This is a genomic window from Ruegeria sp. BHSA162 (genome assembly GCF_059613385.1).
The window spans coordinates 1-44,814 of sequence record NZ_JBXWSK010000025.1 but is presented as its reverse complement, the minus strand read 5'-3'; the positions used below and the strand labels follow the sequence as shown (position 1 = coordinate 44,814).

General features: G+C 61.7%; 50 protein-coding genes. 21 read left to right on the top strand and 29 right to left on the bottom strand.

The window, feature by feature from the left end; all coding sequences use genetic code 11:
- Together AC2FM5_RS09595 and AC2FM5_RS09590 are read left to right on the top strand one after the other, a co-directional pair.
- On the top strand, positions 1 to 189 hold a 189-nt coding region (locus tag AC2FM5_RS09595), incomplete at its 5' end, for a hypothetical protein (RefSeq protein WP_496735236.1).
- Positions 104 to 781 carry an alpha/beta fold hydrolase gene (locus AC2FM5_RS09590; protein ID WP_174819722.1) on the top strand — a complete coding sequence of 226 codons (678 nt, stop codon included), beginning with the start codon at positions 104 to 106 and terminating at the stop codon, positions 779 to 781. The genes AC2FM5_RS09595 and AC2FM5_RS09590, both read left to right, overlap by 86 nt.
- Here the strand turns inward: AC2FM5_RS09590 and AC2FM5_RS09585 are convergent.
- Positions 778 to 1,362, bottom strand: a complete 585-nt coding sequence (locus AC2FM5_RS09585) for a DUF6151 family protein (RefSeq protein WP_170443237.1) — start codon at positions 1,360 to 1,362, stop codon at positions 778 to 780. The genes AC2FM5_RS09590 and AC2FM5_RS09585 overlap by 4 nt on opposite strands.
- On the bottom strand, positions 1,362 to 2,633 hold the full coding sequence (phaZ, locus tag AC2FM5_RS09580; protein WP_170337826.1) for a polyhydroxyalkanoate depolymerase: 1,272 nt from the start codon (positions 2,631 to 2,633) through the stop codon (positions 1,362 to 1,364). The genes AC2FM5_RS09585 and phaZ overlap by 1 nt, the downstream gene beginning before the upstream one ends.
- Positions 2,634 to 2,744: 111 nt before the next feature.
- On the opposite strand from phaZ, the gene AC2FM5_RS09575 reads away from it, so the two are divergent.
- The 3 genes from AC2FM5_RS09575 to phaR all read left to right on the top strand — a co-directional run bounded on the left by AC2FM5_RS09575 (position 2,745) and on the right by phaR (position 5,815).
- Positions 2,745 to 4,547: a PHA/PHB synthase family protein gene (locus tag AC2FM5_RS09575; RefSeq protein WP_496735230.1), complete on the top strand. Its 1,803-nt coding sequence runs from the start codon at positions 2,745 to 2,747 to the stop codon at positions 4,545 to 4,547.
- 130 nt (positions 4,548 to 4,677) lie between these two features.
- Positions 4,678 to 5,124 carry a phasin, PhaP gene (locus AC2FM5_RS09570; RefSeq protein WP_170338288.1) on the top strand — a complete coding sequence of 149 codons (447 nt, stop codon included), beginning with the start codon at positions 4,678 to 4,680 and terminating at the stop codon, positions 5,122 to 5,124.
- A gap of 136 nt (positions 5,125 to 5,260) precedes the next feature.
- Positions 5,261 to 5,815, top strand: coding sequence for a polyhydroxyalkanoate synthesis repressor PhaR (gene phaR, locus AC2FM5_RS09565; RefSeq protein ID WP_170438704.1), 555 nt, complete (start codon positions 5,261 to 5,263; stop codon positions 5,813 to 5,815).
- Between the two features lie 48 nt (positions 5,816 to 5,863).
- Here the strand turns inward: phaR and AC2FM5_RS09560 are convergent, their stop codons facing one another.
- The 7 genes from AC2FM5_RS09560 to AC2FM5_RS09530 all read right to left on the bottom strand — a co-directional run bounded on the left by AC2FM5_RS09560 (position 5,864) and on the right by AC2FM5_RS09530 (position 12,540).
- Positions 5,864 to 7,078, bottom strand: a complete 1,215-nt coding sequence (locus tag AC2FM5_RS09560; RefSeq protein ID WP_496735227.1) for a DegT/DnrJ/EryC1/StrS family aminotransferase — start codon at positions 7,076 to 7,078, stop codon at positions 5,864 to 5,866.
- 111 nt (positions 7,079 to 7,189) lie between these two features.
- Positions 7,190 to 8,494, bottom strand: coding sequence for an NAD(P)/FAD-dependent oxidoreductase (locus tag AC2FM5_RS09555; protein WP_496735225.1), 1,305 nt, complete (start codon positions 8,492 to 8,494; stop codon positions 7,190 to 7,192).
- 12 nt (positions 8,495 to 8,506) lie between these two features.
- Positions 8,507 to 9,865: a glutamine synthetase family protein gene (locus AC2FM5_RS09550; protein WP_170338296.1), complete on the bottom strand. Its 1,359-nt coding sequence runs from the start codon at positions 9,863 to 9,865 to the stop codon at positions 8,507 to 8,509.
- Positions 9,865 to 10,545: a type 1 glutamine amidotransferase gene (locus AC2FM5_RS09545; protein WP_496735223.1), complete on the bottom strand. Its 681-nt coding sequence runs from the start codon at positions 10,543 to 10,545 to the stop codon at positions 9,865 to 9,867. Before AC2FM5_RS09545 ends, AC2FM5_RS09550 begins: the two co-directional genes overlap by 1 nt.
- A 58-nt stretch (positions 10,546 to 10,603) precedes the next feature.
- The gene (locus AC2FM5_RS09540; protein ID WP_496735221.1) at positions 10,604 to 11,923 is read right to left on the bottom strand and encodes a glutamine synthetase family protein; all 1,320 of its coding nucleotides are present in this window, start codon (positions 11,921 to 11,923) and stop codon (positions 10,604 to 10,606) included.
- A gap of 70 nt (positions 11,924 to 11,993) precedes the next feature.
- Positions 11,994 to 12,212 (bottom strand): GDCCVxC domain-containing (seleno)protein, encoded by a 219-nt coding sequence (locus tag AC2FM5_RS09535; RefSeq protein ID WP_170358525.1) that lies wholly within the window; start codon positions 12,210 to 12,212, stop codon positions 11,994 to 11,996.
- Positions 12,213 to 12,216: 4 nt separating this feature from the next.
- Positions 12,217 to 12,540, bottom strand: a complete 324-nt coding sequence (locus tag AC2FM5_RS09530; protein ID WP_496735218.1) for a hypothetical protein — start codon at positions 12,538 to 12,540, stop codon at positions 12,217 to 12,219.
- 98 nt (positions 12,541 to 12,638) lie between these two features.
- On the opposite strand from AC2FM5_RS09530, the gene AC2FM5_RS09525 reads away from it, so the two are divergent.
- Positions 12,639 to 13,028 (top strand): MerR family transcriptional regulator, encoded by a 390-nt coding sequence (locus tag AC2FM5_RS09525; protein WP_170366497.1) that lies wholly within the window; start codon positions 12,639 to 12,641, stop codon positions 13,026 to 13,028.
- Between the two features lie 11 nt (positions 13,029 to 13,039).
- On the opposite strand, the gene AC2FM5_RS09520 is transcribed toward AC2FM5_RS09525, so the two are convergent.
- From AC2FM5_RS09520 to secG, 10 genes are all read right to left on the bottom strand, one after another.
- Complete coding sequence (locus AC2FM5_RS09520; protein WP_170366496.1) at positions 13,040 to 13,846, bottom strand: ABC transporter permease; 807 nt, start codon at positions 13,844 to 13,846, stop codon at positions 13,040 to 13,042.
- The gene (locus AC2FM5_RS09515; protein WP_170358530.1) at positions 13,843 to 14,730 is read right to left on the bottom strand and encodes an ABC transporter permease; all 888 of its coding nucleotides are present in this window, start codon (positions 14,728 to 14,730) and stop codon (positions 13,843 to 13,845) included. Before AC2FM5_RS09515 ends, AC2FM5_RS09520 begins: the two co-directional genes overlap by 4 nt.
- Positions 14,731 to 14,810: 80 nt before the next feature.
- Positions 14,811 to 15,560 (bottom strand): transporter substrate-binding domain-containing protein, encoded by a 750-nt coding sequence (locus tag AC2FM5_RS09510; protein ID WP_093962541.1) that lies wholly within the window; start codon positions 15,558 to 15,560, stop codon positions 14,811 to 14,813.
- 32 nt (positions 15,561 to 15,592) lie between these two features.
- Complete coding sequence (locus AC2FM5_RS09505; protein ID WP_093962540.1) at positions 15,593 to 16,369, bottom strand: ABC transporter ATP-binding protein; 777 nt, start codon at positions 16,367 to 16,369, stop codon at positions 15,593 to 15,595.
- Between the two features lie 128 nt (positions 16,370 to 16,497).
- Positions 16,498 to 17,241, bottom strand: a complete 744-nt coding sequence (locus AC2FM5_RS09500; protein ID WP_170366772.1) for a phosphate/phosphite/phosphonate ABC transporter substrate-binding protein — start codon at positions 17,239 to 17,241, stop codon at positions 16,498 to 16,500.
- 5 nt (positions 17,242 to 17,246) lie between these two features.
- A complete protein-coding gene (locus tag AC2FM5_RS09495) occupies positions 17,247 to 17,684 on the bottom strand; it encodes a tellurite resistance TerB family protein (RefSeq protein WP_093962539.1) in 438 nt (145 codons plus the stop codon).
- A 20-nt stretch (positions 17,685 to 17,704) separates the two neighbouring features.
- Positions 17,705 to 18,154, bottom strand: coding sequence for a tellurite resistance TerB family protein (locus AC2FM5_RS09490; RefSeq protein ID WP_170340012.1), 450 nt, complete (start codon positions 18,152 to 18,154; stop codon positions 17,705 to 17,707).
- A gap of 39 nt (positions 18,155 to 18,193) precedes the next feature.
- The gene (locus tag AC2FM5_RS09485) at positions 18,194 to 18,487 is read right to left on the bottom strand and encodes a DUF1330 domain-containing protein (RefSeq protein ID WP_170435020.1); all 294 of its coding nucleotides are present in this window, start codon (positions 18,485 to 18,487) and stop codon (positions 18,194 to 18,196) included.
- Between the two features lie 80 nt (positions 18,488 to 18,567).
- Positions 18,568 to 20,211 (bottom strand): CTP synthase, encoded by a 1,644-nt coding sequence (gene pyrG, locus AC2FM5_RS09480; RefSeq protein ID WP_093963011.1) that lies wholly within the window; start codon positions 20,209 to 20,211, stop codon positions 18,568 to 18,570.
- 160 nt (positions 20,212 to 20,371) lie between these two features.
- Positions 20,372 to 20,737 (bottom strand): preprotein translocase subunit SecG, encoded by a 366-nt coding sequence (gene secG, locus AC2FM5_RS09475; protein WP_093962537.1) that lies wholly within the window; start codon positions 20,735 to 20,737, stop codon positions 20,372 to 20,374.
- A gap of 150 nt (positions 20,738 to 20,887) precedes the next feature.
- Here secG and nthA point away from each other — a divergent pair, with 150 nt between their 5' ends.
- From nthA to AC2FM5_RS09445, 6 genes are all read left to right on the top strand, one after another.
- Positions 20,888 to 21,502, top strand: a complete 615-nt coding sequence (gene nthA, locus AC2FM5_RS09470) for a nitrile hydratase subunit alpha (protein WP_496735215.1) — start codon at positions 20,888 to 20,890, stop codon at positions 21,500 to 21,502.
- Complete coding sequence (gene nthB / locus AC2FM5_RS09465) at positions 21,499 to 22,176, top strand: nitrile hydratase subunit beta (RefSeq protein WP_496735214.1); 678 nt, start codon at positions 21,499 to 21,501, stop codon at positions 22,174 to 22,176. Before nthA ends, nthB begins: the two co-directional genes overlap by 4 nt.
- Positions 22,173 to 22,499: a nitrile hydratase accessory protein gene (locus tag AC2FM5_RS09460; RefSeq protein ID WP_170338314.1), complete on the top strand. Its 327-nt coding sequence runs from the start codon at positions 22,173 to 22,175 to the stop codon at positions 22,497 to 22,499. Before nthB ends, AC2FM5_RS09460 begins: the two co-directional genes overlap by 4 nt.
- Positions 22,500 to 22,717: 218 nt before the next feature.
- On the top strand, positions 22,718 to 24,013 hold the full coding sequence (locus tag AC2FM5_RS09455; protein WP_496735212.1) for an adenylosuccinate synthase: 1,296 nt from the start codon (positions 22,718 to 22,720) through the stop codon (positions 24,011 to 24,013).
- Positions 24,013 to 24,255, top strand: coding sequence for a DUF2842 domain-containing protein (locus AC2FM5_RS09450; protein WP_093962533.1), 243 nt, complete (start codon positions 24,013 to 24,015; stop codon positions 24,253 to 24,255). The genes AC2FM5_RS09455 and AC2FM5_RS09450 overlap by 1 nt, the downstream gene beginning before the upstream one ends.
- Positions 24,256 to 24,341: 86 nt before the next feature.
- A complete protein-coding gene (locus AC2FM5_RS09445) occupies positions 24,342 to 25,055 on the top strand; it encodes a porin family protein (protein WP_496735210.1) in 714 nt (237 codons plus the stop codon).
- Between the two features lie 69 nt (positions 25,056 to 25,124).
- Here AC2FM5_RS09445 and AC2FM5_RS09440 read toward each other — a convergent pair whose 3' ends face one another.
- Positions 25,125 to 26,861: a hypothetical protein gene (locus tag AC2FM5_RS09440; RefSeq protein WP_496735208.1), complete on the bottom strand. Its 1,737-nt coding sequence runs from the start codon at positions 26,859 to 26,861 to the stop codon at positions 25,125 to 25,127.
- Positions 26,862 to 26,985: 124 nt separating this feature from the next.
- Here AC2FM5_RS09440 and AC2FM5_RS09435 point away from each other — a divergent pair, with 124 nt between their 5' ends.
- Positions 26,986 to 27,693 (top strand): thiamine diphosphokinase, encoded by a 708-nt coding sequence (locus tag AC2FM5_RS09435; RefSeq protein WP_496735206.1) that lies wholly within the window; start codon positions 26,986 to 26,988, stop codon positions 27,691 to 27,693.
- Here AC2FM5_RS09435 and AC2FM5_RS09430 read toward each other — a convergent pair.
- Genes AC2FM5_RS09430 through AC2FM5_RS09420 form a run of 3 tightly spaced genes read right to left on the bottom strand, consistent with a single transcriptional unit; the run spans position 27,638 to position 30,413 of the window.
- Positions 27,638 to 28,552, bottom strand: a complete 915-nt coding sequence (locus tag AC2FM5_RS09430; RefSeq protein ID WP_170402210.1) for a DMT family transporter — start codon at positions 28,550 to 28,552, stop codon at positions 27,638 to 27,640. The genes AC2FM5_RS09435 and AC2FM5_RS09430 overlap by 56 nt on opposite strands.
- A gap of 45 nt (positions 28,553 to 28,597) precedes the next feature.
- Positions 28,598 to 29,014, bottom strand: coding sequence for a GFA family protein (locus AC2FM5_RS09425; RefSeq protein ID WP_170443217.1), 417 nt, complete (start codon positions 29,012 to 29,014; stop codon positions 28,598 to 28,600).
- Between the two features lie 25 nt (positions 29,015 to 29,039).
- Positions 29,040 to 30,413 (bottom strand): L-serine ammonia-lyase, encoded by a 1,374-nt coding sequence (locus AC2FM5_RS09420; RefSeq protein ID WP_496735203.1) that lies wholly within the window; start codon positions 30,411 to 30,413, stop codon positions 29,040 to 29,042.
- A 242-nt stretch (positions 30,414 to 30,655) separates the two neighbouring features.
- On the opposite strand from AC2FM5_RS09420, the gene rpiA reads away from it, so the two are divergent.
- The 6 genes from rpiA to AC2FM5_RS09390 all read left to right on the top strand — a co-directional run bounded on the left by rpiA (position 30,656) and on the right by AC2FM5_RS09390 (position 36,858).
- Positions 30,656 to 31,441: a ribose-5-phosphate isomerase RpiA gene (rpiA, locus tag AC2FM5_RS09415; RefSeq protein WP_170358547.1), complete on the top strand. Its 786-nt coding sequence runs from the start codon at positions 30,656 to 30,658 to the stop codon at positions 31,439 to 31,441.
- 119 nt (positions 31,442 to 31,560) lie between these two features.
- Positions 31,561 to 32,919, top strand: a complete 1,359-nt coding sequence (gene gor, locus AC2FM5_RS09410; RefSeq protein WP_496735200.1) for a glutathione-disulfide reductase — start codon at positions 31,561 to 31,563, stop codon at positions 32,917 to 32,919.
- 72 nt (positions 32,920 to 32,991) lie between these two features.
- On the top strand, positions 32,992 to 34,140 hold the full coding sequence (hflK, locus tag AC2FM5_RS09405) for an FtsH protease activity modulator HflK (RefSeq protein WP_170338334.1): 1,149 nt from the start codon (positions 32,992 to 32,994) through the stop codon (positions 34,138 to 34,140).
- A 3-nt stretch (positions 34,141 to 34,143) separates the two neighbouring features.
- Complete coding sequence (hflC, locus tag AC2FM5_RS09400) at positions 34,144 to 35,040, top strand: protease modulator HflC (protein ID WP_170338336.1); 897 nt, start codon at positions 34,144 to 34,146, stop codon at positions 35,038 to 35,040.
- Positions 35,040 to 35,234 carry a DUF2065 domain-containing protein gene (locus tag AC2FM5_RS09395; protein WP_093962522.1) on the top strand — a complete coding sequence of 65 codons (195 nt, stop codon included), beginning with the start codon at positions 35,040 to 35,042 and terminating at the stop codon, positions 35,232 to 35,234. Before hflC ends, AC2FM5_RS09395 begins: the two co-directional genes overlap by 1 nt.
- Before the next feature lie 130 nt (positions 35,235 to 35,364).
- Positions 35,365 to 36,858 (top strand): Do family serine endopeptidase, encoded by a 1,494-nt coding sequence (locus AC2FM5_RS09390; protein WP_390895962.1) that lies wholly within the window; start codon positions 35,365 to 35,367, stop codon positions 36,856 to 36,858.
- Positions 36,859 to 37,099: 241 nt separating this feature from the next.
- Here AC2FM5_RS09390 and AC2FM5_RS09385 read toward each other — a convergent pair whose 3' ends face one another.
- The 5 genes from AC2FM5_RS09385 to AC2FM5_RS09365 all read right to left on the bottom strand — a co-directional run bounded on the left by AC2FM5_RS09385 (position 37,100) and on the right by AC2FM5_RS09365 (position 41,349).
- On the bottom strand, positions 37,100 to 37,768 hold the full coding sequence (locus AC2FM5_RS09385; protein WP_093962520.1) for a Crp/Fnr family transcriptional regulator: 669 nt from the start codon (positions 37,766 to 37,768) through the stop codon (positions 37,100 to 37,102).
- A 131-nt stretch (positions 37,769 to 37,899) separates the two neighbouring features.
- Positions 37,900 to 38,505 (bottom strand): inner membrane-spanning protein YciB, encoded by a 606-nt coding sequence (locus AC2FM5_RS09380; RefSeq protein ID WP_496735197.1) that lies wholly within the window; start codon positions 38,503 to 38,505, stop codon positions 37,900 to 37,902.
- A gap of 17 nt (positions 38,506 to 38,522) precedes the next feature.
- Complete coding sequence (locus AC2FM5_RS09375; protein ID WP_093963009.1) at positions 38,523 to 39,425, bottom strand: EamA family transporter; 903 nt, start codon at positions 39,423 to 39,425, stop codon at positions 38,523 to 38,525.
- Between the two features lie 79 nt (positions 39,426 to 39,504).
- Positions 39,505 to 40,656: a signal recognition particle-docking protein FtsY gene (gene ftsY / locus AC2FM5_RS09370; protein ID WP_496735196.1), complete on the bottom strand. Its 1,152-nt coding sequence runs from the start codon at positions 40,654 to 40,656 to the stop codon at positions 39,505 to 39,507.
- Positions 40,657 to 40,713: 57 nt separating this feature from the next.
- Positions 40,714 to 41,349, bottom strand: a complete 636-nt coding sequence (locus AC2FM5_RS09365; protein ID WP_496735195.1) for a lysoplasmalogenase — start codon at positions 41,347 to 41,349, stop codon at positions 40,714 to 40,716.
- 127 nt (positions 41,350 to 41,476) lie between these two features.
- On the opposite strand from AC2FM5_RS09365, the gene AC2FM5_RS09360 reads away from it, so the two are divergent.
- Positions 41,477 to 41,869 carry a hypothetical protein gene (locus AC2FM5_RS09360; protein WP_170368712.1) on the top strand — a complete coding sequence of 131 codons (393 nt, stop codon included), beginning with the start codon at positions 41,477 to 41,479 and terminating at the stop codon, positions 41,867 to 41,869.
- 13 nt (positions 41,870 to 41,882) lie between these two features.
- On the opposite strand, the gene xseA is transcribed toward AC2FM5_RS09360, so the two are convergent.
- Positions 41,883 to 43,376 (bottom strand): exodeoxyribonuclease VII large subunit, encoded by a 1,494-nt coding sequence (gene xseA, locus AC2FM5_RS09355; RefSeq protein ID WP_496735194.1) that lies wholly within the window; start codon positions 43,374 to 43,376, stop codon positions 41,883 to 41,885.
- Between the two features lie 74 nt (positions 43,377 to 43,450).
- Here xseA and purD point away from each other — a divergent pair, with 74 nt between their 5' ends.
- Positions 43,451 to 44,713, top strand: coding sequence for a phosphoribosylamine--glycine ligase (gene purD / locus AC2FM5_RS09350; protein WP_496735193.1), 1,263 nt, complete (start codon positions 43,451 to 43,453; stop codon positions 44,711 to 44,713).
- The last annotated feature ends 101 nt before the right edge of the window (positions 44,714 to 44,814 follow it).

Here is a 44,814-nt window from a genome sequence, read left to right as displayed (position 1 = left end):
GTCTGCGCCGAAACTCTCATCCTGATCAACAAAACGGCCGAGCCGATCGGCCAGTACAAGGAGGCCCTGCGTGATCGAGCCGCTGGTCTTGTTGCCAGGATTGATGTGCGATGCACGGCTGTTTCAGCCACAGACAACCCGGCTGTCTCAGACCAGGCCGGTAATGGTCGCGCCGATCGGCGGCGGTGATCGGATCGAAGAGATTGCCTCGGCGCTTTTGGACCAGTTGCCGCACCGCTTTGCGTTGGCTGGTCTGAGCATGGGGGGCATTGTTGCGTTGGAACTGGTGCGCCGCGCCCCGGAACGCGTGACCCGCCTTTGCCTCATGGCGACGGATGCGCAGGCCGATACCCCCCAGATCGCCGCTGACCGCGAAGAGCTGATCGTTGCGGCACAGGCTGGCCGTCTTGAGGATGTCATGCGCAAGGTTCTGGGTTCGGACACGCTGGCCCCCGGACCGCAGCGGATCCCGATATTGAACGACATGCTGGAAATGGCGCTGGAGCTGGGACCGGAACTGTTCGTGCGCCAAATGCGCGCTCTGCAGCGCCGCCCGGATCAGCAGGGCACATTGCGGCGAATAAAGGTGCCGACATTGGTTCTGTGCGGGGCACACGACACTCTGACGCCGGTCAGAAAACACAGTTTCATGGCCGAGTTGATCCCCGGTGCAGCCTTGCATGTGGTGGACATGGCGGGGCATCTTCCAACGCTTGAAGCGCCGGGTGAAACCACCGACGCGCTGTCCGACTGGTTGAACATACCCGTGCGGGCTTTCTAGTCGTACAGCGCCTTGCGTTCTTCAAGGCTGATGACATGCGGAGCCACGACCGGATCGCCGGTTGCGACGTCGAAGAACGGAGTTTGCTTCCAACGACCGGAAAGGCGCGCCGCAATGACTCTGCGGATCATGCCGAAAACAGCAGGAGCCACATTTTCGTGCTTCCATTTGCCATTCGCCTGCGGGACATGGGCGCGGGTCTTCACAGGCCCCAGAGGGGATGGATCGGAAAACCTGGCGACATCAAATCCGGCAAAGGGGAATTTCATGCTGCTGGTGGTGGTCGCCAAAGGCGCGTTGCAGCATTTGGCGTACCATCGAAACAGACCTTTGGGTCCCAGCCGCATCACGGCCAGGTACTCGGCGCCTTTGGTGATGCGGATATATTCGGGCGACATCTGAAAAATGTCTACCGGTCCCGGTGCGGGGTCAGGTTGACCGAAATACAGCTGTCCGGCGCGGCAATCTGGGCAGAAACAGACGACATGGGTGCCACTGGACACCCCTTTGGCCGTGATCTCGCCGCTAATCTCACCGCAGTTGCAGGCGAACGGAAGGGCAGGCGCCGGGTCTGCGGACATCAAGCAACCTTGTTGCTGTTGGCCGCGCGGCGGCGCGGTTTGCGGCTGTTTTCGTTCATGAAGTCTATGACCAGCGGGCGGATATTGTCACGCCAACTGCGTCCGGCGAAGATACCGTAATGGCCCGCGCCGGGTTCGACATGGCTGGCCTTCTTGCTGTCGGGCAGGCCGGTGCACAAGTCCAGCGCCGCGATACACTGACCGGGGGCCGAGATGTCGTCATTGGCGCCTTCGACCGTCTTGACCGCCACATCCGTGATTTTGCCGATGTCGACTTTGTGGCCAGCCACGATGAACTCATTCCGGGCGATCTCACGGTTCTTGAACACCCGCTCGACCGTCGAGAGGTAGAACTCTGCCGTCATGTCCATCACGGCCAGATATTCATCGTAGAAACGGTTGTGGGCGTCATGATCCGACGCCTCACCCCGCATGACGCGCTGGATCTGGTCGGAGAACGCCTTGCCATGGCGCTCGGCATTCATCGACATGAAGGATGCCAATTGAAGAAGCCCGGGATAAACCATGCGTCCCACGCCCTTGTACTTGAAGCCCACCCGCTGGATCATCGTTTCCTCAAGCTGGCCCATGGTCACTCGGCGGCCGAAATCGGTGACTTCGGTCGGGGTTGCATCAGGGTCAACCGGGCCACCGATCAGCGTCAGCGTGCTGGGCTGCGCTTTGGGGTCGGTTTCGGCAAGGTACGCCGTCGCCGCGAGGGTCAGTGGCGCGGGCTGGCAGACAGCGACGACATGCGTGTCCGGCCCCAACTCCTTCATGAAATCGACAAGGTACAGGGTGTAGTCCTCGACATCGAACTTGCCTTCGGACACGGGGATGTCGCGCGCGTTATGCCAATCGGTCACGTAGACTTCGCAGTTGACCAGCAGGCTCTTCACGGTCGAGCGCAGCAGGGTGGCGTAGTGTCCGGACATCGGCGCAACCAACAGCACCTTGCGCGGTTGCTCTTTGCGGCCATTCACGCGAAAGTGGACCAGATCGCCAAACGGGCGTTCAAGCACGGAGGTGACATCCACCAGATGATCTTTGCCGTCTTCGCAGGTAAACGTTCGGATACCCCAATCGGGTTTCACGACCATGCGTTGAAACGTGCGTTCGGTTACTTCGCCCCACGCGGCCATCCAGTTGAATGCCGGATTGGGGATCATGGAAAACTGGGGGTAGGACGCCATCGCGCTTGCGGTTGCACCAAGCCATTGGTTGGTGTTGCGCATGGTTTCCATCAGGTCGTAGGTCATCATGTAACGCACGGGAATGGCCTCCTAAATGTCAGCCTGAGAGTTCGGACCATTCGTCGCTTTGCCCCCCGGTGCCCACGACGATATTCTGCACAGCAGCGAGGTTAGGGGGGATTTGTTAAAATGACAACAAGTGAAGGCCACATGCCCGACTTAAGTGACGAACACGTTGAACGCCTTAAGGAAAACATGCTGAAAGTCGAAGATCTGTCCAAGCGGCTGATCGAGGTGATGGCGTCGAAAAAAGCTCATACTCCCGCGCTGGACGGCCCGAATCAGGAACTTTTTGCAAGAGCAGCAACAGCTTATTGGGCCGAGGCCCTGCAAAATCCGGCCAAGTTGTTGGAACAACAGCTGGAATACTGGGGCAAGTCCGTCCTGAATTTTGCTGCGGCGCAGCAGGCCCTGATGGCGGGTGAAGGAGAAGCGGACGAGGCTCCGAGCAAGGATAAACGTTTCTCGAACCCGCTGTGGGATACGAACCCCTATTTCCGTCTCGTCCGCCAGCAATACCTGACAAATGCCGAAGCCATCGCGAACGCGGTGGAGTCGGTCGAGGACTTGGACGCCAAGGACAAGCGGCGGCTGAAATACTTCTCGCAGCAGATTGTCGACATGATGTCGCCGACGAATTTCCTGCCGACCAACCCCGACGCTCTGCAGAAGGCGATCGAAACCGATGGCCAGTCGCTGATCCAAGGGCTGGAGAATCTTGTTGCCGATCTCGAAGCCAATGATGGCGAGCTGATCGTCAAGCTGGCGGATGAAAACGCGTTCAAGGTGGGCGGCAACCTGGCCACAACGCCCGGCGAAGTCGTCTATCGAAATCGGATGATGGAACTGATCCAGTACAGTCCTGCGACTGAGACGGTTTATGAAACCCCCGTCGTTCTGTTCCCGCCCTGGATCAACAAGTTCTACATTCTGGATCTGAAGGCACAAAACAGTCTGATCAAGTGGATCACCGATCAGGGCTATACCTTGTTCGTCGTCAGCTGGGTCAATCCGGATGCCAGCTATGCCGAAACGGGAATGGATGACTACGTTCAGGACGGATTCCTGACGGCGGTCGAAGAGGCCAAGAAGATCTGCAAGGTCAAACAAGTCAATGCGGTCGGGTACTGCATTGCCGGAACGACCTTGAGCCTCACTCTGTCGCTTTTGAAACAGCGCGGTGACAAGTCGATCAAATCCGCCACGTTCTTTACGGCGCTGACCGATTTTTCGGATCAGGGCGAGTTTACCCCCTTCCTGCAGAATGATTTCATCGACGGGATCGAGGAAGAGGTGAACAAGGAAGGTGTGCTGCGGTCATGGATCATGGCGCGCACGATGTCGTTCCTTCGGTCTCGCGACCTGGTTTATGGACCGGCTATCCGCAGCTACATGCTGGGCGAAACGCCTCCCGCCTTTGACCTGTTGTACTGGAACGGGGACGGCGCGAACCTGCCCGCGAAAATGGCGGTGCAGTATCTACGTGGCTTGTGTCAGCGCAACGAGTTCGCCTCGGACGGGTTCGAATTGATGGGCCACAAGCTGCATGTCCGCGACGTGGATGTGCCGTTGATGGCGATCACCTGCGAGACGGACCATATCGCCGCTTGGAAGGACTGCTATCGCGGTGTGCAGAAAATGGGTTCCCGCAGCAAAACCTTCATCGTTTCGGAATCGGGACATATTGCAGGCATCGTCAATCCGCCCAGCAAAAAGAAATACGGTCACTACACCAACCCCGATCTCAAGGCGGGTGCCGATACCTGGATGAAAGAGGCAAGCTTCCACGAAGGCTCGTGGTGGCCCCGCTGGGAGGCTTGGTTGAAGAAGCGGTCTGGCAAGCAGGTTCCGGCACGCGAACCGGGTGATTCGAGCCATCCACCGTTGGCTCCGGCGCCGGGAACCTATGTAGTCGCCAAACCAAAGTCTTGATTTCACATTGAAACTAAAAAATTCTGCGGTGCAGCAACAAAAAACTTGAAATGCTGCGTCGCAGCAATCATATTGTCCTCAAGCTGATGAAACCCGGGGTGGGCCCGGACCGGCTGAAAGGATTAGGACAATGGCAAAGACCCAAGACTTTACTGCGATCATGAAAGACATGATGGGCGCGTTCCCGGTGGACACCTCCGCCGTTGAAAATGCATTCAAATCGACCGCTTCGCTGAACGAAAAGCTGTCGGGTGTTGCTCTGGAAGCTGCCGAGAAATCGGCTGAAATCTCGAACAAGTGGACCAAGGAAACTCTGGCCAAGCTGAGCGAGATGTCGAAAGCCAAAGCAGAGCCGGCCGACTACGCCAAAGCAGCAACCGATTTCGCCAGCGCTTCGGCTGAAGTTGCTGCCGAGAACCTGGCTGCTTTCGCTGAAATCGCCAAGAAAGTTCAGTCGGAAACCGTCGAGCTGCTGATGGCTGCTGGCAAAGAAGCTGCGGAAGAAACCACCGCGGCCGTCAAGAAAGCCACCAACGAAGTGACCGCTGCTGCCAAGAAAGCAACGGCTGCCAAGTAAGCAAGATCCGCGAAACGCACCCATCCCTCCCAAATTGGTGCAATCGCTAAGGGCAGGTCCATTGACCTGCCCTTTCTTTTTGTTCTGCAGTCGCATAACCTCTGCTGCAACGCATCATCCTTGGGGAGGGTAAACGGTGTCGGACAAAGAAAAACCTCTGCTGATCAAGCGGTATGCCAGCCGTCGGCTGTATAACACCGAGACCAGCGACTACGTCACGCTCGAGGACATCGCTGGGTTCATCCGCGACGGGCGCGAGGTTCAGATCATCGACCTGAAAACCGGCGACGACCTGACACGACAGTATCTACTTCAAATCATTGCCGAACATGAAAGCCGGGGTGAGAACGTTCTGCCTGTGAACGTGCTGAATGACCTTGTCCGCAGCTACATGGTGCCGGGCGGGGGCATGATGCCGCAATTCCTGCAGTCCAGCTTTGAGATGCTGCGCGAAAGCCAGGCCAAGATGATGGAAAACATGAATGCGATGAACCCCATGAGCAGCATGCCTGGGTTCGAAGCAATGCAGGCGCAGCAGCAGGCGTTCCTGAAGGCCATGACAGGCGGGCTGTCGGGCAATTGGTCCGGGCCGGACAAGGACGAAGAAGGCAAGTCCGAGTCCAAAGAAGACCTGGACGACATCAAGAAACAACTGGCTGAATTGCAGCAGAAGCTTTCCAAGCTCAGCTGATACCAGACAGGCCCGGACAACCCGGGCCTTGTCTTTCTTGTGTTGGGGTCAGGTGCCGAAGGCCACTTCGGGCGCGGTAACCTCGCCGACCGAGGCCAGGATGATGTCGGCGATTACATCCAGTTCAGCACGGGTCAGGCGCACCGGCAGACGCACGTCACAGGCCGACATCAGCATTGCGCGTGTTCGAGGCAACTCGACCTGCTCTGGCAGAAACTGCCAGTTCCAGAAGGCGCGGGCGTTGTCCTCGCTCAGACCAAAGACCTGCACCTTGACGCCACGGCCCTCGGCGGCAGCGGCAAATGCCTTGATCTGGTCTTTGTTCAGGTCGACAAGGTTGAACTGGATCGAATCCGGCGCACGCCGTTCCGGTGTCAGCGGGTCGGGTACGTGGACGTGCGGTGAGCTGTTCAGGCGCTGCGCGACATAATCGTGGTTGGCCAGCCCGTCCCGCACCCGCCGCGCCAATTCGGGCAGTTGGGGGCGGATCACCGCGGCACTGAGGTTGCTCATGCGCAGATTGTAGAGCGGCAGCTTGTTCTGCCAGCGGGCAAAGGCCAGCTCCAGGTCGGGAGTATTCTGGCCGTGCGGGCCTTTGTGTTTTTTCCAGTTGTGCTCGTAGGCGCCCGACATGATCACGGCGCGGGCGACCAGGTCGGCATCGTCTGTGACAAGGATGCCCCCTTCGCCTGCGTTGATCATCTTGTAGGACTGGAACGAGAAACAGCCCACCTTGCCGATGGTGCCGATGTTGCGGCCATGCCAAGTGGTGCCCAGCGAATGGGCCGCGTCCTCGATCACTGGGATGTCGCGCGTGTCGCACAGCGCCATGATCGCTTCCATGTCCGAGGTATGGCCGCGCATGTGGCTGATGATTACCGCCTGAACCCCGTCGAGCTTGGCCGCAAAATCGTCGATGTCGATGCGGTAATTGTCGCCCACCTCGCACAGGACCGGAACGCAGTCTGCATGCACCACCGACGAGGGCACCGCCGCAAAGGTAAAGCCCGGGATCAGCACCCGCGCGTCCCGCGGTAGCCCCAGCGCCTTGAGCGACAGGAACAGAGCCGCCGAACAGGACGACACCGCCAGCGCGTATTTGCTGCCCAGCAACTCAGCGAACTCGGTTTCAAGCAAAGCAACCGGCGCGTCCTGCGGCGCGGTATAGCGGAACAGGTCACCGGATTGCATCAGGGACTCGATCGCGTCTTTGGCAGCGGCAGGGATGGGTTCGGCGTCATGGACGTTGGGTGGCAGCGTCATATTTGATAATCCCAAATTCTATGTTTGGAAAAGATAAAATGAAAAGCTGAGCAAACCAAGCCTTCATTCGCCTGCTGGGCGAAATTTCACCGAACCGTCACAAGTGGTGGGTCAAAAGCCCAGCCGATCACGCAGGGCATACCAAGTCATCGCGAGCACCAGCAGAGGGCTGCGCAGGGCCGAGCCTCCGGGGAAGGGCAGAGCGGGCACGCGAGCCATCGTGTCGAACCCTTCGGCCTGGCCCTGGATGGCCAGCGCCATCAACTGACCGGCATGGGTCGCAGTGCCGACTCCATGACCGGAATAGCCCGAAGCCGACAGGATGTTTGGCGCCAGACGTGTCAGGTAGGGCATCCGCCGCATGGTGATGGCCAGCGTACCGCCCCAGGCATAGTCGATCCGAACGTCGCGCAGATGCGGAAAGATCTCGGTCATCGGTTTGCGGACTTTGGCGGCGATGTCGGATGGAAAGCGATAGCCATAGCTCTCGCCACCGCCGAACAACAGCCGCCCATCGGCGCTGAGCCGGAAATAGTTCACCACGAATTTCGTGTCGGCAACGGCCACGTCCTGCGTCAGAACCTTTGCGGCCTCGGCGCCCAGAGGCTCGGTCGCGGCGATGAAGTTGTTGATCGGCATGACCCGCGCCGCGACCTTGCGGTTCAGGTTGCCCAGATAGCCATTGCAGGCCAGAACCAGATGGTCGGCCGTGACTGAACCCTGTTCGGTGCGAACGGTGACGCGCGGGCCTTCCTCGATGCCCAGCACCTCGGTGTTTTCGTGCAGCGTCAGGCCGGCGGTCAAGGCGGCCTCGGCCAGACCCAGTGCATAGTTCAGCGGGTGCAGATGGGCCGCGCCCATGTCCAGATATCCGCCCGCATAGGCCGGCGAGGGGCAGAGCGCGCGCCCGGCTTCAGCATCCAGCAGCTCGATCTGGTCATAGCCATAGGCGGTTTTCAGGTGATCGGCGTGAGCGTGCAATTCGGCGCGTTCGCCGTCGCTGAAGCCCAACGTGGCGATGCCCGGTTTCAAGTCGCAATCGATGCCGTGGCGTTCGATCAGCGATTTGACCAGCGTCTTGGCGTCTTCGGCCAGATCCCACAGCTTGGCCGCGTCGTCGCGCCCGACCAGCTTTTCCAGGTCCTCCTGATCCATGCGCTGGGCGCTGCCCAGTTGCCCGCCGTTGCGCCCCGAGGCGCCGAAACCCACGCGATGCGCTTCAAGCAGGACCACCCTGAAACCGGCCTCGGCCAGGTGCAGCGCGGTCGAAAGGCCCGTATACCCTCCACCCACGACACAAACGTCGGCAGTGACATCGCCGCGCAGCGGCTCGGTCGGGGTTCGCGGGTGCGCGGTGGCGGCATACCAGCTGGGCGGGTAGGTGCCGCGTTTGTCATTGCTGTACAGCAGGTTCATGGCGCACATGGCTCAGACGTTCAGCAGCAGGTGTTCACGCTCCCACGGCGAAATCACCTGCAGGAACTCCTCGTACTCGGCGCGTTTTACGATGCTGTAGACCCGTGCGAACTCGGGGCCCAGAACCTGATGCAAGGCTTCGGCCTCGTCGAACAGATCCAGCGCGTTGCCCATGACCTGCGGGATGTCGCCGTCACCTTCGTAAGCGTCGCCATAGAACTGACGGCGCGGGCGGTCCTGATTGACCAGACCAAGATAGCCACAGGCCAGCGACACGGCGATGCCCAGATAGGGGTTGCAATCCATCCCGGCGATGCGGTTTTCCACCCGGCGGCTGTCGGGACCCGACAGCGGCACACGTATCCCCGTGGTGCGATTGTCGCGCGCCCATTCCAGGTTGATCGGGGCGGCATGGTCCTTGACGTAGCGCCGGTACGAGTTGACGTAGGGCGCCATCACCGCCAGCCCGGCGGGCAGGTGCAGCTGCAGACCGGCGATGAAGTTGTAGAACGCGTCCGTCTCGCCGCCCTGAGGCCCCGAGAACAGGTTCTTGCCCGTCTCCATGTCGATGATCGAGTGATGGATGTGCATGGCCGATCCCGGCTCGTCCTCGATCGGTTTGGCCATGAAGGTGGCAAAGCAGTTGTGACGCAACGCGGCCTCGCGGATCAGGCGTTTGAAATAAAACACCTCGTCGGCCAGCTTGACCGGATCGCCATGGCGCAGGTTGATCTCAAGCTGACCGGCGCCGCCCTCCTGGGTGATGCCGTCGATCTCGAACCCTTGTGCCTCGGCGAAATCATAGATGTCGTCGATCACAGGGCCGAATTCATCCACGGCGGTCATGGAATAGGCCTGCCGCGCGGCAGCCGGACGGCCCGAGCGGCCCATCATCGGCTCGATCCCCTTGGCCGGGTCCACGTTGCGGGCAACCAGAAAGAACTCCATCTCGGGCGCGACAACCGGTTTCCACCCTTTGTCCTTGTACAGCTGGACCACGCGTTTGAGCACGTTGCGCGGGCTGAACGGAATCGGATCGCCGTCCCTGTCGTAGGCGTCATGGATCACCTGAAGGGTCCAGTCACCGGTCCACGGTGCCGCCGAGGCCGTGCTGAAATCGGGCTTGAGGATCATGTCGCGTTCGATGAACCCATCCTCACCCGCGGCCTCACCCCAGTCACCAGTGATGGTTTGGTAGAAAATGCTGTCGGGTAGATGGAAATAGGCCTGCTTGGCGAATTTCGATGCCGGAACTGCCTTGCCGCGGGCAATCCCCGGCAGGTCTGAGATGATGCATTCGACCTCGTCCAGCCGGTGCCCTTCGATGTAATCCCGTGCTGCTTGTGGAAGTTGGTCTGTCCAGTCGGCCATCAGGCCCTCTCTTTCTTCAGGAACTCTGCCATGAAACGCCCGATATTGGCGTTGTCATCCGGAGCGTTCCATCGGGTTTTTGCGTCGTCCATCAGGGCGTCGGGCACCACGCCTTTACCGCGTGTCTCCATGAGGCCCTGAATGAAATCGTTGGAGTATTCGGGATGTGCCTGCACCGTCCAGATCGTGTCCCCGTAGGCAACCATCGCGTTCTTGCAGAACGCGTTGCTACCCAATAGCTGGGCGCCGTCGGGCAAGGCCGTCACCTGATCCTGGTGCCATGCGTTCAATGACACCTTGCGCCCGTCATAGTCATACTCCGTGCGTCCGATCGCCCAACCCTTGTCGAACTTTTCAACCTTGCCGCCCAACGCCTGAGCGATGATCTGGTGGCCGAAACAGACCCCGATCAACGGTTTCCGTGCCGCTTGGATCTCGCGGATCAGTTGCTCGAGCTTGGGGATCCACGGATGATCTTCGTAGGCGCCATGCCGCGAGCCGGTAATCACCCATCCATCGCAGTCGCTTGCGCTGTCGGAGAACACATCATCCACCACCGCATAGGTCACGAACTCGAAATCGTTGCCGTCCAGAAGCTGTTGAAACATCAGGTCGTAGTCGCCGAACGATCGTTCCAGCGGTTCGGGCGCGTGGCCGGTCTGCAGTATGCCGATTTTCATGAGTCACCAAATTTGATCAAATTCAATCTACCCGAGTCTCGATCCACGGGCAAGAGGATCATACGGACTCCAGATAGCTCAGCCAGTGACTGTCGGGGTCCATGTCGGCAAAGCGTGCGGATTCCTGCCTTTTGGTCATCACCATGTTTCGGATCAGATCCTCGGAGAAGATGCGCGCGATGATCGGGTCCGTCTCGAATGCCGAAATGGCCGAATCCCAGTCCCCCGCCAATTGCGGAAGCCCTTCGATCTCGTAGGCATTGCCGGTGATCGGGGGCGGGGGTTGAAGGCCGTCCTCGATGCCGATCAGAGTCGCGCCCAGAACCGCCGCCAGCATCAGATAAGGGTTGATGTCGCCGCCGGCCACGCGATGTTCGATCCGGCGGGCGGCGGGCGCACCGCCCGGAATGCGGATTGCCGCGGTCCGGTTCTCATAGGCCCAGGCCGCGCCGGTGGGGGCATGAGCTCCGGGCACGAGCCGCGTGTAAGAATTGCCATGCGGAGCAAAGATCAGCGTGCTGCCGGGCATGGCGGCAAGACAGCCGGCGACGGCAGAGCGCAGGATTTCGGTCCCTTCACGCCCGCCATTGTCAAACACGTTGCGACTCTGGTCATCCAGCACCGAGAAGTGCACATGCATACCGTTCCCCGCATCATCGGCATAGGGTTTGGCCATGAAGGTCGCGGTAAAGCCGTGCTTGCGGGCCAACCCACGGGTCAATGCCTTGAAAAGCCACGTATCATCGGCGCAGCGCATGGCATCCTGATGGTTCAGATTGATTTCGAACTGGCCGATACCGCTCTCTGAGATTGCCGTTTGGGCGGGAATCCCCATTTCGGCGCACCCGTCATAAAGTTCGGTGAAAAAGGCGTCGAAGGCGTCCATTTCGGCCATCGACAGCACCGCCTCGCCGCGTAGCCGACGGCCGGTGACCGGATTGTGCGGGGGCTTTGGTTGCACATCCGAGGAGTCAAGCAGCGTGAACTCCAACTCGGTCGCGGCAACAACTTTCCATCCGCGCTGGGCATAGCGCGACAGGACTGCGGCCAGCGCGTGGCGGGGGTCGCTGGCAAAGGGGGTGCCGTGATCGTCGTACAGGCACATCGGCACCAACGCCGTGGGTGTGGTCAGCCAGGGCATCGGCACCGGGCCGCGCTCGGTCGGGCGCAGTACGCCATCGGCGTCGCCGGTTTCGAACACCAGCGGGCTGCCCTCGATATCGGCGCCCCACAGATCGACGTTCAGCGCCGAAAACGGCATGCGCACTGCGCCGCTGTCCAGCTTGTCGGCGTAAGACGGGGGCACGCGTTTGCCGCGCATCTGGCCGTTCAGGTCACAGGCGGCGACGCGAAATGTATGCAGGGCGGCAAGGTCCATCTGGGGCTCCGTAGCTGTGCTGCGGCAAACCTAGTCGAGCTTTATGCCCTTGTCACGATATTTGATCAAATTATCCGCAGCAGCTGTCGCCTTGCTGAATGGGCGGGCAGGCTACGGTTCCGTACGAGCAATAGACACAGCAATCACCCGGCTTGGGTTTCAGTACCGTGTGACAGGCGCTGCATTCATAGAACCACTGGCAGGCGTCGGTGGGCATGGTCTCGGTCTGCGCGTGGCCGCAGGCGGGGCAGGTCAGAGTGCTTTCAAGCGTTACGGGCGTGTCTGTCATGGTCTCACATCTGTTGGATCAGAAATTCGTTGATGCGGGCCTCGTTGAACACGACGACCCAGGCGAGGGCGGTCATCGCGGTGCTGGCCGCCAAGCCCCATTTCAGATGGCGCATCTTGTCGCGCCGATAGGCCACCAGCCACGCCGCCGCGATAAGCACCGTCGAGGCCGCCAGAACATGGTAACTGAGCGCCGCGATCTGACCAAAGACGGCCAGCCAATTGCCGCCAAGGCCCAGCAACATCATCGTCATCGGCAGCACGCAGCATGCGCCCACGCCCAAGTCCGACAGGGATCCGGCAAAGCTGAGGCCGAGAAATCCGCACATTTTGTTCCTCCGTCATTCAGGGGCCGCAGCATTGCCGCAGCGTGTGGGCAGAGGTATAAATCCTGTAGCCACTACAGGATCAAGCGAAACGAGGTCACATGATTGCGATCGGTGAAGCGGCCCGTCAAAGCGGCGTGGGAATCGAAACCATCCGGTATTACGAGCGTGAAGGCATCGTGCCGCGCCCGGCGCGGGCGGCCAACAATCGGCGGCTGTATTCCGCGCAGGATGTGGGGCGGTTGCGGTTTCTGAAACGCTGCCGTGACCTTGGGTTTTCGCTGGGCGATGCAAAGGCCTTGTTGGACCTGTCCGAGGGCGGCGCGGCCGATTGTGCCGAGGTCAGCGCATTGGCCAAAGGTCACATGGACAGCGTCCGCCGCAAGATCGCCGAACTGCAACGGCTGGAGGCCGCCCTGGGCGAGCTGACGGCAAATTGCGCCGAAGGCTCGGTGGATTGCCCGATGCTGGGCCGGTTGCGGATGGCCTGAGTCCCGGCGCCTCAGCGCGCTAGGTTCAGGCGAAACCGAATCTTGGCCTTGCGCGCCACCGGCAGGTGCCGGTTCAGCCGCTTGTTGATCAGGCCGAACACGCCCACGATCACCAGCGTCAGCAGGATGAAATAGAACGCCAGGATCGGGTAGGGGACGAACGGGTTGAACGTCTTGTCGGCGAAATAGCTGGCATAGTAGAGCGCGTCCCCGCGTTGCTGCCAGGCCGGAAAGGCCGAGAAGAAGACCAGCGTGGTGGCATGGAACAGGAAAATCGCCTCGTTCGTGTAGGCGGGCCAGGCCAGTCGCAGCATGGTGGGCCACACGATCCGGCGGAAGCGCGACCAGCCGGACATGCCATAGGCATCGGCGGCCTCGATATCTCCCTTGGGGATCGACCGCAGCGCGCCATAGAAGATCTCGCCCGAATAGGCGGCAGTGTTCAGGAACAGCACGATCAGCGCCCCCAGCCAGGCCGAGGTGAAGGCGTCGAACATCGGGTAGGTCTTCTTGAGCGACAGGAACAGGAAGTAGGCAAAGAAGAACTGGATGAACAGTGGTGAGCCGCGGAAGATGAAGATGAACCATTCGGAGGGTTTGCGCAGCCACTTGCGGCTGGACGCCTTGCCCAGGGCCACGGCCGTGGCCAGGAAGAACCCGGTGGCCAGCGCCATCACGCCGAAATAGATGTTCCAGATCATCCCTGAACCGATCAGGGTGAACTGTTCGCACAGGGTGAAATCGCTGCGCGGCAGCAGGCGCTCGCCAAACCCGATCGAACGCAGGCCGTAATCCTGGATGGTCTGCAGGCAGCTCATGCGGTGGTCTCCTTGCGCAGCAGCTCTCCGCCCGATGTGGCCTGACCGTGAGATAGCCGGCGCATCAGCCGTTCGAGGCCGATCTCGGAAACGCGGGTCATGCCAAGGTAGAAAACCAGCAGGAACAGGAAGTACCACATGCGCCAGTCGCCATGCGGATAGGCGGTGAATTTCGAGGTCTTGGTGCCGCCCAGCTCGCGCGCCCAATAGACGATGTCTTCGACCCCCAGCAGGAACAGCAGCGGCGTGGCCTTGATCAGCACCATCCACAGGTTCGACAGGCCGGGCAGGGCATAGACCCACATCTGCGGCACGAGAATGCGCCAGAAGGTCTGGCGGCGCGTCATGCCATAGGCCTCGGCGGTTTCAAGCTGCGCCAGCGGCACGGCGCGCATGCCGCCGAACAGCACGTTGGCGGCGAAGGCACCAAACACGATCGAGAAGGTGATGACGGCCAGGAAAAAGCCGTAGGTTTCGTGCACCCATTCCGGTGCGGTGCCCAGCGGCAGCTTGGCCTGGGGGCAGACGAGGAAATCGTTGCCCTGGCGGATCGGATCGGTCCAGTCGGGACACAGCACCTGATGTCGCATCCACTCGAACCCCTGGTCCAGGGCGATCACGAAAAACAGGAAAAACGCAATGTCGGGCACACCGCGCACGATGGCGATATAGCCCTTGCCCAGCCAACCGAGTGGCGGGACATGCGACCGCGCCGCCATGGCCCCCGCAAAGCCGAAAGCCAACGCCACCGGGGCCGTCACCGCCAGCAAGGCCAGAACCTTGATGAACGACAGGTAGAACGACCAGTGCACGCCGTTGGTCAGATAGCATGAAAACCAGCGGAACGTGCCGAGCGTGTCGGGATCAGCGCAGTAGGAAAACATGGGGCGTCTTTCGAACGTCGGGTCCGGCGCGGGCCGGGGTGGGTTCGGCGCGCGTGGCGCCGAACCGCAGGACCGGATGCTTAGTTGGTGACGACCGAGCCGTCAGGTGCGTAGGTGGCGGTGTCTTCACCAAACCACTTTTTCAGCATCTCGTTCAGGGTGCCGTCCTCTTTCATCGAGGTGATGGCGGCATCGAACTTGCCGCGCAGTTCGGCATCGCTTTCGCGCAGGCCCATGCCGACGCCACCGCCCAGCGGAACCGGATCGCCGACAAAGACCAGTTCGCCATTCGATTCCTCGACCAGCGGCACCAGGTAGTCGCGGTCGGCCAGAACGGCATCAGCCTCACCGTTGCGCACGGCGGCGATGGTTTCCTCGGGCGTCGCGAACTCAACCAGAGTTGCGCCCGACTCGGCCACGTGGCCGGCCTGGATGGTGGCGGTCTGTGCGGCGACGACGCCGCCGGTCACGTCAGCATCCGCCGAGGTTGCGACATAGGCCGAAGCGGTCGGCGGATAGTAGTCCTGGGTGAAGTCGATGACCTCATCACGCTCGGCCGTGATCGACATGCCCGCGATGATGGTGTCGTAGTTGCCCGAGACCAGGTTCGGAATGATCGAATCCCAGTCGTTCTTGACCCATTCGCATTCCAGCTGGGCGCGTTTGCACAGCTCGTCGCCGACCTCACGCTCGAAGCCGTCGATCTCGCCGGCGTCGTTGATGAAGTTGTACGGAGGATAGGCGCCCTCGGTGCCCATGCGGACCGTGTCGGCCATGGCCATACCAGCGCCAAGCGCCAGCGCTGCAGTGGTCAGAATCAGGTTTTTCATTGGTAACTCCCCTGTTTGGTTCTGTCCTGATTTTATGCCGCCTTTGTGGCGGAGAGAAAGCCCCGAAGCCTTTCGGATTCGGCAGCAGTGAAAATATCTTCGGGCGAGCCTTCTTCTTCAATCAGGCCCTGGTGCAGAAACACCACGTGGCTTGAGATGTCGGCGGCCATCTGCATGTCGTGCGTGACGATGATCATGGTGCGGCCTTCCGCGGCCAGATCCTTGATCACCTTGATCACTTCCTGTTCCAGCTCGGGATCGAGTGCCGAGGTCGGCTCGTCGAACAGCAGCGCCTCGGGCTCCATGCACAGGCCTCGCGCGATCGCGGCGCGCTGTTGCTGGCCGCCCGACAGTTGCGCGGGATAGGCGTCGCATTTGTCGCCGATGCCAACCTTGTCCAGGTATTTGCGGGCGCTGTCCTCGACCTCGTGCCGGTCACGGCCCAGCACGGTGATCGGGGCTTCCATCACGTTCTGCAAGATGGTCATGTGGGCCCAAAGGTTGAACTGCTGGAACACCATCGACAGGTTGGTACGGATGCGCAGCACCTGTTTGGGATCGGCGGGGCGGCGGTGATCGCGGGTTCCGGTCCAACGCACCGGCTCACCTTTGAACAGGATCTCGCCCTCCTGGCTGTCTTCCAGCAGGTTGCAACAGCGCAGCAGGGTGGACTTGCCCGACCCGGATGATCCGATCAGCGACACCACGTCGCCGCGATGGGCGGTGATGTCCACTCCTTTGAGGACTTCGAGATTGCCAAAGCTTTTGTGCAGGTTCTTGATCTCGATGACGGGAGTGCTGTCTGTCACGGGTCGTCCTGGTGTTGTTGATTGCGTTGGTGCGGTACTAGGGCCGAAAAACAAGAGCAATGCAATGCGCAAATGACAAGTTCAAGTCCCGAAACCTCCGATTCGGCCACGGTCAGTGGTCAAATTGGTCAGCTTTCAGGCAGCAAAGCCGCAGGCGATGGCGGGTTGGGAACGGCCAGGTAGAGATCGGCTGCAATGTCGATCAACCCGCGGATGTGCAGCGCTGCCCGATCAGCCGGGGAAAGGTCTGAAATCGCGGCGCGAACCGCGGTGGCGACCGGGACCGGATCGCGCGTGATCGCGGTGATGTAGGGCAACGCCGGGGTGGGGCGCGTGCTTTCCACCGGGCGCAGACGCTTGCCCAGATCGGTATGCTCTTGCAGCAGCACCCATGTCAGCGCGTCCAGCGATGCGAAATCGGCATGTCCATCGGCCACGGCCTGCGCCGACAAAGCGTGTCCACCGGTTTCCAGCAGGCGCGCCGGAGCAAGGCCCAGTTCGGACAGATGCGTGACCGGGGCGGCCCAACCCGATTGGGATAGCGCCTCGTTAAAAGCAAAAAAACCGGCCGCCAGTTCAGGCAGATCGCGCGCGTCTTCAGCGCGGGCCACAAAAACCGAGCAGTAGTGTCCCCGCGGACAGCCCGGCAGGTCATAATCTGGAGTGCCGACCAGATGCACCTTGCCGTGCAGGCGCGTGCGATAAGGCATGCCGCAGGTCTGGGCAAAGACAAGGTCAGGGTCCTGCCAGATCTCCCAGAAATCGCGATCACGGGTCAGATGGTTCGGACCTTCGCCCAAATGTGCGCGAATCAAACTCCAAAAGCGATCGTTGGCCGGTTGCAAAGCGGGCATGTCGTACATGCCCAGCATCGCCGTCACGATTTGGCGGCCTTCTGCCGGGCCAAGGCTGAATCCACATCGCTGACGCCCAGGAGGCTGACGACCAGCCGCAGCAGCGAGTCCTCGTCCTGCGAGCGCTGACCGTCAGCCAGCGCCACCGACCACAGCGCCTGAACCACGCCGAGGCGATGGTCGTACGGCACCGCATCCTTGATCGCACGGGTAAAGCGGACGGTATCAGGGGCCTCGGCCTCCAGATCTTCGGCCTGGGCGCGCAGCCCTGCGGCCTCGAACGGGGACAGGCCGTAGCGCTCGGCCAGAACCTTGTCGATGCGCGACATCTCGGTATCGGCATAGTCATCATCGGACCGGGCAAGGCGAACCAGCAGGGCGGCCAAGGCCAGCCGGGCGTCGTCATCGGTCAGTGGGTCGGGTTGCGGCTGGGTCAGCCGGGACAGGAAGGCGTTGAACATGGCCTAGATATAGCCGTCACTCAGCCCGCGTCCAAGCGGCTTTGCACCCGTTCGCGCGCGGCCTGGCTGTCATTGTAGCTGAGGCCCATTGCGATACGCGCTTCTTCGACGATCTTGATCTCGCCCTCGTCCGAATTGCCGTCGGCCAGCACAACCTCCCAAAGGGCCTCCATCGCGGCCAGACGTTCGTGCAAATCCGTCGTTTCGCGGATCAGTTTGCCGAAGGTATCCGTGTCGGGGGCTGCGGCGTGCAATTTCTCGCAAGTGGCGCGGACCTTGGCGGCCTCGATCGCGTTGTGCTGGTACAGCCGTGCCAGGATGCGGTCGATCAGGCTGATTTCCTCGATCTTGTAGTCGCGGTCGGCCTGCGCGACACGCACCAGCAAAGCGCCAAGCGCCAGTTCCGCATCAGGGTCCGGCAGCGTGGTCTGCTGAGGGGGGCGCAAAGCCTGCAGGAAGTTCTTTAGCAGTGGCATTGGGGAATCCGTATTTCTGTCACCGTGTCCGTGCTAGGCGTCATACCCTTCGATGATCACCAGATCACTGGATGAAACTGGATCGCGCAAGGCTTTAGCCTTTTGATACAGATCGCTGTCATAGCAGGCCAGGGCGGCCTCATAGCTGGGGAATTCGATAACGACGGTTCGCGCCCGCGCTGCGCCTTCCCGCACCTGCCGATTTCCACCGCGGACCAGAAAACGGGCACCGTATTCGGCAAAAGCCTCGCCATTGGCAGCGATGTAGGTCTTGTAGGTCTCCATGTCGTCTACATCGACATGGGCCACCCAGTATCCTTTGCTCACGCGGTCTGCTCCTTTTGTCCGTTCCGGCTCAAACTGAACCGGAACGCTTTGCAAAGCAAGACCAAGCGGTACAGTCCGCTTCAGACCAGACGCGACGTGTCCTTGGCCGCGCGAACGAAGTCGCGGAACAACGGGTGCGGATCGAAAGGTTTGGATTTCAGTTCCGGGTGGTACTGCACGCCGATGAACCACGGGTGATCCGACCATTCGACGATCTCGGGCAGGCGTCCGTCGGGTGACATCCCCGAGAAGTTCAAACCCGCTTTCTCAAGCTGTTCGCGATACTTGGTGTCCACCTCATAGCGGTGGCGGTGTCGTTCTTCGATCTGGGTGCTGCCATAGACCTCGGCCACTTTCGAGCCTTCGGTCAGAACCGCGTTGTAGGCACCCAGACGCATGGTGCCGCCCTTATCGTCACCAACCTTGCGTTCGATCTTGGCGTTGCCCTGAACCCATTCCTTGAGGTGATAGACCACCGGTTCAAAGCGTTTTTTGCCGGCCTCGTGGTCGAATTCCTCGGACCCCGCGCCGGAAATGCCGGCCACGTTGCGCGCGGCCTCGATCACTGCCATCTGCATGCCCAGACAGATGCCCAGATACGGCACCTTGTGTTCGCGGGCATATTGCGCAGCCTTGATCTTGCCTTCGGTGCCGCGCTCGCCAAAACCGCCGGGCACCAGAATGGCGTGGAACCCTTCCAGATGCGGGCCGGGGTCTTCGGTGTCGAAGATCTCGGCATCGACCCACTCAACCTTGACCCGGACGCGATTGGCCATGCCGCCATGGGTCAGCGCCTCGGCGATGGACTTATAGGCGTCTTCCAGCTGGGTGTACTTTCCGACGATCGCGACCTTCACTTCGCCCTCGGCGTTGTGGATGCGGTCGCTGACATCTTCCCACTTCGACAGGTCGGGCTTGGGCGCCGGGCTGATCTGGAATGCGTCAAGCACGGCCTGATCGAGACCTTCGCGGTGATAGGCCAGCGGCGCGTCGTAAATGGTCGAGAGATCTTGCGCGGCGATTACCGCATCGGGGCGCACGTTGCAGAACAGGGCCAGCTTTTCGCGCTCTTTCTGCGGGATCGGTCCTTCGGAACGGCAGACCAGAATGTCGGGCGCCAGGCCGATTGAGCGCAGTTCCTTGACCGAGTGCTGGGTGGGCTTGGTCTTCAGCTCGCCGGAGGCCTTGATGTAAGGCAACAGGGTCAGGTGCATGAAAATGCACTGGCCGCGCGGTTTGTCCTGACTGAACTGACGGATGGCTTCAAAGAAGGGCAGGCCTTCGATGTCGCCCACGGTGCCGCCGATCTCACACAGCATGAAATCGACCTCATCCTCGCCGATGGCGATGAAGTCCTTGATCTCGTTGGTCACGTGCGGGATCACCTGAATGGTCTTGCCCAGATAGTCGCCGCGGCGTTCCTTTTCCAGAACGTTCGAATAGATCCGCCCCGAACTGACCGAGTCGGTCTTTCGTGCGGCAACACCCGTGAAGCGTTCGTAGTGTCCCAGGTCCAGGTCGGTCTCAGCCCCGTCGTCGGTGACGAAAACTTCACCATGTTCGAACGGCGACATCGTGCCGGGATCGACATTCAGGTAGGGATCCAGCTTGCGCAGCCGAACCGAGTATCCCCGAGCCTGCAGAAGCGAACCCAGAGCAGCGGACGCCAGCCCTTTGCCCAAGGATGAAACAACACCACCAGTGATGAAAATAAATCGTGCCATGTTTCTTCGGCTGCCCCCGTGAGACGTCAACATCAACTGCCCGGCGGTTCGAAAAAACCGCAGCATCACGGGACTTCACGTATAAAGGATTCGCGCAAAAAGCGCAAGAGAACCGCAAGATGCTGTTGTGGTTCTCTTTCAGATTTCTAGGTTTTGTGGATCAGTCGGCCTGTGGGATCAGCGGCGCGTTGTCGCCCTGCGCCGGCGGCAGCAGGTCCTCGGCCGAGGGAACAGCAGGTGTGCTCTCTTCGGTCGCGTCCTGAGCCGGAACGCCAAGTCGGTCGATGACCGAGCTTCCAGCTGATTTTTCCGCGGCAAGAATCGTCAGCGTGATCGAGGTGACGATGAAGCAGGCCGCAAGGATCCAGGTCACCTTTGCCAGTGCCGTCGTTGCCGAACGTCCTGCAATGGCGCCACCACCGCCGCCACCCATGCCCAGGCCACCGCCTTCGGACCGCTGCAGCAGAACAACGGCGATCAGGCCCAAAGCCAAAAGAAGGTGGATGATGAGAACGACGTTTTCCATGGTGTTCCTGTGCGGCGTGGCGTGTATCGCCGGGTACTTAAGCAAGTTTGTGGCCGGGGGCAAGCCACGAGTTGCCATCACCGCCGGGGATTGTGCCGAACTGGCCAAATGGGGCTGGACACCCGGCGGTGCCTGGCTCAGGCTGCGGCCATGCCACATGACGACCACGACCACCCGCACGCGTTGCTGCCCCCGGACCCCGCTTTGCGCGTCAAAGCGCTCGAGACGATCCTGACCCGCAAGGGTTTGATCGATCCGGCCGCTTTGGACGAGATCATCGACACCTATCAGAACCGGATCGGTCCGCAAAACGGTGCGAAGGTTGTCGCCAAAGCTTGGTCGGACCCGGAGTTCAAACGCGCCCTGCTGGACGACGCTACAGCTGTGCTCTCTGAGATGGGGTTTTATGGCCGGCAGGGCGAACATATGGTCGTGGTCGAGAATACTCCCCGGACGCACAACATGGTCGTCTGCACCTTGTGCAGTTGTTACCCATGGCCGCTGTTGGGCATACCCCCGGCCTGGTACAAATCTGACGCATACCGTGCCCGAGCTGTGCGCGAGCCGCGCCGCGTCCTGGCTGAGTTCGGAGTTGAACTGCCCAAGGGTACCGCAGTTCGTGTCTGGGATTCGACCGCCGAAATACGGTATCTGGTCTTGCCCATGCGCCCAGAAGGCACCGATGGTCTGAGCGAAGAGGACCTGGCCGCGCTGGTCACGCGCGACAGCATGATCGGCACGGGTTTGCCGAAGGTGCCGGCATGACCCGTGCCCACGACATGGGCGGGCGGTTCGGCGACGGGCCGGTGCGCCCCGAGCCTGAAGACGTGCCGGTGTTTGCCGAAGACTGGCACGCGCGGGCCCTTGCCGTGACACTGGCTGCGGGCGCGTTGGGCCAATGGAACATCGACACGTCGCGCCATGCGCGGGAAAGGTTGTCCCCCAAGGACTATGCCCGGTTCAGCTATTACGAGAAATGGATTTCGGCCCTGGCCGACCTGTTGGTCGAGACCGGGGTTCTGCAGATCGAGGATCTGCGCGGGCAGGGCGTTGACGGGCCACATCCGCTTGCTCCGCGAAAACTGCCGGCAGATGCGGTGGTCAGAGTTCTGGCCAAAGGTGGACCGGCCGATCGCCCGTCGAACATCCCTGCCGCTTTTGAGGTCGGCCAGACCGTTCGCACGCTGCGCCCTTCTGCCAATCGTCTTGTTGAAGGGGGGCACACGCGGCTGCCCGCATACGGAGCGGGCGCGACCGGACGCATTTTGCGGTTTTACGGCACACATGTCTTGCCGGACTCCAGCGCGCATGGTCTGGGTGAAGCGCCCGAGCCGCTTTATGCCGTTGCTTTTCCCGCGTCGGAACTGTGGGCCAATCCCGAACACCCGGATGACGAGGTGATTCTGGATCTCTGGCAAAGCTATCTGGAACCCGCATGAGCATCTGTCCCGATCACAACGCCCCAAGACCGGTTTTTGAGAACCCCTGGCACGCTCAGGTGTTTGCGGTGACGGTGGCGTTGAACGAGGCCGGCCGGATTTCCTGGACCGATTGGGCCGCCCGGTTCTCCGAGACTTTGCGGCGCCACGGGCTGAACCGCGAGCTGGACGGGGGCGACGACTATTTCATGGCCTGGCTCGAAACGCTCGAGTCGGTTTTGGCCGAGCAGGAAACGGCATTGCCCGAAGAAATCCACGAAATGCGCGCAGCTTGGGAGGAGGCGTATCTGAAGACGCCTCACGGAATGCCGGTGCGCCTGTAGCGCAAGTTGGCTTTCAAGGTGTTGCCCGTTCAGGGCCTTTTCCACGTGTGTTCCCGGCCAGATGAACAACGGCGCGGACTCCGTCCGGTGGCCATGATCCCCGACAAGAGCATTGAGCGTCGGCGCGATTGGTGGCTGCGGCGAATTACCGGTTTCCCTGTTGCCTGCGCCCCGCTATATGGGCCGGGTTTGGTAATTCAGCGCAAAAAGGACCGGATATGGCCAATGTGGTTGTTGTCGGCGCCCAATGGGGTGACGAAGGAAAAGGCAAGATCGTCGACTGGCTCAGCGAGCGGGCAGACGTGATCGCGCGTTTTCAGGGCGGGCACAACGCCGGGCATACGCTGGTCATCGATGGTGAGGTCTACAAGCTGCATGCACTGCCGTCTGGTGTGGTGCGTGGTGGCAAGCTGAGCGTCATCGGCAACGGGGTTGTCCTGGATCCCTGGCATCTGCTGAAAGAGATCGAAACGATCCGCGCGCAAGGCGTCGAGATCACACCTGAAACGCTGATGATTGCGGAAAACACACCCTTGATCCTGCCGATCCACGGCGAGCTGGACCGCGCGCGCGAGGAAGCAGCGAGCAAGGGCACCAAGATTGGCACGACCGGGCGCGGGATCGGCCCGGCCTATGAAGACAAGGTTGGTCGCCGCTCGGTGCGTGTGGCCGATCTTGCGGATGAGGCGACTCTCGAGGCCCGGGTCGATAGGGCGTTGCAACACCACGACCCGCTGCGCAAGGGTTTGGGTATCGACGCCGTGGATCGTGACGCACTGATCGCCCAATTGAAGGAAATCGCGCCGCAGATCCTGCCTTTTGCGGCCCCCGTCTGGAAAGTGCTGAACGAAAAGCGCAAAGCGGGCAAGCGAATCCTGTTTGAAGGCGCACAAGGCGCGCTGTTGGATATCGATTTTGGGACTTACCCGTTTGTGACATCGTCAAACGTGATTTCAGGGCAGGCGGCGACTGGTGTGGGGATCGGCCCGGGCTCGATCGACTTCGTCTTGGGTATCGTCAAGGCCTATACCACTCGTGTTGGCGAAGGCCCATTCCCGACCGAACTGCATGACGCCGACGGGCAGCGACTGGGAGAGCGCGGACATGAATTCGGCACCACGACAGGCCGCAAGCGGCGCTGCGGCTGGTTTGACGCCTGCCTCGTGCGGCAAACCTGCGCCACAAGCGGCGTCAACGGAATTTCATTGACCAAGCTCGATGTTCTGGACGGGTTCGAGACGCTGAAAATCTGTGTCGCTTACGAACTGGACGGCAAGCGTTTGAACTATTTGCCGACGGCTGCGGATCAGCAGGCGCGGTGCACACCGATCTATGAAGAAATGCCGGGCTGGAGCGAGTCCACCGAAGGCGCGCGCAGCTGGGCAGACTTGCCGGCAAACGCCATCAAATATGTCCGCCGGGTGGAAGAACTGATCGAATGCCCGGTGGCGCTGCTGTCCACCAGCCCGGAGCGGGACGACACCATCCTGGTGACCGACCCGTTTGCAGACTGATGGCAGGCGCGGACAAACCCGGCCTCAGCTACAAGGCCCGCAGACGGTGGTCGCTGGTTCTGTTGCTGGTGGGGCTGCCGCTGTACATTGTGGCGGTGGTCACCATCGTGAACTGGCTGGACCGACCATCGATCCTGGTCGAACTGCTGGTCTATGTGGTTTTGGGTGTTCTGTGGGCGCTGCCATTCAAATTTGTGTTTCGTGGCGTTGGCAAAGAAGACCCGGATCAAGATCAGCAATAGACCGGACCGTTGTAAGAAACCTGCAGACGTGACAGGCTTGTCCGAAAAACAGTTTCGAAAAGCACACGTCGGCAGGTGGATCCTTGATGAAAAATGCTGTTTTGGTCACATTGACCAGCCTCTCAACCTTGAGTTCGGGTGCCGTTTGGGCTGATGATTGGGAATTCGTCATTGCCCCTTACCTCTGGGGGCCGGATTTCAGAACCTCTCTGGATATTGGGCCGAACCCTCCGGTTGATGGCAGCAAATCCATCTTCGACATTCTAAACAGCGCATTCCTGATCGCGGGCGAGGCCCGGAAAGGGCGTTGGTCGATCGGAGGCGAGTTCAACTATCTGAATTTGGGCGACACCGTTTCCATCGGACCATTCAGCAACGCCGCGAGCTGGGAGCTGGACGGGATAATGACCTCGCTCGCGGGCAGCTACGCGGTGGCAGAGGACAGCCAGTCCCGAATTGAGGTGCTGGGCGGGCTGCGCCATTGGGATCTTGATCTGTCGACAACCGTGGCCGGTTTCCCGGCAAGCACTGACCAAAGCTGGACAGATCCAATCATCGGGGCGCGATACTCTCGTGCGCTGAATGAGCGGTGGAAACTTGCGGCCATGGGCAACATCGGTGGTTTTGGCTATGGGTCGAAATTCCAGTGGGAAGCCCTCGTTCAAGCCAATTGGAGCTGGACCGAGACCGTCGATGTTGCAGCCGGCTACCGTCATCTGAGCGTTGATTTTGAGGACGGCCGCAACGTTGTCGATCTCATACTGACTGGCCCGTACGTCGCGTTGGCGTTCAAGTTCTGAGCTTTTTCGTAAAATGCAAAAAAGGCCGGAGAGGATCTCCGGCCTGTCTTGGGCAGTTGGGGGGTCTTGTCAGCCCGCGGCGCGCTTGTCGTCGGGGCGGAAGCCGATCTGGTTCGAGGCGGCAAAGCGCCCTCCGCCGGCTTTTTCGATCTTTCCATCGCGCAGAAGCTGGCCGAACGAACGCAAGCTTTCTTCGCGGTTGAACTCATCCTGCTTGAGTGACCGCACCTTGTTCATCAGCTGTGGACGCGAGAACTGCTCCTGACCTTCGATGAAAGACAGGTAGGCCGCCGCCGCCTCCAGCAGGTCGGGCAGGGATTGTGCGCCCTGCTCCTGAGCGAAATGGGCAAAGCCGCCTTCTTCGGATGCGTCGTCGTCTTGTGCTGCGGTCACGCGGCGCGGGGTGACCGGACCGGCGTCCGCGTCCTGCGTATCGATGCGCTGCTCGGCAACCAGCTTGAGCGGCGCGGCCGTATCCGACTCGGGGCGCATGCTGGTGACATGGATTTCGGGACGACGGGGGCTGACGACCGAGGCCAGGTCTCCACGATATTTCTGGTTTTCGTCCTCATCCGCATCGCGGGCCTTGCCGCCTTCAGCTTCGGTGGCTGCTACAGCTGTGCGCAGGTGGGAATAAGTTTCCCGCTTGTCCGAAGTGGCCGGGTCGTCCATTTGGGCGTCGGCCTTCTCCATCAGGCGCAACACGTCCGAGTCCACGTCCTGAGGCTTGTTTGCGTCGCGTTTCGAGCGCGCATCCATTTCCGCTTCGATTTCCGAGATCTCACCCAGGATGCTCTCTTCGTCTTCGGCAGTCAGGACGCCGTCTTCCGCGAGTTCAGAGACTTCCTCATCGGCATCTTCGGGCTGATCACCCAGAATGTTGAGGATGTCGTCAGCCTCGGGCTCCGAGTCGGTGTCCTCTTCAAGATCAGCAAAGAGAATCTCGGACGAGGCTTCTTCATCACTGGCGGCCTGGTCGTCTTCGGACGTTTCTTCCGCCGCGGCTTCCTCAGCCTCTTCCAGATCAGCTTCAGCTTCCGGAGCATCCCCGGCGCCTTCATCAGCCTCCGCTTCGACTTCCGATGCTGCCGAGAATTCTTCTTCCGCTTCGAATTCGACCGCGGCCTGAGGTTCTTCCTCGGCCAGGTCGACAAACGGGTCCGTGGGCTGTTGTGTGGCTTCTACCGGAGCATCTTCCTGCATCACCTCTTCAGTTGCATCCAGATCTTCGGGGCTGAGCGCTCCGGCTTCGAATGCGGCCGAGATGGCGTCAATCTGGGGCTCGGGCGAGGCTAGAAAACCGCTGTCTTCGTCTTCGCTGTAGGCGGGGGGCGTCTGGTCATTATGCGAGACGACCGCGCGGATGCGCTGCAGCTTGGCGGCGATGCTGTCGGCGCCTTGGGGGGCTGCGGATTCGACTGGCTCGGCATCGGCAAAGAATGCGGCAGCACCAGCCGCCGGTGCTGTGTCGACCACGCTCAGGTCAGGGCTGGCGGGCGCCGGTGTGCTGGCTGCGGGTGCGGGTTGTTGCGGGGCCGCATCATGGGCTTCATCCGTGGCGCGCAGCAGCAGTCCGGTGTCGTTCTGCTTGGCTTCCACACGGCGCGAAGCGTCACGCTGAGCGATACGGGTCAACATTTCTGCGTCTGGTTGCGGAGGCTCGGAGCCGAAATACCTGTCATCCGCAGCAAGATCGCGGAAGTATTCGGCAATCGCCTTCATCGTCTCAAAGGAATCGTCAAAGCCTTCCAAAGTGCATGAGAAGGTTCCGTAGGAAACGGTCAATACCTTGTTGTTCTGTACCATCAGACGCACGTCCTCTACAAACTACACAGAGCCAACCCGCGCGACGCTGGGCGCGCCTGTCAGCTCGAACCTGATCTAAAGAACCTATCATTTTGTGGTCTCAATGTGTCCAAAAGCGGGAAAAATGGTCAATCTTGGAAAAAACGGCGAAATTGTTCATTCCAAAAGACCAATTGCCCTGTTCGGCGGAGGGGAAATCGGCCCCGATGACCTGAATCTGGCGCTGAATCGCGTCAACGGCGCTGTTGCTGCGGATGGCGGGGCCGCCGCGTTGATCGATTCGGGGCGCGTTCCGGATGCGGTAATAGGCGACTTCGATTCGTTGGAACGCGCCTATCTTGCACGGATACCAGAGGACCGTTTGTTTCCGATCCGGGAACAGGACAGCACTGATTTCGACAAGGCCCTACGCAATATTCGCGCGCCGCTGGTCTTGGGCGTCGGGTTTCTCGGAGGTCGGCTGGACCACCAGCTGGCGGTGCTCAATACGCTGGTTTGCCACCAAGACAGGCCGTGCGTCCTGCTGGGCGCACGCGAAGTGGTCTTTCACGCCCCGCCCAGCATATCACTGTCGCTCACGCCGGGCGACACAGTGTCATTGTTTCCATTTCAGCGTGTAACCGGACGCAGTTCGGGGTTGGAATGGCCGATCGACGGACTGGTGCTTGAGCCGGGCGGGCGGGTCGGAACATCGAACCGTGCGCTGGCTCAGGTTACCCTCGAGGTCGACGGACCCGGGTTGCTGGTCATGGTGCCGCGCGACGCTCTTGATGCTGTCATGCGGGCGTTTGCGTCGGCGCAGACCGGGCGCTGGCCCGCTCGCGCAGGATGACATAAAGCCCGGCCGCGATCGTGATGGCGATCCCCAGGGCCGCCGGGCCGTTTGGCAGATCGTGAAAGATGAGCCAGCCGATCAGCGTCGCCACCGGAATCTCCAGATATTGCATCGGCGCCAGCGTTGCCGAAGGCGCGAACCGCAGCGCCCATGTCATCAGCAGATGTGCCACGGTTCCGAGAACACCGATGGCCAACAGCAACCAATGAGCGTTGTCTTGCGGCAGGGTCAGTGCCAGATCCGGAAGACCTGTCAGGGCCCCGATCGCAAGCACTGGAGCCAGGACCGCGGTGGCCAGCAGCCCGGACACGGCCTGCAGGGCAATCGGATCGGTTTCTTTGGCAATCTGCCGGGTCACCAGCATGAACAGGGCAAAGACGACAGCCACGATCAGCGGCAAAAGGGCCGGAGCACCAACCTCGGCAAAGCTGGGCTGGATGACCAGCAACGTGCCAGCAAAGCCGACAATGCAGGCGATCAGACGACGATGCCCGACTTCTTCACCCAGCACATACTTGCCCAGCAGCAGCATGATGAATGGCATGACAAAGGCGATGGCGACGGCATCGGCCAGCGGCAGATACTGCAGCGCACTGAACATCGCTGCGATACCGACAATGTGCAGCAGAGTGCGCAGCACGGTCAGCCGCAGCACGCGCCCGCGCATTCGCCAGGTCCGACCCGTCAGCGCCACCAGCGGGATCAGGATGGCCGCCTGCACCGCAAAACGCACCAGCACCAGAACGCCAAGCGGAGTGGTTTCTCCCAACAGCTTGGCCAAGGCATCTCCCAGCGGTGCAAGCACGCAGAAACCAAGCATCAAAACGATGCCGAAGACGGGACGATCCTGTGTCATGGGCGCGACGCTAGACGTTTCCCGCAGAATGGGAAAGGCCCGTCGTCAGTCCTCGGGCAAGGGCTGAACCTTTGTGTAGTCCGGACCGATGCAAGTGGGCAGCTCGTCACCCAGTTCGAGCCACGTCAGTTTCTCTTCATAGGCGACATGCAGCGTTGGCCGCAGGGCTTCGGGGTTCTCCAGTGTCGCTACATAAAGGTGCAAAACGTCGGACATCGTAGTGGATCGGAACGAGATCGGCGTTCCGCAATGCGGGCAAAAGCTGCGCTCGACACCGGGGGAAGAGTTGAACCGCTTCGGTTCCTCTCCGGTCCAACGCCACTGACCGTCGCGCACCCCAAAATATGTGGTCATCGGCGCGGCACACTGGCGGCGGCAGCTGTCACAATGGCAGGAAACACAAGACAGGACTGGAGGGTCGACCTCGAACCCGATTCTGCCGCACAGGCAATGTCCATGCATTGAGCTGCCCTCCCTGTTTGTTCCCTCAGCAGTTTGGCACGTTGACGGCCAGACCACCCAGCGAGGTTTCCTTGTACTTTTCGTGCATGTCATGGCCGGTCTGGCGCATGGTCTCGATCACCGCATCCAGCGGCACGAAATGCTGCCCGTCTCCGCGCAGGGCCAGCGACGCCGCCGAAACCGCCTTGATCGCGCCCAGCCCGTTGCGCTCGATGCAGGGAACCTGCACCAGCCCGGCGACCGGGTCGCAGGTCATGCCCAGATGATGCTCCAGCGCGATCTCGGCGGCGTTTTCCACTTGTTCCGGTGTGCCGCCCATCACTGCGCAAAGACCAGCCGCGGCCATTGCGGCCGCGCTGCCGACCTCGGCCTGGCAGCCAGCCTCGGCACCCGAGATCGACGCGTTGTACTTCACCAGACCGCCAATGGCGGCGGCGGTCAGCAGGAAATCCTCGATATGGCTTTCCGACGCGCCTGGAACGTGATCGAGGTAGTAGCGCAGCACCGCCGGCAGTACGCCCGCCGCGCCATTGGTTGGGGCGGTGACGACCTGACCGCCGGCGGCGTTTTCCTCATTCACCGCCATCGCATAGACGCTCATCCAGTCGTTGATCGTGTGCGGCGCGTTCAGGTTCATGCCGCGCTCGGCCATCAGGGCGTCGTGGATCGCCTTGGCCCGGCGCCGCACCTTGAGGCCGCCGGGCAGGATGCCTTCGGTGCTCAGCCCGCGCTCGATACAGGCGTTCATCACCTCCCACAGTCGAGCGGTGCCCTTCGCGAAACTGTCGGCGCAGCCGCGCGCGATCTCGTTGGCGCGTTTCATTTCGGCGATGGTCTTGCCGCTGCTGCGCGCCATTTCCAGCATTTCGGCGGCGGTCTTGAACGGGAAAGGCACCGGCGGGCCGTCATTTGTGTCCTTGCCTTCGGCCAGTTCCTCTTCGGTCAGGACAAAGCCGCCGCCGACCGAGTAATAAACCTGCCGCAAGATCACGTCGCCCTGCGCGTCGGTGGCCATCAGGATCATGCCGTTGGCATGGCCGGGTAGGGTGTTGTCGTAGTCGAAGATCAGATCGGCCTTTGGGTCGAACTGAAGGGTTGGCAGACCCTCGGGTGTGACAGTGCCGGTTTCGGCAATTGCGGCCAGTGCCGATTCGGCACGGCCGTGGTCATAGCTGTCGGGGACAAACCCAGCCAGCCCCAGGATCGTGGCGCGGTCCGTGGCGTGGCCGACGCCGGTGAAGGCCAAAGATCCATGCAGAGACGCGCGCAAGCCAGCGAATTCGAATGGCGAGGCGCGCATCAGATCGAGGAACCGCGCAGCCGCCACCATCGGCCCCATCGTGTGGGACGAGGATGGGCCAACGCCCACTTTGAACATATCGAAGACGGATAGAAACATGTCTGGTCGCTGAGCCTTGTGGCGAGTTGGCGGCCGGGCCGGTTTGAAGCGCCCGAACCGCTAGGAAACTGTATGCGCTTTATTTACACAACCGAGCCGACCACTGAAGATTTGATTGCGACGTTTCCGATGGGAAACGCGTATTCGTGTATCGATTATTGCGCCGGTCCCGCGGATTTTGGGCCTCGCAGTCGGGCAGGGCTTTCCGTATAAGTTCCCCAAAGAACTGAGGGGAAGCCGCAATGACAGCAGAGTTGTCACCCATCGACCGGGCCAAGAGTGTCGCCGCCTATCGCGCGGCCGAGATGGTCGAAGACGGGATGCGCGTGGGTTTGGGTACCGGATCGACCGCGGCATGGTTGGTGCGTCGTCTGGGAGAGCGGGTGCGGGACGAAGGTCTGCGGATCAAAGGCGTTCCGACATCGACGGCTACGGCACAGCTTGCGCGCGAGGTCGGGATCGAGGTTGTTTCGCTGGATCAGGCGGGTTGGCTGGACGTGACGATCGATGGCGCCGACGAGTTCGACGGCGAGCTGAACCTGATCAAGGGCGGCGGCGCGGCGTTGCTGCAGGAAAAGATCGTGGCCACGGCCAGCGACCAGATGATCGTGATCGCCGATGCAGGGAAAGAGGTCGAGGCGCTGGGCGCGTTCCCGTTGCCGGTCGAGGTCATTCCCTTTGGCTGGCAGACCACGCGCACGCTGATCGAGGAGTTGCTGGACACGATGGACGTGCTGGGCACGTCGGCGACCCTGCGGATGAACAGCGAGGCGCCGACCGTGACGGATGAGGGCAATCACATACTCGACCTGCACCTGCAACGCATCGGCAACCCGAGGCAACTTGCACTGGTGCTGAACCAGATACCGGGGGTGGTCGAAAACGGGCTGTTCATCGACATCTGCGACAAGGTCGTGATCGGCCACGGCGACAGCCGGGTCGAGCTGCGCGATTTCAACAGCGGTACGATCGAGCTGGATCGGTTGGGCGACGAACACGACAACCTGTTTTCGGACCTGGCCGACTGAGCCAACCGCGCACCCGGCTTCACAGCGGTGTGCGATTTCCGGGCCAAGGGGTTGGCACGATCATTCACGCCCCCAAATACTCAGGGCAATTTCAGGCAGGCTGACAAAAGGAACGCGGCATGAGCTTTGACTATGATCTTTTCGTCATTGGAGGCGGCTCGGGCGGTGTCCGCGCGGCGCGTGTGGCGGCGGGCGAAAACGGCGCCAAGGTCGCGCTGGCCGAAGAGGACCGCTATGGCGGAACCTGCGTGATCCGCGGCTGCGTTCCCAAAAAGCTGATGGTGTTCGCCAGCGAATACGCGGGAATGGTCGAGGACGCTCGTGCCTATGGTTGGGATATTCAGCCGGGCGCTTTCGACTGGCCGCAGTTCCGCGGCAAGCTGCATGCCGAACTCGACCGGCTGGAAGGCATCTACCGCAATATCCTCAAAAACAACGGCGTCGAAACCTTTGACCAGCGCGCGAAATTGGTCGATCCGCATACGGTCGAACTGGCCGACGGAATTCGCAAGACGGCCAAGCACATCCTGATCGCCACCGGCGGGCGACCGGTTGTGCCGGAATTCCCCGGTTCAGATCTGGCCATCACCTCGAATGAAATCTTCCACCTTGAGAAGCTGCCCGAGACCATGCTGATCGTGGGCGGCGGCTATATCGCCTGTGAATTCGCCGGGATCATGAACAGCCTGGGCGTCAAGACCACGCAGTTCTATCGCGGCGCGCAAATCCTGCGGGGGTTCGACGACGAGGCGCGCGGGCTGATCTGCGAAGAGATGTGCCAAAACGGGATCGACGTGCATCTGGGCACCAATGTGCTCGAAATGAAAAAGCAGGGCGACAAGATCTGGGTCAAGGCGACCAACGGGTCTGAACAACTTTTCGATGTTGTTATGTATGCCACGGGCCGGGCGCCAAATGCGGATGATCTGGGCCTTGAGGCGCTGGGCGTCGAACGTGGCCGCAAAGGGCAGATTGTCGTGGACGAATACAGCCAGACCGCGGTGCCCTCGATCTATGCCATCGGGGACGTGACCGACCGGGTAAACCTGACGCCGGTCGCCATCCGCGAGGGCATGGCTTTTGTCGAGACCGTATTCAAGGGCAACCCCACCCCGGTGGATCATGAGCTGATCCCGACCGCGATCTTTACCCAGCCCGAGATGGGAACCGTGGGCCTGAGCGAGGAGCAGGCCGCCGAGCAGGAGCCGATCGAGGTCTACGCGACCTCGTTCAAGCCGATGCAGAAGGCGTTCGCGGGCGGCACGCAACGGGTGTTGATGAAGCTGATCGTCAGCCAGGCCACCCGCAAGGTGCTGGGCTGTCACATTGTCGCCCCCGGCGCGGGCGAAATGATCCAGTTGGCGGGCATCGCGGTCAAAATGGGCGCGACAAAGGAAGATTTCGATCGCACGGTTGCGGTTCATCCGGTGATGGCCGAAGAACTGGTAACCATGCGGCAACCCGTGCGTACCGCTTGATTTGCAAGCGCGCGCACACAGGTTACAAGTGATCCCGTAAGCACACGGGCCAAAACAAGGGAAATGAAACACATGGCGGGCAACAGCGGAGGCCCCTGGGGGGGCGGAGGCTCATCCGGTGGCGGAGGAAACCGGGGAAACAATGGGGACGGGCGACGCCCGCCCGAAGGCGACGGGCCGCAGATCCCCGAGATCGACGAGTTGATGAAAAAAGGCCAGGAGCAGCTGCGCGTGCTGATGGGCGGGCGCGGCGGCGGTGGCCGAGGCGGCAACGGATCCGGTCAGGGCGGCGGTGGCGGCCCGGCGATTACCAAGGGCACGATCCTGTTGGGCGGGGTTGCCGCCTTGGTTCTGTGGGGTTTTGCCAGCGCCTATACGGTCAAGCCCGAAGAGCAGTCGGTTGAGCTGCTGTTCGGTCGCTTTACCGGAATCGGCACCGAAGGCCTGAACTTTGCCCCGTGGCCTGTCGTCACGGCCGAAGTCATCCCGGTGAAGGTCGAACAGACCGAAACCATCGGATCTGGCGGTCGCGGTTCGGACGCCGGTCTGATGCTGACGGGCGACGAAAATATCGTCGATATCGATTTCCAGGTGGTCTGGAATATCTCGAATCCTGCGGACTACCTGTTCAACCTGCGCGACCCGAAACAAACTATCCAGGCCGTGTCTGAGTCGGCCATGCGCGAGATCATCGCGCAGTCGGACCTCGCGCCGATCCTGAACCGCGACCGTGCTATCATCGCCGAACGGCTTGAGGAACTGATCCAGTCGACTCTGGACAGCTACAACTCGGGTATCAACATCGTCCGTGTGAACTTTGACGGCGCCGACCCACCGGAACCGGTAAAGGATGCCTTCCGCGAGGTTCAGTCGGCTGGACAGGAACGCGACCGGCTGGAGAAGCAGGCCGATGCCTATGCGAACCGGGTTTTGGCCGGCGCGCGTGGTGAAGCCGCGCAGGTGCTGGAAGAGGCCGAAGGCTATCGGGCACAGGTCGTGAACGAAGCTCAGGGTGAGGCCAGCCGGTTTGGCGCGGTTCTCGAAGAATACTCGAAAGCTCCGGATGTGACCCGCAAACGTCTGTACCTTGAACGGATGGAGCAGGTTCTGGGCGACGTGGACAAGATCATCTTGGATGACAGCGCAACAGGCCAGGGGCAGGGCGTCGTGCCTTATCTGCCGCTGAACGAACTGCGCCGCAACTCGGGTGAGGGGAACTAAGACATGCGTAAATCAACCTTTCTCCTACCTGCCATTTTCGTGGTTATTGTGATCGCCCTCTCAGCGATCTTCATCGTGGACGAGCGTGAAAAAGCGCTGGTTCTGCAATTCGGTCGCGTGATCGACGTCAAGGAAGACCCGGGCCTGGCCTTCAAGATTCCGGTCATTCAGGAGGTCGTGCGCTACGATGACCGTATTCTAAGCCGCGAGGTCGGGCCGCTGGAAGTCACGCCGCTGGATGACCGCCGCCTGGTGGTCGACGCCTTCGCGCGCTATCGGATCACCGATGTGCGGCAGTTCCGTGAGGCCGTGGGTGCCGGTGGCATCGACACAGCGGAGCAGCGTCTGGATTCGATCCTGCGCGCCAAAACCCGCGAGGTTCTGGGTTCGGTAAGCTCGAATGACATTCTCAGCTCGGACCGGGCGGCGCTGATGCTGCGCATTCGCAACGGCGCGATCGCCGAGGCCCGCGATCTGGGCCTTGAGGTGATCGACGTTCGCCTGAAACGTACCGACCTGCCGCAGGCCAACCTCGAAGCGACCTTTGCCCGGATGCGCGCCGAGCGGGAACGCGAGGCGGCCGACGAAGTGGCGCGCGGTGAAGAAGCTGCACAGCGGATCCGTGCCCAGGCTGACCGGACCGTGGTCGAACTGGTCTCCGAGGCCCGCCGTGAGGCGGAGATCGTTCGCGGTGAGGCTGATGCCGAACGGAACGCGATCTTTGCGGAAGCTTATGGCAAGGACCCGGAGTTCTTCGAGTTCTACCGCTCGCTTTCGGCCTATGAGAACGCTCTGAAAGGCGGCAACAGCTCGCTGGTGCTCAGCCCGGATTCCGAGTTCTTCAACTACCTCGGATCTCCACAAGGCCGTTCGGCGCCCGCCGCGCCGGCCTCCCAGTAATGGGTATGATCCTGCTGGCCTTCGGGCTGGTGTTGATTGTCGAGGGGCTGGCCTATGCGCTGGCCCCTTCGCTTGTCGAGCGGATGCTTGAGGCCTTGCGCAGCATTCCCGAGCCGGCCCGCAGACTGGTCGGACTTCTGTGTGTGGTCAGTGGCTTCGTCCTGTTGTGGACGGCCAATCGGCTGGGGTTTTGATCGGCCGAAGTAAACTGGCAGTGAATTCCTCAACTTCCCGAGTTGCGGGCGGTCACAAACTGACTACATTGTTTCCCAGCAAGCTGCTCAGGCAGCCACCAACAGAACAATGTCGACAAGGAGAGACCAAGTGCAGGCAGTAGCACGCAGTGTATCCGTCCGCCGGGACGATGTGGTGACGATGGCGCGGCTTTTATGGCTGGCCTTTGCCGCGGTTTCCCTTTTGTTGCTCCAGACGTTGGCTGCACAGGCCCGTCAGGAAAGCCTGGCGCCGCTGGTCAACCGGATCAGCCCGGCCGTGGTCAACATCACCACGACGACCCTGATCGAGGGGCAGTCGGGCGCGCAGGGGATCGTTCCCGAGGGTTCCCCGTTCGAGGACTTTTTCCGCGAGTTCCAGGACCGCAATGGCGACCAGGACAATCGCCCGCGCCGCAGCAATGCCTTGGGATCGGGGTTCGTGATTTCCGAGGATGGCTACATCGTCACCAACAATCACGTCATCGCAGAGGCGGATGAAATTCTGATCGAGTTCTTCCCCGGCGATGGTCAGCCGGTAAAAGAGCTGCCGGCCAAGGTCATCGGAACGGATGAGAAAACGGACATTGCGTTGCTCAAGGTCGAGGCGTCGGGTCCGCTGAAATACGTCACTTTTGGCGACAGCGACACAGCGCTTGTAGGGGACTGGGTGGTTGCCATGGGCAACCCGCTGGGGCAGGGGTTTTCGGTATCTGCCGGGATCGTGTCGGCGCGCAATCGCGAGCTCAGCGGTTCCTATGACGACTATATCCAGACGGATGCGGCCATCAACCGGGGCAACTCGGGCGGTCCTCTGTTCAACATGGACGGTCAGGTCATCGGTGTGAACACCGCGATCTTGTCGCCGAATGGCGGGTCGATCGGTATCGGGTTCTCGATGGCGTCGAACGTGGTGTCCAAGGTTGTCGATCAGTTGCGGGAATTCGGCGAAACCCGCCGCGGCTGGCTGGGTGTCCGCATTCAGGACGTGACCGAGGATATGGCCGAGGCGATGGGCCTGGACAAGCCGGGCGGCGCGCTGATCAGCGATGTGCCGGACGGACCTGCCAAAGAAGCGGGTCTGCTCGCAGGGGATGTGATTCTCAGCTTTGATGGTGTCGAAGTGAAGGACACGCGTGGATTGGTGCGGCAGGTCGGTGAGACGCCGGTCGGCAAGTCCGTGCGCGTGGTCGTTCAGCGGGACGGCAGCACTCAGACCGTGCTTGTCACTCTGGGGCGTCGCGAGGATGCCGAGCGTGCGGAAACCGGCGATGATGATGGTGCGGAAGAGGCGCCGCTGGACGAAAATGCCGACATTCTTGGCCTGACGATTTCGCCGCTGACCGACACGTTGCGCGAAGATCTGGGTCTGGACGCGGACGCGGATGGTCTGGTTGTGACGGATGTGGATGAAGCCTCCGAAGCCTACGCCAAGGGCCTGCGGGCAGGCGACCTGATCACCGAGGCTGGTCAGCAGAAAGTGTCGTCGATCTCCGATCTCGAGGATCGGATGGACGAGGCTCGGGAGGCAGGGCGCAAGTCGCTGCTGCTGCTGGTGCGCCGCGGTGGCGATCCGCGCTTCGTCGCGCTGAGCCTCGAAGAGTAGGGCAGCCAGTTTGGTCAACATGATCGGCCGGGGCAGATGCTCCGGCCGATTTTCGTTTTGGCTGCATGAATCAAAAGAGCCACACGCCGGGGAGGCGCGTGGCTCTGGTGCAGGGAGATGCCAGTGGACAGATATCGGGGATGATACTCTGGCACCCTACGGTAACAATTCATTACCTAATAGAAGCGAATCCCGTTGTATGTGAAGCGGATCACATCCGGGTCATTTTCCGGGCAGCAGGTCAGATCAGATCGGATTCGGCGAGTTGGCGCAGGGCGTCAAAGTCGTGGATCTGCAGCCCACCGCGTGAAGCCTCGACCACGTTCGAGCGTTTCCACGTCGAGATCGTCTTGGATACTGCCTCGCGCGTCGCGCCGACGAATTCCGCTAGCTCGCTCTGCGACAGGGCGATGCGTTCGGACGGCGCGTCCTGCTGGTTGGCCAGAAGCAGAAGCTTTCGCGCAAGTCGCACAGGCATCGGCAGGAATACCTGCTCGTTCAACTGCGCCCCCATCCAGCGCATGCGCAGTCCGGCCAGCCGGATCATGTCCTCGGCCAGTTCGGGGTGCTTGCGGATTTGTTCCATCAGATCCTTGCGGCGCACGCGCAGTACACGCGACGGCTCGGCTGCGGTGATGGTGGCGGTGCGCGGGCCGCTGTCGAAGAGGGCGATTTCGCCGAACACTTCGCCCGGGCGCATCAGGCTGAGCGCCAACTTGCGCCCGCTCATGGCCAGGAAGGACACCTCCAAAGCGCCTTCCAGCAAGGCATAGAGGGCGTCCCCCTCGTCGCCTTGTTCGAACAAGACCTCGCCGCGGTCCAGCGAGACAGAAGTGGCTAGCGCAGTGAGCATATCACGAAGCCGGTCTGAAGCTTCGGACAGGAACCCGCTGTTCGGAAAGGCGGTCATGGAAGACACGGTTCTCCGGATGAGTGGTGTGGGTGGTTTCCCAGCTTTCCACAGCTTTGGAGCTAAGCCAAGGATTTTATCCGGTTTTCCGAAGGTTTCCCCAAGGTTCGCCGGCCCGTGTCAGGAACGCATTACTGCTTGTCCGGATCGTCCATATAGCTTTGCAGAATGCTGAATTGCAGCATCAGGAACCCCATCAAAGCGATCGGAAAGCCGAATGTTTCGATCTTGACCCACAGATCGGTGGACAGGGTGCGCCAGACCAGTTCATTGGCCACCGCCAGCACGGCGAAACATGCGCACAGGCGGCGGGTCAGGATCATCCAGCCCTCGTGGCGCATGGGCAGCATCTCGTCCAGAACATAGGCGAGGTAGGATTTGCCCTGCAGCAGGCCTATGCCCAGCATCAGCGAGAAGAACCCGTAGACCAGCGTGGTCTTCATCTTGAAGAACCGCTCGTCGTTGAACCAGGCGGTCAGGCCACCGAAAAAGATGACCATGATGGCGGTGAAGATCTGCATCCGGCTGAGCTTGCCGGTCACGTACCACAAGATACCCATCGCCCCCAGCATCAGCGGAACGAAGATGATGGTGGCCACGATGAAGCCGGAATATTCCGTGCCGCCAATCAGAAAGCTGTCGTCGCGCAGGCGCAGGTAGATGAAGAAGAAGGCCAGCGGTGGTCCCAGTTCCAGCACCTGTTTCAGAAACGGATTGATCTCTTTCTTGTCTGCCATGCCTGTCGTCCTGCTGTTCACCCGCCCATTTCAACTATTACCGCGCCCAATGCAATCAATGCCATCAGGATAATGCGCCGAGGCCCCACGGTCTCTTTCAGGGCCAGCCAGCCGATCAGGGCGGCAAAGACGGTCGAGGTTTCGCGCAGCACTGCGGCTTCGCCAACCTTGTCCAGCCGGGTGGCCAGCATGATCGCTCCGAAAGACATGGGGGCGATCAGCCCGCCTGCAAGCCCCCGCAGCATCAACGGCCCGATTGCCGGGCGGTGAACCATCGCCCGCCAGCGCAGGAAGGCGTAGATCGGCATTGTCGCCCCGTCGATCATGAAGAACCAGGCCAGAAAGGTGAACGGATCGGCCGTGGCGCGGATGCCGTAGGCGTCATAGGTTGTGTAGAGCGCCACGAAGAGGCCGGTTGCGACCGCAAGGGCCAATGCGATGCCCAAAGTCTCGCGGTTGGTTTCAAGGAAGCGGAAATTGTAGGCAGCCAATCCGAAGATACCGGTCAGCAGCACGGCAACGCCCAGCCATTGGGTCGGCGAGAAGGTTTCATTGAACAGAAGATAGGCGCCGATGACGGTGAACAGCGGGCCGGTGCCGCGCACCACCGGGTAGACCACGGTGTAGGACCCTTTGGTGTAGGCCATCGCCTGCAGCGTCTTGTAGGCGACATGGATCAGCCAGACCACGGCGAATATCGGCCACATGAAGGGTTCGGGCCAGGGCACGACGAAGAACGCAAAGGGCGCAGCCATCAGGCAATAGCAGGCGTCGATCGCCCCGCGCGACAGCCAGGGGTCGTGCCGACCCTTCTGCAGCGCGCCAAAAACTGCGTGCAGGAAGGCCGCCATCAGGGCGAGACCAAGGGCCAGCCTGTGTCCGGCCTCGGTGCCTTCGAGGGAGATCAGCCAGTCGCTCACGCTGAGGGTCTTTCGCTGGTGGAGAGGCTGGGGGTTTTCCACCCCCAGACCCCCGAGGATATTTGGGGCCAGATGAAGGTCAGTTGGGGTCGAGCCCTGTCAGGGCGGCGGCGAATTCCTCGGGGTCGAAAGGGGCCAGATCGTCGATCTGTTCGCCGACGCCGATGGCGTGGATCGGCAGGCCGAACTTATCGGCCAGCGCCACCAGAACGCCGCCCTTGGCCGTGCCGTCGAGCTTGGTCATCACAAGGCCCGAGACATCGGCCAGCTTGCGGAAGGTTTCCACCTGGCTGAGCGCGTTCTGGCCGGTGGTGGCGTCGAGCACCAGCAGCGTGTTGTGGGGCGCGGTCTCGTCGATTTTGCGGATGACGCGGACGATCTTGGCCAGTTCCTCCATCAGGTCGGCGCGGTTCTGCAAGCGGCCGGCAGTGTCGATCATCAGCAGGTCGGCGCCTTCGGCTTGCGCCTTGGTCAGGGCGTCGAAGGCAAGCGAGGCGGGGTCGGAGCCTTCGGGCGCGGTCAGGACCGGCACGCCGGCCCGGTCGCCCCAAACCTGCAGCTGTTCCACGGCGGCGGCGCGGAAGGTGTCGCCCGCGGCGATGACCACCTTTTTGCCGGCGGCCTTGAACTGGCTGGCCAGCTTGCCGATCGTCGTGGTCTTGCCGGACCCGTTGACGCCCACCACCAGAACCACCTGAGGGCGCTTGGGGTAGAGGGGCATCGGTTTGGCGACCGGCTCCATCACGCGGGCGATTTCGTGCGCCAGCAGTTGCTTGATTTCCGGGGTCGAGAGTTTGCGGCCATAACGCCCCTCGGCCATGTTGGCGGTGACGCGCAGGGCGGTATCGACACCCATGTCCGACGCGATCAGCAGTTCCTCGAGCTGTTCGAGCATGTCGTCGTCCAGCGTGCGGCGCACCACCGGCCCGGCATCGCCGCGACCGAAGAGACGCCCGATCAGGCCCTTGGATTGCGCCTGTTCCGGCAATTCCGGCGGCGGCGGGGCGGGCGTCGGATCGGTCGGCTCGGGCGAGGGTGTCTCGACCGGTTGCGGCGTGGGCGCGGGTTCGGGGATTTCCGGGACGGGTTGCGGCTCGGGCTCGGGCTGGGGAATCACCGGGTCAGGGGCGGTAGTTTCTTCGCCGCCGTCCTCGACGATTGCCTCAAGCCCCTGTTCGAGGCGGGACGAGGATTTGAACAGCCGGTCCTTGAGCTTGGTAAAAAACGCCATCTTGGTCTCCGCAGGTGTTCCCTTCACCTAATGCGGAATGGCGGCAGTTGCAAAGGGTCAGGTGAAGGCGAGGAAAAAGCCGAACTGCGCACCCCAGTAGAGCGGCCAGACCAGATAGGGCGTCAGTCGCAGGGCCGGGTGTCCGGGCGGCAGCAGGAACCTTTCGGTTGCCAGAATCAGGTCCGAGGCGATGAAGGCCATCGCGGCCGGTAAAGCCCATCGCAGCGCCCCGGCCTCGGGCAGGGCCAAGACGGTGATGCCCATACCCAGAATGATCGGGATATAGGCCAGGACAGGTCCGCGCAGATCACCGGCCCGCTGGGCCAGCAGCGTGGCCATCACGATCCCCAGAATGACCAGCGTCCAGGCGTATCCGGGTTTGTCCAGGATCAGGGCGGTGTCGCTTGCCTGATGGGTCAGGAACAAGGCGATGTAAACCAGGTGCCCGGCGGCGAACGCCCCGATGCCCGCCATGAAGGTGCCGTCGGTCTCACGCGATAGAAGGGCGTCGCCCAAGGCGCAGAGAGACAGCGCGAGGATCAGAAGCAGAGGGCCGGACTGCACCGCCGCCTCGACCGCCAGCAGGGCGACGCTGGCGGTTTTCAACGCCGTGCGTAGCAGACTGGCCGGACGGGCCGTCAGGGCCAGGTAGGCCAGGGCACAGGCCAGCGCTGCGAGTACGAGTATCGTCATGTCCTGCCTTCCGATGGCACCGATGCAATGCAGTGTCGCCGCGAACTGAGTTTACGCTCAACCCATAACGTTGGGGCAGGGCGTTCCAAGATTGGCGCGCGGCCGTGGCATCTGCCAGAATGAAACGATGTGGATACGTTCGTTGATTCTCGGATCTTTGCTGGCCCAGCCGGTCGTCGCGCAGTCTCTGTCAGGGGCGGAATTCGATGCCTACACGCGCGGTAAAACCCTGTTCTACGACTTTGGTGGAACGACTTATGGCGTCGAACGGTATTTACCCAACCGGCGCGTGGTCTGGTCGTTTCTGGATGGCGACTGCAAGGAGGGCATCTGGTACGAACAGAACGGCCAGATTTGCTTTGTTTACGAAGACCGCACCGACCCGCAATGCTGGGTCTTTACCCGCTCGTCCCAGGGGTTAATCGCGCAGTTCGAGGGCAACCCCGAAGCCACCGAACTGTACGAAGCAGCCGACGTCGACGAAGATATGATCTGTTACGGACCCGAGGTCGGCGTCTGAACGTGGGTCTTCGTCAGAACAACGATCCTTGATCCGGGGCCGGTGGCTTGGACGGTTTCTTGGCGGTCGGGGTTGTCCCGGACAGCGGTTCGGTCTTCAATTCTCCATCGGCAAACTCGATGGTCAGTGCAGCGTGCTTGCTGGCTTGCGCCTTTGTGGTGACCACGCCGCTTTCGGAATGCACCACGGCGTAGCCGCGTTGAAGCGTGGCTTTGTAGCTGAGCGTCTCGCGCAACCGGTCAGTCGCATCTAGTTGCTGGCGGAGCCGGTCCACCCGCAGAGTCTGCGCGGCCGTCATGCGCTGGGCCAGTTGGTTGACTCGGTCGCGCTGCTGCTGGATGTCGCGTTGGATCGGGCGGATCGACAGGCGCGAGGACAGGTTGCGCAGCGTGTCGCGCCGCGCGGCCACGAGGTTGCGCAACGTTGACGGGCGCAGGTGCCCCGACAGTTCCACCACCTGCAAGCGGCGGTTCTGCACACCGCGTTGCAACGCCGGGGCCAGACGATCGGCAATAAGGTCCAGTCGCTGGCGCGGCCCGTCTAGCAGGGTCTCGGGGCGCGGCAAGGCGCGCGATAGATCGCGCAGGCGTTGCGCCCGGCGTTGTACCGCGTCGGTGGCCGCGCGGGACAGGCGCGCGCCCTGTTCGCCGGTCCAGGCCAGCAGCTCCATCCGCACCGGCACCGCCAGTTCGGCGGCGGCTGTGGGGGTCGGCGCGCGGCGGTCCGAGACATAGTCGACCAGGGTTGTGTCTGTTTCGTGCCCCACAGCCGAGATCAGCGGGATCTCGGACGCGGCGGCCGCGCGGGCCACGATTTCCTCGTTGAAACCCCACAGATCCTCGATCGAGCCACCGCCACGGGCGACGATGATCAGGTCGGGGCGGGGCAGTGCGCCGCCGGGTGTCAGGCGGTTGAAACCCTGGATGGCGTTGGCGACCTCGGCCGCGCAATTGGCGCCCTGCACGGCCACGGGCCAGATCAGCACCTTGCGCGGGAAGCGGTCGCGCAGCCGGTGCAGGATGTCGCGGATCACCGCGCCCGAGGGCGAGGTGACGACTCCGATGATCTGCGGCAGGAAGGGCAGGGGTTTCTTGCGCTCGGGCGCGAACAGGCCCTCGGACTCGAGCTGTTTCTTGCGTTTTTCCAGCAGCGCCATCAGCGCGCCTTGCCCGGCTACGGCCACCTCGTCGACGTTCAGGTTGTATTTCGACTGCGCGCCAAATGCGGTCAGGCGGCCCGTGACGACGACTTCGAGCCCCTCTTCCGGCACCACCGACAGGCCCGCGATCTGGCCCTTCCACGTGGTGCAGGCCAGCACGTTCCGGTCGTCCTTGATGTCATAATACAAATGCCCCGAGCGCGCCTTGAACACGCGCCCGACCTCGCCCCGCACGCGGATTCGGCCAAATGTGCCTTCCAGCGTGCGTTTCACCTCGCCCGAGATCTCGGACACGGTGTATTCGGGGGTATTCTGGCCGGGAATCGGATCGTCAAGCAGGTCGGACATTTCAGCGCCTTGTTTCGGTTGCCCGCGCAGCTTAGAACGCCGCGCAGGCAAGGCCAAGCAGATCGGAGACTTTCATGAACATCCTCATTCTCGGCAGCGGCGGGCGCGAACACAGCCTGGCCTGGGCGGTGATGCAGAACCCCAAATGCGACCGCCTGATCGTGGCGCCCGGTAATGCCGGGATCGCGCAGATCGCCGATTGTGCCGCGCTGGATATCGAGAATGGCGGCGCAGTGGTCAGTTTCGCCGAGGAAAACGCGATTGATTTCGTGATCGTCGGCCCCGAGGCGCCCTTGGCCGCCGGGGTGGCCGACCGGCTGCGCGAGGCGGGCATTCTGGTGTTCGGCCCCTCGGCCGAGGCAGCGCGGCTGGAGGCCTCGAAAAGTTTCACCAAGGAGATCTGCGATGCGGCCGGTGCACCGACCGCCGCCTATGCCCGGTTCACCGAGGCCGAGCCGGCCAAGGCCTACATCCGTCAGCAGGGCGCGCCGATCGTGGTCAAGGCTGACGGTCTGGCCGCTGGCAAGGGCGTGATCGTGGCGATGGACGAGGCGACCGCGCTGGAGGCCGTGGACGACATGTTCGGCGGCGCTTTCGGCGGAGCCGGGGCCGAGGTGGTGATCGAGGAGTTCATGGACGGCGAAGAAGCCTCGCTGTTTGTACTGTGTGACGGCGAGAACATACTGTCGGTCGGCACCGCGCAGGACCACAAGCGCGTGGGCGAAGGTGATACCGGTCTGAACACCGGGGGCATGGGCGCCTATTCTCCGGCTCCGGTTCTGAGTTCTGAGATTGAGGAGCGGGCGATGGAACAGATCGTGCGCCCGACGATGGCCGAGATGGCCCGGCGCGGCACGCCGTTTCAGGGGGTGCTGTATGCCGGGCTGATGATCAAGGACGGGCAGCCGAGGCTGGTGGAATACAACGTGCGCTTTGGCGACCCGGAATGTCAGGTGCTGATGATGCGGTTGGGGGCGCAGGCGCTGGACCTGATGCATGCGGCGGCCGAGGGACGGTTGGACGAGGCGCGGGTCAACTGGGCCGACGATCACGCCTTGACCGTGGTGATGGCCGCGCAGGGCTATCCCGGGGCATATGAAAAAGGCAGCGTGATCCAGGGGCTGGATGACTTGCCCGAGGACAGCAGCTATATGGTTTTTCACGCAGGCACCAAAGCGCAGGACGGGCAGATTGTGGCCTCAGGGGGCCGGGTTCTGAACGTGACGGCGCGTGGAGCAACATTGCAGGAGGCGCGTGACAACGCTTACGCAATGGTCGAGGCCATCGATTGGCCGGGCGGCTTCTATCGGCGCGATATCGGGTGGCGGGCGCTTTGACGGTTTAAGGGCCCGCAGGTAAAGAGGGCCTCGGGATTTCTTGACCAGATGAACCCCGGATCAGCAGTTCAGCGCGCTTATAAGGGCTTGTCGGTTTTTCA

Bases quoted from the DNA above. Each gene is read 5' to 3' on its own strand.
- AC2FM5_RS09590 (WP_174819722.1), top strand. From the start codon at position 104: ATGTGCGATGCACGGCTGTTTCAGCCACAGACAACCCGGCTGTCTCAG.
- AC2FM5_RS09585 (WP_170443237.1), bottom strand. From the start codon at position 1,362: ATGTCCGCAGACCCGGCGCCTGCCCTTCCGTTCGCCTGCAACTGCGGT.
- AC2FM5_RS09575 (WP_496735230.1), top strand. From the start codon at position 2,745: ATGACAACAAGTGAAGGCCACATGCCCGACTTAAGTGACGAACACGTT.
- AC2FM5_RS09570 (WP_170338288.1), top strand. From the start codon at position 4,678: ATGGCAAAGACCCAAGACTTTACTGCGATCATGAAAGACATGATGGGC.
- AC2FM5_RS09560 (WP_496735227.1), bottom strand. From the start codon at position 7,078: ATGACGCTGCCACCCAACGTCCATGACGCCGAACCCATCCCTGCCGCT.
- AC2FM5_RS09555 (WP_496735225.1), bottom strand. From the start codon at position 8,494: ATGAACCTGCTGTACAGCAATGACAAACGCGGCACCTACCCGCCCAGC.
- AC2FM5_RS09550 (WP_170338296.1), bottom strand. From the start codon at position 9,865: ATGGCCGACTGGACAGACCAACTTCCACAAGCAGCACGGGATTACATC.
- AC2FM5_RS09545 (WP_496735223.1), bottom strand. From the start codon at position 10,545: ATGAAAATCGGCATACTGCAGACCGGCCACGCGCCCGAACCGCTGGAA.
- AC2FM5_RS09540 (WP_496735221.1), bottom strand. From the start codon at position 11,923: ATGGACCTTGCCGCCCTGCATACATTTCGCGTCGCCGCCTGTGACCTG.
- AC2FM5_RS09535 (WP_170358525.1), bottom strand. From the start codon at position 12,212: ATGACAGACACGCCCGTAACGCTTGAAAGCACTCTGACCTGCCCCGCC.
- AC2FM5_RS09530 (WP_496735218.1), bottom strand. From the start codon at position 12,540: ATGTGCGGATTTCTCGGCCTCAGCTTTGCCGGATCCCTGTCGGACTTG.
- AC2FM5_RS09525 (WP_170366497.1), top strand. From the start codon at position 12,639: ATGATTGCGATCGGTGAAGCGGCCCGTCAAAGCGGCGTGGGAATCGAA.
- AC2FM5_RS09520 (WP_170366496.1), bottom strand. From the start codon at position 13,846: ATGAGCTGCCTGCAGACCATCCAGGATTACGGCCTGCGTTCGATCGGG.
- AC2FM5_RS09515 (WP_170358530.1), bottom strand. From the start codon at position 14,730: ATGTTTTCCTACTGCGCTGATCCCGACACGCTCGGCACGTTCCGCTGG.
- AC2FM5_RS09510 (WP_093962541.1), bottom strand. From the start codon at position 15,560: ATGAAAAACCTGATTCTGACCACTGCAGCGCTGGCGCTTGGCGCTGGT.
- AC2FM5_RS09500 (WP_170366772.1), bottom strand. From the start codon at position 17,241: ATGCTGGGCATGTACGACATGCCCGCTTTGCAACCGGCCAACGATCGC.
- AC2FM5_RS09495 (WP_093962539.1), bottom strand. From the start codon at position 17,684: ATGTTCAACGCCTTCCTGTCCCGGCTGACCCAGCCGCAACCCGACCCA.
- pyrG (WP_093963011.1), bottom strand. From the start codon at position 20,211: ATGGCACGATTTATTTTCATCACTGGTGGTGTTGTTTCATCCTTGGGC.
- secG (WP_093962537.1), bottom strand. From the start codon at position 20,737: ATGGAAAACGTCGTTCTCATCATCCACCTTCTTTTGGCTTTGGGCCTG.
- nthA (WP_496735215.1), top strand. From the start codon at position 20,888: ATGCCACATGACGACCACGACCACCCGCACGCGTTGCTGCCCCCGGAC.
- nthB (WP_496735214.1), top strand. From the start codon at position 21,499: ATGACCCGTGCCCACGACATGGGCGGGCGGTTCGGCGACGGGCCGGTG.
- AC2FM5_RS09460 (WP_170338314.1), top strand. From the start codon at position 22,173: ATGAGCATCTGTCCCGATCACAACGCCCCAAGACCGGTTTTTGAGAAC.
- AC2FM5_RS09455 (WP_496735212.1), top strand. From the start codon at position 22,718: ATGGCCAATGTGGTTGTTGTCGGCGCCCAATGGGGTGACGAAGGAAAA.
- AC2FM5_RS09450 (WP_093962533.1), top strand. From the start codon at position 24,013: ATGGCAGGCGCGGACAAACCCGGCCTCAGCTACAAGGCCCGCAGACGG.
- AC2FM5_RS09445 (WP_496735210.1), top strand. From the start codon at position 24,342: ATGAAAAATGCTGTTTTGGTCACATTGACCAGCCTCTCAACCTTGAGT.
- AC2FM5_RS09440 (WP_496735208.1), bottom strand. From the start codon at position 26,861: ATGGTACAGAACAACAAGGTATTGACCGTTTCCTACGGAACCTTCTCA.
- AC2FM5_RS09435 (WP_496735206.1), top strand. From the start codon at position 26,986: ATGGTCAATCTTGGAAAAAACGGCGAAATTGTTCATTCCAAAAGACCA.
- AC2FM5_RS09430 (WP_170402210.1), bottom strand. From the start codon at position 28,552: ATGACACAGGATCGTCCCGTCTTCGGCATCGTTTTGATGCTTGGTTTC.
- AC2FM5_RS09425 (WP_170443217.1), bottom strand. From the start codon at position 29,014: ATGCATGGACATTGCCTGTGCGGCAGAATCGGGTTCGAGGTCGACCCT.
- AC2FM5_RS09420 (WP_496735203.1), bottom strand. From the start codon at position 30,413: ATGTTTCTATCCGTCTTCGATATGTTCAAAGTGGGCGTTGGCCCATCC.
- rpiA (WP_170358547.1), top strand. From the start codon at position 30,656: ATGACAGCAGAGTTGTCACCCATCGACCGGGCCAAGAGTGTCGCCGCC.
- gor (WP_496735200.1), top strand. From the start codon at position 31,561: ATGAGCTTTGACTATGATCTTTTCGTCATTGGAGGCGGCTCGGGCGGT.
- hflK (WP_170338334.1), top strand. From the start codon at position 32,992: ATGGCGGGCAACAGCGGAGGCCCCTGGGGGGGCGGAGGCTCATCCGGT.
- hflC (WP_170338336.1), top strand. From the start codon at position 34,144: ATGCGTAAATCAACCTTTCTCCTACCTGCCATTTTCGTGGTTATTGTG.
- AC2FM5_RS09395 (WP_093962522.1), top strand. From the start codon at position 35,040: ATGGGTATGATCCTGCTGGCCTTCGGGCTGGTGTTGATTGTCGAGGGG.
- AC2FM5_RS09385 (WP_093962520.1), bottom strand. From the start codon at position 37,768: ATGACCGCCTTTCCGAACAGCGGGTTCCTGTCCGAAGCTTCAGACCGG.
- AC2FM5_RS09380 (WP_496735197.1), bottom strand. From the start codon at position 38,505: ATGGCAGACAAGAAAGAGATCAATCCGTTTCTGAAACAGGTGCTGGAA.
- ftsY (WP_496735196.1), bottom strand. From the start codon at position 40,656: ATGGCGTTTTTTACCAAGCTCAAGGACCGGCTGTTCAAATCCTCGTCC.
- AC2FM5_RS09365 (WP_496735195.1), bottom strand. From the start codon at position 41,349: ATGACGATACTCGTACTCGCAGCGCTGGCCTGTGCCCTGGCCTACCTG.
- AC2FM5_RS09360 (WP_170368712.1), top strand. From the start codon at position 41,477: ATGTGGATACGTTCGTTGATTCTCGGATCTTTGCTGGCCCAGCCGGTC.
- xseA (WP_496735194.1), bottom strand. From the start codon at position 43,376: ATGTCCGACCTGCTTGACGATCCGATTCCCGGCCAGAATACCCCCGAA.
- purD (WP_496735193.1), top strand. From the start codon at position 43,451: ATGAACATCCTCATTCTCGGCAGCGGCGGGCGCGAACACAGCCTGGCC.